The sequence below is a fragment of the Streptomyces klenkii genome (genome assembly GCF_003626645.1).
Classification (GTDB): Bacteria; Actinomycetota; Actinomycetes; order Streptomycetales; family Streptomycetaceae; genus Streptomyces; species Streptomyces klenkii.
Window position 1 is genome coordinate 1 of record NZ_RBAM01000009.1, and the last position, 54,329, is coordinate 54,329.

The following is a 54,329-nucleotide window of genomic DNA, read 5'->3' on the forward strand; positions in this document are numbered from 1 at the left end:
CCCGCAACAGCCGCTCGAACTGCCCGGCCCGCAGCCCGGTGAACGTCTCCACCCACACCCGCTCGGCCCGCAAAACCCCAGCCATACCGGACAGATGCCCGCTCACCGGGTTGCGGAACACGCTTTAGGGCCTGTTTCGAAAGTGCTGGCCACGAACGTGCTGACGGGCCCGTGGATCAAGGGGATTAGGATCCGGTGACTGACAATCGATTAGGCGGGGGTGTGGTCAGTGGTGGATCACAACAAGAAGGTCGTTCTGGGCTTCTTCGAAGCGGTCAGCGACCGTCGGCTCGGGGACCTTCCCCGGTTCATGGCACACAATGTCGTGGACCACAACAAGATCATCCATGGGGAGGTCGACGAGCCGGGAGCCGCGTTCGAGGGTCTTCGTCAGCAGCTGGTCGCGTTCGAGCCGCTCACAGTCCGTGTGGACGAATTGATCGGCGAGGGCGACCAGGTGGTCGCCCGCGTCACTCAGCGTGGAGTCCACGGTGGAACCCACCCACGCATGCCCGAGCCGACTGGCCGGAGCTTTGACAACGAGGCGATCTGGATCTTCACCCTGACCGAGGGCAGGATCATCGAGATCCGTGCCGTGAGTGACCGCCTCGGCCTCTTCCTCCAGCTCGGATGGGAGTGGCCGAAGACTGAGTAGCCATGCGGTGATCGTGCTGCTCACAGCCACTCGTCGATGGCTGCGATCAGCACGGTTGCTTCGTAGCGGACGGCGAGCTTGTCGTATCTCGTAGCTACCGCGCGGTGGCGCTTGAGGCGGTTGATCCCGCACTCCACCGCGTGGCGCTCGCGGTAGTCGGCCTTGGCACACTTCGGCGGCCGACCTCCGCGGGAACCACGCTTCTTGCGGTTGGCGATCTGGTCGCGCTTTCTCCGGGATCGTGCAGCCGATACCTCGTCTACGCAGGTAGGCGCGGTTCGCGCGGGAGCCGTACGCCCTGTCGGTGCGGACCTTGTCCGGCCGGGTGCGCGGCCGACCCGGGCCGAGACGCGGCACACGGATGCGGCCCAGGACGACCTGGAACTGCGGGGAGTCGCCCCGCTGTCCGGCCGTGATCACGAGCGACATCAGCTTCTGCGCCTGCTCGGCCGCCAGATGGATCTTGGTGGTCAGTCCACCGCGTGAGCGTCCGAGACCGTGGCCGTTGGGCTCGGCGAACACGCCGCCGGGCGGCTCGACCTGCAGGTCCCCCTTTTGCGCGCGGGCGATCGTTGAGTCCACCGAGATGTCCCAGGTGATCAGGCCCTTCGCATCAGCCCGGGCCTGGAGCTGTTCGAAGATCCGGTGCCACGTGCCGTCGCGCTGCCAGCGGCGGAACAGCCCGCACACCGTCTCCCACGGCCCGTACCGCTCGGGTAGATCCCGCCACGGTATGCCCGTGCGGGTCCGGAATCGCATCCCGTTGATCGGCTGGCGTTTGGTGTGCACCGGTGGCCGGCCGGCCTTGATGCCTTGCGGCAGCAGGGGTTCCAGCACTGCCCACTGGGCGTCCGTCAGATCTCCCCGGGCCGTGAACCGTGATCATCGCACGACCTTGATCCACTTCTGAAACAGGCCCTACAGTAGAGACCGGTCTCCGGCCGTGTGGCGGATGCGGCGGCAACGGCCGAAGCCAGCGGGTCGCGGGCCGGGCGGCCAAGAAGATCCGCGAGGTCGGGAGTGGTGCCGTCCAGGAAGCGGTGCCGGATGCCCGTGGCGATCGAAGCGAGCATGGGGGGCTGGAACGGCAGGAGCCCCGGCGTCTCATCGAGGAGCCTGCGCCGGTACTCGTCCAGGCCGATGGTGCGGTGCGAGACGCCGAGTTCGTCAGCCACCTGCTCTGCGGTGATCGGCGTGCCGACGAGGTCATAGACGCGCCCGCTGTGCCGCGTCGGATTCGCCGCAATGATCGCCGCGGCGTCGGCGAGATCCTCCCGCGCGACCGCCGCCAGGGCGCCGTCCCCGAAGGCGGACTCCACACCATTACCGGCCCACATCAGCAGGCCGCCGAAGAGCTCGGCGTACAGGCCGTTGCGCAGGATCGTCCACGGCAGGCCGCTCACCCGCACAAGGCGCTCGGTGGCACGGTGCGCAAGCGCGAAACCGAGATGGTCGCCGGCTGTGGTCAGGCTCGTGTACACGACGTGGCGCACGCCGTCACGGACGGCGGCGTCCAGGACCGCCTTGTGCCGGCCGACGACCTGGTCGTCCTCGGCGTAACCGGCAGAAATCAGCACCAAGGTCGACACCCCGGTGAGATCGAGGCTCGCGTGATCGTCAAAGTCGAGGTGCCGCGTCCCCTCGCCCGGCGTGCGGCTGCCGCCCGCGGCGGTGGCGCCGCCGGCGCGTAGCGCCGCGAGCATGGCCGCGCCGAGGTTCCCGTTTGCTCCCGTCACCAAGATCATGTCAATCGCAGTCTTCCGTCGTGGTTCTCATCAGTAACTATGCTTGATCCTCGATCGCACGCCCGCCGGCCACAAGAAGGCACTTTGATGTCAGCCACGCACACCGGAGTAACCGCCCCCGCCGACCTCGACCCCTGTGGCCGCGAAGACCATCCCGACTGCGGGATCCGCGACGTCCTTGACCGCATCGGCGACAAATGGTCGGTGCTCGTGATCGTCGAGCTCGCGGGCGGGCCCCGCCGGTTCCGCGAACTGCAGCGCGCCATCGACGGCATCTCCCAGCGCATGCTCACCCTCACCGTCCGCAGACTCGAACGCGACGGCCTCGTACTGCGCACCGTGTACCCGACCGTCCCGGCCCAGGTCGACTACCGCCTCACCGAGACCGGAGCCGGCCTGACCCACCTGGTCAAGGCGCTCGCCGACTGGTCACTCACGCACCGAGGCGTCATCGCCGAAGCCCGGCACGCGTACGACCAGACGCACCCCGACCACGACATCCGCTGACGAGAAACGGCGGCACCGCACAACCGATCGTCCGGCGCGGCCTGGGGATCCGTGCAACCGTCGCTGTCGCTGTCACTCGGCAGTGAGCGCCAAGTCATGGATCATGAAGTGGAGTTGCACGTCGTCCATCAACTCCGCCCACAGTCCGTCGGCGTCGAGCACGGAGGCCGCGACCATCCGAGCCTCGGCGACGAGTTCGGGGTCGTACGTGAAGCCTGGCCAAGGAAGGGCGGGGTAGTCGTTCTCCTCGCCGAACTGCCGCACCTTCTCCATGTCGCCCAGGGCGGCGTGCGGGAGTGACTCGTTCGCCCAGGACCACAGCCAGGTCTGCTGGGCAACGCTGACGCTGCCGATCATGGTGAGTCGGCCTGTGAGAAAGACCTTGCCGTCGCGCGACCCCGTGATCCGCGCGTCGTTCATCGACCAGTCGTATTGCACGTCTCCGGACAGGCCGAAGCGCTCGACCATGAGTGCCTGCCGTGAGCGCGCCCGCTCGCGAGCCGCGAGCACGACCGCTTCCTAGTCGGAGTGGTCATGCTTCGAGCGGTCGTCCACGGTCACGGTGTCTCCTCGTGCGGAACTGTCGGCAAGATCCTGCCACCCGGCATGTGGCCAGAGGTGAGTCGGATCAGGTCAGCCGTGGCGGGACCCAGGCGTGGTGCCGCAGGATCATGCGCGTGGTGGCGCGGGAAGGTGTCAGCCGCATCGCCGTGTTCCGCAGGGCGACGGCCAGGGGGTGGGAGAGCTGCTGGCCCATCCGCCCGGCCTGCCGGGCGGCCCGCGCGACGGCCTGGGTCCGCGGTCGGCGCTCGGCATCGTAGCGGGCGAGCGCGGCCTCGACGCTGGGCTCGGTGGCGAGTGCCGCGGCCAGGGTGACCGCGTCCTCCAGCGCCTGGCACGCGCCCTGTCCGAGATTGGGGGTCATCGCGTGTGCCGCGTCGCCGAGCAGAGCGGTCCGGCCGACCGCGTACGAGGGGAGCGGTACGCGGAGTTCGTTGACGTCGTGGTGCAGCACGGCGGTAGCCCGGGTCGCGTCGAGCAGGGCGGGAATCGAACCGTGCCAGGAGTGGAATCGCCTGCGCAGTTCGGCCAGCGGGTCGGCGAACCGCGTCCCGGCGGGGAGGTTGAGGACGGCGTGCCACTCGGCCCGGCCGTCGTGGAAGGCGATGTGCCCGAACTCGGCCCCGTGCCCCCAGGTCAGCTCGAAGTCGGTACGCAGGTCGACCGCCTGTTCGGTGATGGCGCGCAGTACTGTCGAGCCGCTGTAGGCCGGGCCGGGGTGGGCGGGGAAAAGATGGCTGCGCACTTTGCTGCCGATGCCATCGGCCGCCACCACCAGATCGGCTTCCAGAACCGTGTCGCCGCAGTCGACTCGAATCCTCCCGGGGCCGACCTGCTCGACCGAGCCCGCCTCGGAACCGATCAGGAGTGACTCGGTCGGCAGGGAGCCGCGGAGCAGCCGGTGCAAGGTGGAGCGGGGGATACCCATGATCGGCGTGCCCACCGCCTTCTCCAGCGCCGTGCCGTCCATCCGGGCCAGCCATCCGCCCCGTGGCGTGCGAGTGCCGCCGCTGTACTGGCCTCGCGAAGCATCCCGTACCGCCTCGCCGACGCCGAGTTCGTCCAGTGCCCGCAGGCCGTTGGCGGCCAGTGAGATGCCCGCCCCCGCATCCCCGAGCATGGACGTGCGCTCGACGACCGTTACGTCCCATCCGATGCGCCGCAGACCGATCGCGGCGGCCAGCCCGCCGATGCCCCCTCCGACCACCACTGCCGTGTTGCCCATGCCCAAGCCCCCATCCTTCTACGCCTGTAGAAAGAATCCTATCCGAGGCCCTACAGGTGTAGAAAGGAGCCCATGGCTTCGGAACGGCGCACCCTCCTCGCGGACACGGCTCTCGACGTACTCGCCGACGAAGGAATGCGCGGCCTGACCCACCGCGCAGTCGACCGCAAAGCGGCCATGCCGCCCGGCACCACGTCGGCCTACTTCCGCACCCGAGCCGCGTTGCTCACCGGCCTCGTCACGCGCCTGGTCCAACTCGACCAGGCGGAACTGCAAACGATGGCCGAAGCGCTTCCACCCCTGCGCACCGTCGAGGAACTCGTGGACGGCCTGGCGCTGCTCGCCCGGCAGCGACTCACCGGCGAGGGCCGCCGCCGCTCGCTCGCCCGCTACGCCTGCGCCGTCGAAAGCGTGCGCGACCGTGAGCTGTACGAGATCCTCGTACCCCGCGAGAACGCCGGCCGCGAGGCCGTCCGGCTGTTCCTCACCGCGCACGGGGTGACGGACGTCGAGAATCGCTCTCACACTTTGCTGACCTGTGTCGACGGACTGATCTTCGACCGGCTGGTGAGCGGCGGCGAAGTACCGCGAGAGGCCCTCGAAGGGCTGGTTGCCGCGGCCCTGCGTTAGGACCGGGCGTCCACAGCTGTCTCCGCCCATGCCGTCATTCTGACCGGAGTGAGTGCCACTCCGGCGGTCGCAGATCTGGCCGTTGCCGTCGAGGAAGGGATTGCAGCTGGTGCCACCGCGGTGATGCCGGCGCAACCCACCCCCAACGGTTACCGAGCGGTGCTGCGGCACCCTCACGGGGGCGTGTACGAATACGTCGGCCCCTGAGCCAAGAGTTACTCGTCGATCACGTGACTGCCGCCTGGTCGGACCGTTGTCCTGGGCATGGGGCGGGAGGAACGCGGCAATCTGCCGGATACGGAGCGGGAACGGCTGCGGCCGCTCCTGCCGGTGAGCAACGGCCGGTGTGGACGATGGCGTGACCGTAGTCAGGTGATCGACGGGATCCTGTACCGGGCGCGGACCGGAGTGCAGTGGCGCGACCTGCCGGAGCGGTTCGGGCCGTGGAAGAGCTGGGACGCCTGACTCCGCCCCTCCCTCGGGAGCAACCGCAGCCACCCCTCCCAGGTGAAAGCCGGCGGCCTGCCTCACGGCTCACCCAGGCCAACTACACCGTCGCCGGGTCTTCAGTTGGTCTTCGCCGACTCGTCGAAGAACCTGACGATCCGGGGCAGGGCTTGCCACACCGATCCGTTGTGGTCGTAGTCGCCGACGTCGGTCAGCCGGTGTGCGGCGCCGTTCCTCGTCAACTGGTCGGCACAGTAGGTCGCGTGACTGAAGTCGACGTCCCTGTCGCCCCGGCCGTGGAAGATCTCCACCGGTACGTTCGGCCGCCAGTCGCACGTGTTGTCCATCGGGCGCAGCTTGTCCTTCAGGACACCGTCGGGCTTGCGGATCTTGTTCAGGAAGTCCTCGGTGAACAGGTCCTTGGAGGCCGCCGGGAGTTCGCTGACGATCTGCCCGGTGGTGTGATAGCCGTCGAAGAGACCCTCGACCTTGCTGTCGTAGGGGGAGCGGAAGACATCGCCGGGTGACGTGTAAAGGCCGTACATCTTGTTCCAGGCGGTGACGAAGTAGGCGAGGTAGATGCCGGATTTGGCAATCTTGTCGTCGGCCGCGGCAGCCTCGAAGGCCGAGAGGTGGTAGGGGCCGCTGACCGGGGCGAGTGCCCCCAGCCGGAAGTAGCGGTCGGCGCCCTCCTGCTGAAGTGCCCGGCCTACCAGCATGGTCGCGGGGCCGCCCTGCGAGAACCCACTGACCTGAACCTTCCGCTTCAGCTCCCGGCCGTTGCGGTGGGCGAAGGTCCGGGCCGCGCGCAAGCCGTCCACCGAGGCCGCGACGGTGGCCCGAGGGTCACCGTAGGGGTGGAAGCCTTCGCCCGCGCCGAGGCCCACGTAGTCGGGCGCCGAAACGGCACGCCCGGTCGAGGCGAACAGCAGGGCGACGAGCCGGTCGTTCGACTTCGGATCCTCCGAGGCGACGTCCTTGCGATAGACGGTGGTGCCGTGCAGCCAGGAGACGGTGGACAGGTGGCGCGTGCCGTTCTTGGGCAGGACGACGAGCTGGCTCGCGGTCGTGGGGGCGCCCGCGCTGTCAGTGGTGCGGTAGGTGACCCGATAGGCGGTCACGCCGTAGCGGACCTGGGACGAGTCGATCTTTCCCCGGAGCTCCCCGGCCACTTCCTCCGCCGTAAGGTCGGCCGCTTGCTCGACGGAGACGACGGCACCGCCTTGTACCCGCTCACTGCGGGAGTCGGCCGCCGCCGAGACCGGAGCCACCAGGGCGGACACACTGCCGAGGACCGCCGCACCAGCCATCATCCGGATACTTGTTCGCCGTGAAGTCATGGATGGATCATGCCCGTCGGCCGCTCCGCCGGGACACGGGGCGACCCCCCGGGCCGCAAAGGGGGAAAACCCCCTAGTGACCTGAGTCGGAGATCCTTCGGCAGTAGGCGGCGACTTTGTCAAGGATCAGGTGCACCTCAAGACCAGGAGGGACCTGTTGGTCGAGCTTGACCAGGAACTTCTTGAACTCGGCAGCCCGGTGCCGGCGGTGGATTGAGCCGATGACCTTGCCGGTCGCGGTACCAGAGCGGCGAAGAGGGTGGTGGTGCCCGCGCGGACGTAGTCGTGGCTGCGGCGTTCGGGCACTCCGGGCATCATCGGCAGTACCGGCTGGGAACGGTCCAGGGCCTGGATCTGAGACTTCTCGTCCACACACAGCACCAAAGCCCGCTCAGGCGGGTCGGGATACAGCCCAACGACATCACGGACCTTGTCGATGAACAACGGGTCGGTGGACAGCTTGAAGGTCTGCGACCGGTGCGGGGCCAGGGCGAACGCCCGCCATATCCGTGAGATCGCCGACCGCGACATCCCCGTGGCCGCTGCCATCGACCGGGTCGACCAGTGGGTCGCGTTCGCCGGCCGCTCTTCCAGTGTCTTGACGATGACCCGCTCGACATCCGCATCACTGATCTTGCGCGGAACACCTGGCCCCGGCTCATCACTCAGGCCGTCCAGGCCCCGGTCAAGGAAGCGTCGCCGCCAGGTGCGGACTGTGTCCGGAGCGTTCCGCAGGCGACGCGACACCTCCATGATCGAGTGCCCCTCGGCGCACTCAAGAACGATCCGCGACCGCAGTGCCAGGGCCTGCGCGGTCGAACGCCGACGCACCCAGCCCTCAAGCACCGCCCGCTGGGAGAGCGAAGTCGGTTCGGCGTCAATACCGGCCGGCCGGATTCTGATCTTCGGATCCTACGCAACCTCGGTCACAGTCGTGTTCCGCCCGTCGGGCTGGACGGGACGGGCACAGGCACTCAGCCGGCAGCTCGTGCCATACGTGGTGGACGGCGCCGCCCGGCACGGCCTGGTGGAGAGCCTCGCCAACCGGCACATCACCGAACGCAGCTCAGCTTGCTCCGGCCAAGGATCCACGTGACCGGCCAGGGCACGCCCGTGCGCCACGCTCAGGCCGCCGTGGCGAGTCCCCGGGCCGGCTGTGTCTGCTCGTAGGCGTAGCCGACCCGCAGGAGGGTGGGCTCGTCGAGGGGACGGCCGAGCAGCTGCATGCCGATCGGCATGCCGACCGAGTCGTGGCCGACCGGAACGGTCAGGGCCGGCACCCCGGTGATGTTGGCAGGGGCGGAGAGGCGCACGTAGGCGTCGGAGACGCCCTCGACCGTGCCGTCGGGCCAGGTGACCGTCTCCTCGTCGGCGCCGACAGCGGTCATCGGGACGCTCGGGGCGGCGATCACGTCGACCTCCTCCAGCATGCGGGCCCACTCGGCGCGCATGAGCGTACGGGCGCGTTGCGCGCGTACGTAGTCCCCGGCGCTCATCAACTCGCTTGCCTCCAGGAGGATGCGGACGTCCTCCTGGTACAGCTCGGGGACCGTGCGCAGGCTGCTCTCGTGGTAGGCCCCGGCCTCCGGCACCATCAGGCCCCACTGGGTGGCCTGGATGTAGCGGGTCATCGGGATGTCCACCTCGACGAGCCGTGCGCCCAGGGTTTCCAGCTGCCCGATGGCGTGCCGGACGGCGGTCTCCACACGAGGGTCGACGTTGTCGAAGTAGTAGGTGCGCGGCAGGCCGATGCGCAGCCCCGTCAGGTCCGTGCCGGCACCGGGCCGGTAGTCCGTGGCGGGCACGGGCAGCGAGGCGGGGTCTCGCGGGTCGTGTCCGGCCAGCGCGGTCAGGATCAGGGCGGCGTCCTCGACGGTGCGGGTGATCGGACCGACGTGGTCCAGCGACCAGGACAGGGAGGTGACGCCGTGCCGGGGGACGAGACCGTAGGTCGGTTTGAGGCCGACCACCCCGTTGAGAGCGGCGGGCACCCGGATCGACCCGCCGGTGTCGGTGCCCAGGGCGAAGGTCGCGGTGCCCGACGCGACGGCGACCGCGGAGCCGCCGCTGGAACCGCCGGCGACCCGGCCGTGGTCCCAGGCGTTGCGGGTCTGCGGAGTGGTCAGGCCGAAGGCGAATTCGTGGGTGTGGGTCTTGCCGAGCAGGACCGCGCCGGCCGCGCTCAGACGCGCGGCGACCGTGCTGTCCGCCGTCGCGCGGTGGCCGGCGCGTACCCGGGAGCTGGCCGTGGTGGCCATCCCGCCGACGTCGATCAGGTCCTTGAGTCCCATCGGGATGCCGTGCAGGGGTCCCCGGTACCGGCCGTGCGCCGCTTCGTGTTCGGCCTCGCTCGCCGCCCGGCGTGCCTGCTCCGCGGTGACCGTGACGTAGGCGCCGAGGTGCGGTTCCACTTTCTCGATGCGACCGAGGACGGAGTCGACCAGTTCGACGGGGGAGAGTTGCCGGGCACGGATCGCGTCCGCGGCGGCGGCGAGGGACAGCTCATACGGCTGCATCGTGCGGCTCCTGTCCGGCGCGGTAGGCGGCGGCGGGCGGGACGTCCGCGAAGTCCAGCTCGCGCAGGACCGCGACGACGCCGTGGATGTGGGAGGCGACGGCGGCCACCGTGGCGTGGCGTTCGGCGGGCAGCACAAGCCCGGCGCGGGCGGCCCAGCGGGCGGCCTCCGGCGGTGTGAGTTCGACGGCGGTCATGGACCTTCTCTTCCTCGGTCGGGAGTGGAGCGGCGGAGTACCCGAAGGCGCTAAAGGCTAAGGATTGGCGTCAGGCGCTCCTACAGGTGACACGACTGCTCGGTGACACGACTGCTCGGTGGTGCGGCTGTTCAGTGGCGCGGCTGTTCAGTGGCTCGCGCGTGGGCCACCGAACACCGCCGGGCGCCGGACACCGGCCGCGTGGTCAGGCAGCGGTGGCCGGGATCTCGCCGCCGTGCTCGGCGAGCAGCCGGTAGCGGCCGTGCTCCCGGCGGACGGTGCCGGCCGTGGGCCGCGGGAAGTGCGTGCCCAGGAGCAGCGCGTCGGTGTCCGCCACGCCGTCGAGCAGCCGGGCGCGGGTGCGGATCGCCTGGGAGGGGTCAATGTCGACGCAGCTGTGCACGTGGGGGTGGGACAGCTGCACGGGGTGGTGGATGCTGTCGCCGGTGATCAGCGCCCGCCGGTCGCTGCCGCGCAGTTCGACGGCGACCTGCCCGGGGGTGTGGCCCGGGGCGGGGATCAGGAGGACACCCGGCGCCACCTCGTGCCCCTGCTCGGGCACGTCCACGAGGTCGTACTGTCCGGCGTCGCGGACGGGACGGACGGAGTCGCGGAACATCTGGGTGCGGGCCTCATCCAGGTCGGTGGCGGCCCAGTGGTCCCATTCGGTGCGGCTGGTGACGTAGCGGGCGTTGGGGAAGGCGGGGACCCAGTCCTCGCCGACGAGGCGGGTGTTCCAGCCGACGTGGTCGGTGTGCAGGTGCGTGGTGATCACCAGGTCCACGGACTCGGGCGGGAAGCCGGCCGCCGCCAGCCGCTCCAGGAAGTCGGTGTCGAGACCGTTCCAGGCCGGGTTGGCGCGGGGCTTGCCGTTGCCGATGCCGGTGTCCACGACGATCCGCAGTCCGCCGGCCTCCACCGCGAAGCTGTGGCTCGCCAGCCGCGGGACCTCGGAGTCGGCGAAATCGGGGCGCAGCCACGACGCCTCGTCCAGCACCTCCCTGGTGGCGTCCGGCAGCAGCCACGGTCCGGTCTGCCGAGGCAGTTCGATCTCGTCGACGCGGCGCACGACGATATCGCCGAGGCGCCATCCCGTGCTGGTGGCGGGGGTGGCCTGACGGGGGGTGGCGGGGTTCATCGGCAGGGCCCTTTCGGCGGCGCTGGGCGGTGCGGGCGGGATGACGTGCTGTGGAAAGGACAGGCCCGGTCGGGTCGTGTGCGGCTGTGGCATGGCGCGGACCCTTAAGGCGATTGCTTTGCTTTAAGCACTCTAGATCGACGGAACCCTAAACGCAAACCCTTAGCTTTTATGTGCCTGAAGGGGACCCGGCGCGACCGAGCGCCGCCGCCACCAAGCGGCCGACGTACGCCTGGGACAGCTCCGAGGGGCGGAACAGGATCCGGTACATCAGCGGGGCGACCACGACGTCCAGCAGCGTCTCCAAGTCCGGCACGGCCTCCCCGCGCCCGGCTGCGCGCACGCCGATGGCCTTCAACTGCTCGGCGGCGTAGTCGGAGCAGCGCACCGCGCTGCCCTGCCCCGGGTCGCCCAGCAGGGCGTCGCGGATGTACGTGCGACCCGGCGCCGAGGACATTTCTTCGGCGAATTGCACGGTCCACGCCTCCAGGTCGGCTCGCAGGCCGCCGTGGTCGGCCGGCGGGGCATCCGGGCGCAGCCGCTCGACGGCCACGTCGGACAACAATTCCCGCAGGTCCCCCCAGCGGCGGTAGACGGTGGACGGCGTGACCCCCGCACGGGCCGCGATCAGCGGCACGGTCAGCGCTCCCCGCCCCACCTCCGCCTCAAGATCACGGACCGCCTGGTGTACGGACTGCTGGACGCGGGCGCTGCGCCCGCCGGGGCGTGTGGTCGCTCGGGCACTCATGGGAACAGCCTAATGCGAAGAAATTGCGTCTGCCGAAACGGTCGGCCGGAAGCGAAGCGGCCCTCGCACACCGTCGGCCGTGGCACGCGGTCCAATCCCTCGGTGGGTCGCCTGTTCCGCACATCGAGTTCCCGTTCTTTGCGAGGGGGAGGAGGCGATCACCGTCTCGATCGCCGTGACCGGGAACAAGGGCCGGATCGTGACGCTGGCCAGCCCGCCGCCGGCCAAGCGGCACGGCATCACCATGATGTCCGGCACCCGCGCGGCCGCGACCGTCGCCCGGGTCGCCGCTCTCACGGCCCGGGGCGCTCTCCGGCTGCCGATCGCCCGCCGCTTCCTCCTGCGCGACACGCTGGGGCAGACCGACCGCGTCACCGTCGGCGCGCCCGCGAATTCCTTTCCCTGCTCCGCGTCCACGGGGACCTGATGGCCGTCCACACGATGCTCCGGCCGGACGAGGTCCGCGACCCGGAAGGCCTCGCACCGCCCGCCTCGGTGAAGGTGCACCCGCAGGAGATCGAGATGGCCTCGAGCCTGATGGAGCGGATGCCGAAGGACTTTGACCTGCTTGCGTGAACAGGGCTGCCCCGGGCCATCGCCCGGGGCAGCCCCGTTTCTCTGCCGCGGCACCCCCTGAAGCCGGCTACCGCGACAAGGCGACGTCTTCGACCGTCAGGTAGCGGCCGGACAGGTCCGCCGCCGGGCCCGTGGCCAGTTCGAGGACGGCGGTGACCGCTCGGGGGAGTGGAACGGCCCGCCCTGCTTCGATCTGCTCGCGGAGCCAGAGGGCGCGGCGTCGGCGCCAGGGGTCGGTGGAGTCGGTCTCGCCCAGTGCGCTCGTGGTGAGTCCGGTCGCCACGATCCCGGGATGCAGACTGAAGGCCAGGACTCCGTAGGGACGGGCTTCGCTGGCGATGTTCTCGATGAACGTGATGCCGGCGGCCTTGGCGACGGAGTAGGAGGACAAGGTGGGCCAGCGGTGCCGTCCCGCAGCGCTGCTGATGCTGATGACGCGGCCACCGCCATGACGAGCCATCAGCGGAATCACGGCGTGCACTGTGGCGACGGTGCTCAGCGTGTTGACGCGTACCGCCTCCCACCACTGTTCGACGGGGATCTCCCAGGTGAGGCCGATCGGGCCCTCCACGCCGGCGTTGTCGACGAGGACATCAATGCGGCCGAAGTCTGCATAGATCTTCTGCATGGCGATGGCAGCGGCCGCCGTGTCGCTGACATCGGCGCACACCGTCATGACCGCACCGCCTGGCTGTGAGGGCAGCGCCGCAGCCAGGTGCTCAAGCGCTGAGCGGGTCCGCGCGACGAGAGCCAGCCGGAATCCCCGTTCGGCACAGGCGGTGGCGATGGCCGCACCGAGTCCGCCGGTAGCACCAGTGATCACGGCAACAGGCGGATCACCGGCGACAGACTCATGGGTCCCGTCATCCGACAACATGAGGCGTGTCCTCCTGCTCGGGCGCGCCGTAGCGGCCGCGCAGTGCGCCACGGTCGAGTTTGCCGGTGACCGAAAGGGGCAGCCGCTCGGCGAAGTCGATGGAGCGGGGCACCTTGTACCGGGCGAGCAGGCCGCGGCAGTGGCTGAGCAGTTCCTCGGCGTCCGGTCGGCTGTGGTGCCGGGGAACGATCACGGCGTGGGGGACTTCGCCGCGCCGGCGGTCGGGACGGGCGATCACGGCGGCGTCCTCGACCCCGGGATGAGTGCGCAGTACGTCCTCGATCTCGGCGGGCTGCACACTGTACCCGCCGGTCATGATGGTGTCCTTGGACCGTCCGACGATGCGGACGCACTCGTGCCCGTCGCGGACCACCAGATCGCCGGTGCGCAGCCAGCCGTCGTCGTCGGTGACGGGGGCCAGCTGTCCGGAGCCCGTACGGTAGCCGGGGGTGACCTGGGAGCCCCGCACCCACAGTTCGCCGACCGTACCGGCCGGCACGGGGCGTCCGGGGGCCTGGGGGTCGATGACGCGGACTTCCAGGCCCGGCACCGGGATGCCGGCGCTGTCCCGGCAGGAATCAGCGGTGGGGCCCAGCCCCGCGCCGGCGAGTTCGGTCATCCCCCAGCTCTGCAGCAACTCCACGCCGGTGCGCCGGTGCCAGTCGCGGCGCAGGTCGGCGGGCGTCTGCTGCCCCGCACTCAGGCAGCGCCGCAAAGCGGCCGGCCGCCATCGCTGACCGGCGGCCTCCAGCAGCCTGCGGTAGACGGTCGGCACCGCCTCGATGACGGTGACGTCGCGAGCGACCAGCTGCTCCAGCCACCAGGCCGGCTCGAAGGCGCGGGAGGAGGTCAGCAGCGTCGCCCCGGCCAGCAGCGTGGAGATCGCCGCGAGATGGCCGTACGTGTGCGCGAGGGGGATGGGAACGGCCACCACGTCATCGGAGTTGCGGTGCCGGCCGCGCCAGAAGCCGGTCGCGAGGTGAAGCGCCTGTTCCGTCTGGATCACGGGACGGCAGACGCCCGTCGATCCCGATGTATGCATGATCATGCAAGGGGCGTCCGCGACGCGCCCGGTGTCCGCCCGCGTCTTCGCGGTCCCTGCCGCTCCGCGTGGACCGCGCACGACATGCCTTCCCGGCCCCGGCATCACCACGATGACGTCCACAGGCAGCCGTCGCCCGGCGCACAGTGCCTTGATGTCATCCGACCGTTCCGGGCTGGTCAGCAGCGCACGGGGGCGGACGTGCTCCAGCACGCGGACGATCTCGTGCTCGGTGAGCACGGCGTTCATCGGTGCCACCGCCGTGCCCGCCTTGTGGGCAGCGAGGTACGCGGCGAGCCAGGAACCACCGTTGGGCAGGAGGAGCGCGGCGCAGTCCTCCGGGGTCCGCACCAGCGGGCGCAGCGAGTCAGCCAGCGAGGAGGACCAGGCGTCCAACTCGGCGTAGGAACAGGCCGCGGTCTCGTCGAGGACGGCGACGCGGGCGCCGCCCGCGGTGAGGGCGTCGATCAGGGCATCACGGAACATCTCAAGCACGCTCCCCAGCTGCCGCCGCCTCGGTCCGCATCCCGGGCTCGGCCCGCATCCCGGGTGGAACGATCCGGGGACTGAACAGTTCGCGGATGTACGCCCACGGCCTGTCGCCGGCGTTCAGGGTGTAGGCCTTGAAGGCACAAGGCGTGTCCGGGGCCTGCGGCCAGCTTGTCAGGCCGATCCGGCTGACATGGCGGTTCATCGGCAAGCCCGCCGCGGCGAACGCGAACCCGATGGGGCGCGTACGGTCCTGCATCGCCGCATCGATCCGTGCGTCCTGTCCGGCCTGCGCCGTCACGATGTTCGCCGACACCACCTCACCGGTACGGCTGACCAACCGGGTGCGGCGCACCAGGCACACATCGCCCGTCGCCAGACGCAGCAGCTCGCGCGCGGTCGCCTCCACCTGCTGCCCCTGCGTCGTCTCGATGCCGTCCACCTGCGGTGTGAGGGCTGATTGTGTGAGCGCCTGGAGCAGGACGGTGGTCAAGCCGTCGCTGGCGAGCAGTATGCGGGTGACAGGCGACCGGAACCCCGAGAGGTCACCGGTGGGGAACCCATCGCGGATGTCTGCGGGAACAGTGAGGTGGCGCATCATGTGCTCTCCGGAAAACGTCACTTGCACGGTGGCGGTTCTCCCATCGGAGAGTCATTACCGGCTCCGTGCGAAGCCCGGTCCAGGAACAACGGCTCGATCCGCGCCCACTGCGCGTCAGTCAACGGCACAGCCAGCCCAACGACTGACTGATCCAAACGAAACTGCCGGGTTCGTACTGCCGGGTCCGTAGGAAGCCGTGCAGTGCTGTCGGGGTCTGTGCGGCCCCGCGCGATGGTCTCGCTGAAGGCCGTCGCGGCCGGGCCGTGTTGGCGCCTTCTGCCCTCGTACCGGGATCCGGGCCACGGAGCACGCCTTCCACCCGTCCGGAATCCCGACGCCGAACTCCACTGCCCTATCAGTGCACTTCACATCTGTACGGCGAGCGCGCCCGACGCCTGCTGCGGCACCACAGCCGAAGGAACAGCCAAAGGAACAAGGAGTCGGACCTGTCCGGACCGCAGCCGAGGACGGGGCCCATCTGGCCCGTGCACGAGCACCGGCCCGGTCTTGCAGTGAGCGCGAGCTCGCCGCAAGACCGGGCCGAGTGCGTCAACAGCGTCCGCCCGGGCCGGGGCGGCCGAGGGCGCCGGCGGTGCGTGTTACTGGGCCGGGCGGCCCACCAGTTCGCGTAGGAGGTCCTCCAGTGTGACGAGGCCGGCCAGTTTGCCGTCCTCGCCCATCACTCCGGCGAGGTGAGTGCCCGTGCCGCGCATCGTTGTGATGACGTCGTCCAGCGGTGTCGTCGCCGGGACCGTCGCGATGCGGCGCATCCGCTGGAGCGGGAAGGGGAAGTCCCGCGGCCGGGCGTCCAGGGCGTCCTTCACGTGCAGGTAGCCCAGGATGCGGCCCGCCGCGTCCACCACCGGGAACCGCGAGAACCCGGACTCGGCCGACAGCCGCTCCAGCCCCTCGGGAGTGATGCCCAGCGGCGCCGAGACGACCCGCTCGACGGGCGTGACCACGTTCTTCACCGGGCGCTTGCCCAGCTCCAGGGCGTCGCGCAGCCGGTCCGTGGCCCGTGAGTCCAGCAGGCCGGCCGCGCTGGAGTCGGCGACGATCCGGGCGAGCTGGTCGTCCGAGTACGTCGCCGCCACCTCGTCCTTCGGCTCCACCCGCAGCAGCTTCAGCAGCACGTTCGCGAAGGAGTTGATGGCGAAGACGAACGGGCGCAGTGCCCGCGCCAGGGTGACCAGCGGCGGGCCGAGCAGCAGGGCGCTGCGCACCGGCTCGGCCAGCGCGATGTTCTTCGGCACCATCTCGCCGAACAGCATGTGCAAGTACGTCGCCACGGCCAGCGCGATGACGAACGAGATGGGGTGGACCAGGCCCTGCGGCACGCCGAGCACGTCGGAGACGGGCTCCAGCAGGTGGGCGATCGCGGGCTCGGCGACGACACCCAGGACCAGGGTGCACAGCGTGATGCCGAGCTGGGCCGCGGCCATCAGCGCCGAGATGTGGCGCAGGCCCCACATGACGCTGCGGGCGCGCCGGTCGCCCCGGTCGGCGTACGGCTCGATCTGGCTGCGGCGCACCGAGATGAGGGCGAATTCCGCGCCCACGAAGAAGGCGTTGACGACGAGTGTCGCCAGGCCGATCAGGAGCTGGATGAAGGTCATCGGTCCACCTCCCCGGTGCCAGTACCAGTACCAGTACGAGTACCAGTGCCAGTCCCGCCGGCGGCGTCCGCGGGCGGTCCGGTCAGGCGGACTCGGGCCGCGCGGTGACCGGTCGCGTCGACGACGTCGACGCGCCATCCCGCGACCTCCACGGTGTCGCCCCGGCCGGGGATCCGGCCGAGCTCGGTGGCCACGAGGCCGGCCAGGGTCTCGTACGGCCCGTCCGGCGCGTGCAGCCCGATGATCTCCAGCTGGTCGGTGCGGGCCGCGCCGTCCGCGTCGTACAGCGGGCGCCCCGCGGCGTCCGTGCCGGCGGGCGCGAGGTCGGGCACCTCGTGGGGGTCGTGCTCGTCGCGTACCTCGCCGACGACCTCCTCCACGATGTCCTCCAGGGTGACGACGCCGGCGGTGCCGCCGTATTCGTCGATGACGACGGCCATGGTGCGCTTGCCCGACAGCCGGTCCAGGAGCCGGTCCACGGTCAGCGACTCCGGCACGAGCAGCGGCTCGCGCAGGATCGAGGTGACGGGGTGGCGGGGGCGGCGGTCGGCGGGTATGGCCAGGACGTCCTTGATGTGGGCGACGCCGATGACGGTGTCGAGGTTGTTGCGGTAGACGGGGAAGCGGGACAGGCCGGTCGCGCGGGTGGCGTTCGCGACGTCCTCCGCGGTGGCCTGGGCGTCCAGGGCGATGACCTGGACGCGGGGCGTCATCACGTTCTCCGCCGTCAGGTCGGCGAGGCTCAGGGTCCGCACGAAGAGCTCGGCGGTGTCCGCCTCCAGGGTGCCTTCCTTGGCGGAGTGGCGGGCGAGCGCGGCCAGCTCCTGCGGGCCGCGCGCGGAGGCCAGCTCCTCGGCGGGCTCCAGGCCCATCCGGTGCAGGGTGCGGTTCGCGGTGTTGTTCAGGTGCCGGATCAGCGGGCGGAAGGCCGCGGAGAACGCGCGCTGCGGGCCCGCGACCCGCTTGGCGACCGGCAGCGGCCGGGAGATCGCCCAGTTCTTCGGGACGAGCTCGCCGACGACCATCAGCACGACGGTCGACAGCACCGTGGCCAGCACCAGGGCCGTCGTGGAGGCCGCGCCGGCGCCGAGGCCGATCGCCTCCATCGGGCCCGTGAGCAGCGCCGCGATGGACGGCTTGGAGATCATGCCGATGATCAGGCCGGTGACGGTGATGCCGAGCTGGGCGCCGGAGAGCTGGAAGGTGAGGCTGCGCACGGCCTGGATCGCGCCCGCCGCGCCGCGCTCGCCGTTCTCGGCGGCGCGTTCGAGGTCGGCGCGCTCGACGGTGGTGAGCGAGAACTCCGCCGCGACGAAGACGGCGCAGGCCAGGGTCAGCAGCAGGGCGACCACCAGCAGGACTACCTCGGTCATCGGTTCACCTCCGTCCCATGATCGGACGAAGGGACGGGGACCGCGCGATGTCGACTGCGGGGACTACTGGGAGGCTCGCCCATGGGCGGACGCTCACACCTTTCATGTTGTACGGGAAGCTGTCCACCCATGGTAAAGGACGGGCAAAAGGGGCTCCGGCGTTTATTCGGCCCCTCTCCAGCCTTCCCCAGCCCCTCCCCGGCCCCTCTCCGGCGCCCCGCCGGTGTCTGTCAGGCGGCCCGGCCGAGCTCCTCGATCACGGGGGCGAACGCCTCCATCGAGGGCTCCAGGACCGTGAAGTAGGTGAAGCCGAACCGTTCGCGGTGGGCCCGCACCTGGTCCGCGATGTCCTTGACCGAGCCGGCCAGCAGCACCGGGTGCGCCAGCAGCTCGTCCTCGGTCAGGCCGGGGGCCTGCGCGAGCAGCTCGCGGGCGGCGGCGCGGCGGTCGCCCACGACGACCCGCTGCACGAGGATGTTCAGCTCGGCGGGCTCGGGCCGGTCCGCGGCGAAGCCCTGGTAGCGGGCCACCCGCTCGTCCAGGACCGCGGGGGAGACGGGCCGGATGGCGCCGCTGTCGTCCGTCGTCGCCCCCGAGAACGCGGCGATGTCCGCGTACCGCGCGGCGAGCCGCAGCATCCGGTCGCCGTTGCCGCCGAGGAGCAGCGGCGGGCGGGGGCCCTGCGCCGGCCGCGGCGCGTGCTCCGGGTCGCCGAGGAGCCGCTCCAGCTCGCGGACCGTGTGCTCCAGGTGGTCCACGCGCTCGCGCGGCGAGCCGAAGGGCAGGCCCGCGCGGTCGTGCTCGGCCTTCACGTAGCCCGCGCCCAGGCCCAGCTCCAGACGGCCGCCGGTGAGTTGGTCGGTGGTGGCCGCCTCGCGGGCCAGCATCGCCGGGTTCCACAGGCCCGCGTTGAGCACCATGGTGCCCAGGCGCGGGCGCTCGGTGGCCTCGGCGGCGGCGACGAGGGACGGGAACGGCGCGGGCATCCCGAGGTGGTCGGGCACGAGGATCACGTCGTACCCGAGGGCCTCGGCGCGGCGGCACTTCTCGCGCCATTCGGCGGCGGAGCCGGGGGAGAGCATGTTGACGGCGAAGCGGAAGGGGTGGGCGCAGGGGTTCATGATCCAAAGGTAGCGGAGGTAGCCTCCGTTTTTCCTGTGCTTTCGCCGCCGTGCCGCCGCGGTGTGAGAGGGCTCACGCGTGACCGTCCGCCGAATCGACGGAATCGACCTGATCAGCCGGGTTGGCCGAATCCGCCGGATCAGCCACGGGCGGCCGTCTGGCCACGCCCAGGACGCAGGGGGAGGCCGGTGTCGGCACCCGCGTCTGCGGAACCCGCAGCCGGCTGTACGCACCGAGCTCGAACCCCGCCGCCTCGATCGACGCCAGCGGATCCCGCGCCGTGTGGCACCCGCCGAACAGCACGGGCCAGACCGTCCGGTCCAGCGCGTGCTGCGTGACCGCCAGCGCCAGGCCCTCCGCCCGCCCGTGCTCGAAGAACCGCAGCTCACCGCCCGGCCTGAGCACCCGCCGCAGCTCCGCCAGCGCGCGCCGCACGTCCCGCACGGAACACAGCACCAGCGACGTCACCGCCGCGTCGAACGCCTCGCTCTTCACCGGAAGCGCCTCGGCCGCGCCCGGCACCACGTCCACCGGGACGCCCGACCGCACCGCCGCCTCCACCGCGATCCTGCGCAGGCCGCGCTCCGGCTCGATCGCCACCACCTCGGAGACCGTCGGCGGGTAGTACGGGAAGTTCAGGCCGTTCCCCGCGCCGATCTCGATCACCCGGCCCGACAGGCCGGCCAGCAGTTCGCGGCGGTGCGCGCCCACGCCGCCCCGCTCGTCGATGATCGGGCTCACCTTGGCGTAGAAGCGGGCGAAGACCGGATGGTGCACGGCGTCGTGCGGCAACCTGGTGCTCCGAAGCGGCGGCATGGCACACACCCCTTTCCGGGGACGACGGCTACCGCGATTGTTCCCCGGCCGGACCGGCTCGCACCGTCGGCGCGCCGCAAGCTCCGCTGCCGCCGCGGCAGTTGGGGCGGGCGGTGTGTGTGGGGTGGCCGGGGCGAGTGGGGTCAGCGGTGGGCCGCGGTGAAGCCTGCGGCGTCCCAGGTGCCGGACAGCTCCGGCGCCAGCCAGGCGGGGGCCGCCGTGCGGAAGCCCTCCGGCGGGAGGGACCCCGCGCCCTCCGGGACCGCGCCCAGCAGCGGGGCGCCGGCCGACTCCGGCAGGTCGGCGAGGTTGCAGCGCATCGCCAGGTCCGGGGCGGCCGGCCAGCTGCCGATCACCACGCCCTCGCAGCGCAGGCCCCGGGCACGCAGCGCCTCCGCGGTGAGGGCGGTCGTGTTGAGCGTGCCGAGGCCGGCCTGCGCGACGAGCAGGACGGGGGCCGCCAGCAGGTGCGCCACGTCCGCGAGGGTCGCGCCCTCCTCGTCCAGGCGGACGAGGAGCCCGCCGGCGCCCTCGACGAGCACCAGGTCGTGGCTCTCCGCGAGCCGCGCGGCCGCCTTCGCGATCTCCGGCGGGCGGACGGGGGCGAGGCCGGCCCGGGCCGCGGCCGTGCCCGGCGCGAGCGGCTCGGGGAACCGCGCGAGCTCCTCGCCGGTCACCGCGTCCCCCGCGAGCCGCCGCACCTCGGCGACATCACCGGGCTCGCCCGGCGCGACCCCCGTCTGCGCGGGCTTGAGCACGGCGACGGAGCGGCCGGCGGCCCGCGCCGCCGCCGCGAGGGCTGCGGTAACGATGGTCTTCCCGACCTCGGTGCCGGTGCCGGTGACGACGAGTACGGTCATGAATGTCCTCAGCCTTCTGTCTCATATTCCTGGTCCCCGGCCGAGGGCTGTCCGGCAGCGCCGGGCTGCGCCGTCTCGGCCGAGCGCCGCTGCGGCGGAGAAAGGACGCGCAGCAGCGCCGCATTCCCCCGCCGCGGCGCTGATCAGCCACCGTGGTGCTGTCCGGCGGTGCCGGATGGGCCTGCCCGGTGACCCGGGCGGCCGGGGAGCCCGGCGCCCCCGTGCGGCCCGCGTCACGCGATGCGGGCCGCCGCGCGGACCGCCGCGCACACCCGGGCCACGTCCTCGTCCGTCGTCACGTACGGCGGCATCACGTACAGCAGGTCGCGGAACGGGCGCAGCCAGACGCCCTCGCGGACCACGGCCCGCGTTGCCGCCGCGACGTCGACCTCGTGGTCGAGCTGGACGACGCCGATCGCGCCGAGGACGCGGACGTCCCGTACGCCCGGCAGCTCGGCCGCCTCGGCGAGGCCGTCCCGCAGGCCCGTCTCGATGCGCTTGACCTCCGTCTGCCAGTCCTGGCCCAGGAGGAGGTCGATCGAGGCGTTGGCGACGGCCGCGGCGAGCGGGTTGCCCATGAACGTCGGCCCGTGCGCCAGCACCGGCACCTCGCCCCGCGAGATGCCGTCGGCGACCCGCGTCGTGCACAGCGTCGCCGCCATCGTCAGATAGCCGCCGGTGAGCGCCTTGCCGAGGCACATCACGTCGGGCGTGACCCCGGCGTGGTCGGCCGCGAACAGCCGGCCCGTACGGCCGAACCCCGTGGCGATCTCGTCGAAGACGAGGAGCACGTCATGCTCGTCGCACGCGTCCCGCAGGACCCGCAGCAGCGCGGGATCGTGGAAGCGCATCCCGCCCGCACCCTGCACCACCGGCTCGACGATGACCGCCGCGAGCTCGTGGGCATGGGCGGCGAGCGTCTCGCGCAGGTGCGCCGCGTACGCCGCGACGGCCTCCGGGCCCGCGGACAGAGCCGGCGGCGCGTCCGCGAAGACGTGCTTCGGGAGCGCCCCGGACCACAGCTCGTGCATGCCGCCGTCGGGGTCGCACACGGCCATCGGCTGCCACGTGTCCCCGTGGTAGCCGCCGCGCCACGTCATCAGCCGCCGCTTCTCCGGCCGCCCGGCCGAGCGCCAGTACTGCAAGCACATCTTGACGGCCACTTCGACCGACACCGAGCCGGAGTCGGCGAGGAAGACGTGTTCCAGCCCCTCGGGGGTGATCTCCACGAGCCGCGCGGCGAGCCGCACGGCGGGCTCGTGGGTGAGCCCGCCGAACATCACATGGCTCATCCGCCCCAGCTGCGCCTGCGCGGCCTCGTTGAGGACGGGGTGGTTGTAGCCGTGGACGGCGGACCACCACGAGGACATGCCGTCGATCAGCTCGCCCACACCCTCGACGGGTTCGGCGAGCCGCAGCCGCACCCCCGACGCGGACGCGACGAGCAGCGGCTCCTGGCGGCCCGGCATCGGACCGTAGGGGTGCCACACGTGCTGCCGGTCGAGGGCGAGGAGCTCGCCGGGGGTGAGCGGCTCAGGCATTGGGCGGCAGGTCCGTGCCCGCGCCCCGGCGCCGCACGGCGACCAGGTCCGTCCGCGCGTCCTGGCCGGCGCCGACGGCCTCGGCCACGGGAGCCTCGGCCTCGGCAACCGCGGCCACAGGAGCCTCAGCCGCAGCCGGAACGGCCGAGTCGTCCCCGCAAGGCCCGCACGACCCCCCGCCGCAGCCCGCCCCGGCGACGTCCGCCCGGTGCGCCGGCAGCGTCGTCGTGCCGGCCCCCTCGACCTCGAACCCGGCGTCCGCGATCATGTCCAGGTCGGCCTTGCCCTCCTGGCCCTCGCTGGTCAGGTAGTCGCCGAGGAAGATCGAGTTGACCAGGTGCAGGGCGAGCGGCTGCATCGACCGCAGGTGCACCTCGCGCCCGCCCGCCAGCCGGACCTCCACGTCCGGGCAGACGAACCGCACCATGGCGAGGATGCGCAGCGCCCGCTGCGGGGTGAGGTTCCACTCCTTGGCGAGCGGCGTGCCCTCGAACGGGATGAGGAAGTTGACCGGCACCGAGTCCGGGTCCAGGTCGCGCAGCGAGAAGACGACGTCGACGAGGTCCTCGTCGCTCTCGCCCATGCCCGCGATCAGCCCGGAGCAGGCGGACATGCCCGCCGCCTGGGCCTGCTGCACGGTGTCGACGCGGTCGGCGTAGGTGTGGGTGGTGGTGATGCCGCCGTAGGTGGCTTCGGAGGTGTTGAGGTTGTGGTTGTACGCGTCGGCGCCCGCCTCGCGCAGCCGCTCGGCCTGGCCCGCGGAGAGCAGCCCGAGGCACGCGCACACCTCGACGTCCTCGTTCTGCTCCTTGATCGCCTCGATGGTCTTCGAGACGCGGTCGATGTCCCGGTCCGTGGGCCCGCGGCCGCTCGCGACCAGGCAGACCCGCTTCGCGCCGCCCGCGACGCCGGCCGCGGCGGCCTTGGAGGCGTCCTCCGGCTTGAGCCAGGTGTACTTGAGGATCTCGGCCTTGGAGCCGAGCCGCTGCGAGCAGTATGAGCAGTCCTCGGGGCACAGCCCCGACTTCAGGTTGACGAGGTAGTTGAGCTTCACCCGGCGCCCGAACCACTTGCGGCGCACCTTGCCGGCCGCGGCCACCACGTCGAGCAGGTCGTCGTCGGAGGTCGCCAGCACGGCGAGCGCCTCTTCACGGCTCGGCAGCTCGCGCCGCAGCCCCTTGTCCACCAGCGTGTTCAGCAGGTCCATGGCGGTGATCCTCGCTCACGGGGCGCCCTTGGCCAAGGTAGGGATTACACAACACGGGCGGTTTGATGTGTGTGTATTGCCACACCCTGACCAGGAGTGACGGCCGCTACGTTCTAGAGAGGTTCTATCCGGGCTCCACAGATCGCTCCGTAGATCTCTCTACGGATCGCTCTGCGGAACGTCCGGCAGAACGCTCTACGGAGCGCTCCGCGGAGAACCGGCCCCCAGCCCCCTTAATACGCGAACGCGAAGGACGGCCTCATGCCCCAGGACGACGCCTTCGGGTGGATCGACGCGCACCACGAGCGGCGTCTGGCGGCCGGCCTCGTACGGACCCTGCGGCCGCGGTCCGCCGACGCGCCGCTGGTGGACCTGGCGGGCAACGACTACCTCGGCCTCACCCGCCACCCGGAGGTCACCGAGGCCGCCGCCGCGGCCGCCCGGGAGTGGGGCGCGGGCGCGACCGGCTCCCGCCTGGTCACCGGGAGCACCGCCCTGCACGCCCGGCTGGAGGCGGAGCTCGCCGCGTTCTGCGGCTTCGAGGCGGCGCTCGTGTTCTCCTCCGGCTACACGGCCAACCTCGCCGCCGTCACCGCCCTCGCCGGGCCCGCCGGCGGCGTCGACGGCGCCCTGCTCGTCTCCGACGAGGGCAACCACGCCTCGCTGATCGACGGCTGCCGGCTCGCCCGCGCCGAGAAGGCGATCGTGCCGCACGCCGACCCCGACGCCGTCCGCAAGGCCCTCGCCGCGCACGCCGGCCGCGCCCTGGCCGTCACCGACTCCGTCTTCTCCGTCGACGGCGACGCCGCCCCGCTGACCGCGCTCGCCGCGGCGTGCCGCGAGCACGGCGCCGCGCTGCTCGTGGACGACGCGCACGGACTCGGCGTCCTCGGCGAGGGCGGCCGCGGCGCGGTGCACGCGGCGGGCCTCGCGGGCGCCCCCGACGTCGTCGCCACGGTCACCCTGTCGAAGTCGCTCGGCAGCCAGGGCGGCGCGGTGCTCGGCCCCGCGCGCGTGATCCGGCACCTCGTGAGCAACGCCCGGACGTTCATCTTCGACACCGGCCTCGCCCCGGCGGCGGCCGGCGCCGCACTGGCGGCCCTCGCCGTGCTGCGCCGCGAGCCGCAGCGCGCGGCCCGGGTCCGCGAGATCGCCGCCGGCCTGCACGGCAGGTTCGTGGCGGCGGGCTTCGAGGCGGTACGGCCCGACGCGGCGGTGGTGTCCGTCCGCGCGCCCTCGCCGGAGGCAGCGGTGCGGTGGGCGGCGGACTGCCGGGAGGCCGGGTTCGCGGTCGGCTGCTTCCGGCCGCCGTCCGTGCCGGACGGCATCTCGCGGCTGCGGCTGACCGCCCGGGCGGACCTCTCGGACGCGCAGGTGACGGCAGCGGCCGACGCGATCGTACGGACCGCGCCGGCCGCCTGAGAGAACGCGGGAGAACGGGAAGAGCTGAAAGGACGCAGGAAAACGGGAAAAGGGGCCTTACCGGTTCACAGCGGGCCGGGCCCGCCGTTGCGCAGTCCTTCGACGAAGCACGTCCACGCGGCGGAGCGGAAGAGGAGCGCGGGACCGCTCGCCCGCTTGGAGTCGCGCACGGCGAGGAGCCGGCCGGGGAGCGGTCCGGCCGTCTCGACGCAGTTGTTGTAACCGGTGCTGTAGCTGCTGCGCCGCCACGAAGCGCCGCGGAGAAGCGAAGGGGCGGCAAGTACGTACCGAGGCATTGCGGACATGGTGCCTCCTTACGCGCCGTCGTTGATCCCGGCGATGAATTCCAGTGAGTTCTCGTGCGAGAGCGCGTGTTCGCGCAGCGTCGTGAAGGCCGCGCCGTACGCCCGGAGGTCTTCTTTCCGCTCCAGGTAGAGGCTACTCGTCAAGTGGTCGAGAACCACCACGTCCAGATCAGCAATGCGCGGAAATGAGAAGATAACAAAAGGCCCGGTGATGCCGATATGGCCGCCGCTGGAGAACGGCAGGACGTGCAGCCGCACGTGCCCCAGCGACCCCGTCTCCACCAGGTGCCGCAGCTGTCCGGCCATGACCTCCGGCCCGCCCACCTCATGGCGCAATACCGCCTCGTCCAGCACGGCGCACACTTCCAGCGGCTGCTCGCCCCGCAGCACCGCCTGCCGCGCCATGCGCACCCGTACCAGCTCCTCGACCTGCTCCGGGGCGGGGTCGCCCAGCGCCGCGCGGGTCACGGCCCGGGCGTAGGCGGGCGTCTGGAGCAGGCCGGGCACCACGGTGGTCTCCAGCGTGCTTAACCGCGATGCCTCCGACTCCAGGCTGATGAAGTCCAGATAGGCCGGTGGCAGCCGGTCGCGGTAGGCGTACCACCAGCCGCGCCGGGCCCCCGCCCCCTCGCCCGGCACGGGCGACCCCGCCCCGCACAACGCCCCCAGCAGCGCGCGCAGTTCGGGGTCGGTGACCCCGTAGGCGTCCAGGAGCCGCGCCACGTCCGCCGGTTTCACGCCACTGGCGCCCGTCTCGATCCGGCTGACCTTCGACTGGTGCCAGCCCACCGCGCGCGCGGCCTCCAGGCTCGTCAGCCCGGCCAGTTCGCGCTGGCGGCGCAGCTCCGCCCCCAGCTTGCGGCGGCGTACCGCCGGTCCGTAGCGCATCGGCCCTCCCCTAGGTCACTGTCACTGTCATACGTCAGTGTCAATAGCCCAGTGTGCCGGGGGAATACGGTCGCTCGTCGCAGAGTTCACCGCTTTGAGCGACAGATATATGCATATCTTGGGGGATCGCTCCCATCCCAGGCGTTATCAGTGGCAGGCTGTCGCCCAGAGCCGCCCGAGGCCGCTCACGACCCCCACTGACGTACGGCATGCTCCCTGATTTCCGTGGCAGTGCACCGGCGGTGCACGGGGTCCGGCCTTCGGCGGGACCTCGGCTGAAAGGGCCACCGCCATGGCAGACCGCCAAGAAGCCACCGTCACCCTGCCGAGCGCCCCCGGCTCGGTCTCCACGGCGCGGCGCTACGTCGCGGAGGTGCTGGCCGACTGGGGACTGCCGGGCGGGACGGACACCGCCGAGACCGTGCGCCTGATCGTCTCGGAGCTCGCCACCAACGCCGTGCAGCACACCCGGGGTCAGTCGCCCACCTTCACCGTGGACGTCCGCCTCGACCGCGACCAGCAGCTGCGCATCGGGGTCACCGACAGCCACCCCCGCTTCCCCCGGCGGCTGCCCGCCGCGGTCCAGCAGGACAACGGCCGCGGCATGGTGATCATCCGCTGTCTCACCGCCGAGTACGGAGGACGGCTGTTCTTCACCCCCACCTCCGACGGCGGCAAGACGGTGTGGATCTCCCTCCCCTGGACCGTGCCGGTCAGCGCCGAGCGCTGAACTCCCCTCCGGCCGGCCAGGCCCCCCGCACGGCGTGCGGGGGGCCTCGGGCCCGTTCGGGGCGGTTGCGGGCCTGCCGCCGGCGCGGGGATCAGCCGACGCGGCCGTAGCGCACGCTGTTGGTCCAGATCCGCTCCAGGCGGACGACCGCGCCGGTCTTCGGCGCGTGCCAGATCCTCCCGTCCCCGGCGTATATCCCGACGTGGTAGATGCCGCGCCCGGAGACGAAGAAGACCAGGTCGCCGACTTCGCGTGCGGACCGCGGGATGTGCTGCGTGCTGTTGTACTGCTGGGCGGCGGTGCGGGGCAGCGATTTGCCGGCCCGCTTGAAGGAGTAGAGCGTCAGGCCCGAGCAGTCGAACCGGTAGGGTCCGGTCGCTCCCCACTGGTACGGGGAGCCCTGCTTCGAGGCCGCGATCCGCAGTGCCATGGTGGAGACGGAAGACGCCTCCGCCTCTGCCGCGCCGCCCGGTGCCAGGACCGTGGCCCCGACGGCGGCGAGAGTGAGGGCCGATGCGGCACCGGCCCTGGACAGCTTCGACGGACGTTTGTGCGCGCCCATGCGCTAACCCTTCGTCAGCCGCCTGTGAAGGATGACCTGTCGGGTTCGGGCAGGCGAAGGTTGCCCGGCCGCTGTCAACGGCTTCACCCCAAGGGCCGACCGCACTACTCTTGGTCGTCCCACCACTCTTGGGTCCTCCATCCCTGCCGTGCACCTAAGTCGACCCGGCATCCCGTCGGCGGCAGGGTTCGGCGTCCGCCGGGACCGCCCCGCCGGGGTGGCGGGGTCTTGTCGTCGCAGGGATCTTGGCGCAGCCGCCGTGCGGATTCCGAGCGGATCCAGGGGTATGTGAGGCTGATCACTCTTGGGCAATTCCGGTGGACACAGGGCGAATTGATGGTGTCCGCGGAAGCCGGCTGAGGCGCTGGCCTGCGGCGGTTCGTACCCGGCCGGGCGCAATCCGGCCGTCCGCCCCAAATCGATCACCGCGCCCCGTCTACGCCGTGATCCTCCATGGGGCGGAGCCGGGTTTATTCGCGCGCGGACCCCGGCCCCTCCGGCGCACATGGCGCGGAGATCCCTTCGCCCCCGGCGCTCTGCGCCGCGGACCCGTACCGCCCGCGTCGGCACGGCCCGTTCACACCTCCCGTTCGCCGGTTTCGTACACGCCTGCGAAACCGGGCCGCGGGCGCGCCGCGGCGACGGCCGCAGGTGCGGTACCCGTAGCCGGCCGTACGTGTCGTGCGGACGGACGGTCATGATCCGGCCCAGAAGATCCAGTAGATGCATGCGACAGCCGGCCCGGATAGCTATGGCCATGACAACGCAAAGAGTCAGTTAACGCGTTGGAAAAGGTTGCGCCCTAATCTGCAATCCCTGGCCACCGACCGAAGAACCCCAGGTCAACACCGTGTTGAACTCGGGTTGCGGCCCGGTGCGGCCGGCCGGGACCCCCCGGGACAACAGTGAGGTGGGACATGCAACTCTCCCCGCGCGAGCAGGAACGCCTGCTCCTCCACGTGGCGGCCGACGTCGCCGCGCGGCGCAAGGCCCGTGGCCTGCTCCTCAACCACCCCGAGGCGGTGGCCCTCATCACCGTGCACGTCCTGGAGGGCGCCCGGGACGGCCGCACCGTCGCCGAGCTCATGTCCTCCGGCCGCAAGGTGCTCACCCGGGACGAGGTCATGGAGGGCATCCCCGAGATGCTCCCCGACGTCCAGATCGAGGCCACCTTCCCTGACGGCACCAAGCTCGTCACCGTCCACGATCCCATCTGCTGAAGGGGCGGACCCGATGATTCCCGGAGAGATCCTGCACGCCGCCGAGCCCGTGGCCCTCAACCAGGGCCTGCACCGCACCCGGCTCACCGTGCTCAACGCCGCCGACCGCCCCGTGCAGGTCGGCTCGCACTACCACTTCGCCGAGGCCAACCCCGGCCTCGACTTCGACCGGGCCGCCGCCCGCGGCAAGCGCCTCGACATCGCCGCGGGCACCGCCGTCCGCTTCGAGCCGGGCATCCCCGTCCGGGTCGACCTCGTGCCCATCGGCGGCAAGCGCATCGTCGAGGGCCTGCGCGGCGAGTGCGGGGGACCGCTCGATGAGTGAGCTCAGTCGCGTCGCCTACGCCGACCTCTACGGGCCGACCGCCGGCGACCGCATCCGCCTCGCCGACACCGGCCTCGTCATCGAGATCGAGGAGGACCGCAGCGGCGGACCCGGCCACGCCGGCGACGAGGCCGTCTTCGGCGGCGGCAAGGTCATCCGCGAGTCCATGGGCCAGTCCCGCGCGACCCGCGCCGACGGCGCCCCCGACACCGTCATCACCGGCGCCCTCGTCCTCGACCACTGGGGGATCGTCAAGGCCGACGTCGGGATCCGCGACGGCCGCATCACCGGCATCGGCAAGGCCGGCAACCCCGACACCATGGACGGCGTCCACCCCGACCTCGTCATCGGCCCCGAGACCGAGGTCATCGCCGGCAACGGCAAGATCCTCACCGCCGGCGCCATCGACGCCCACGTCCACTTCATCTGCCCGCAGGCCGCCGACGAGGCCCTCGCCTCCGGCGTCACCACCCTGCTCGGCGGCGGCACCGGGCCCGCCGAGGGCAGCAAGGCCACCACCATCACCCCCGGCGCCTGGCACCTCGCCCGCATGTTCGAGGCGATGGAGGGGTACCCCGTCAACCTCGGCCTGCTGGGCAAGGGCAACACCGTCTCCTACGACTCGATGCGCGCCCAGCTGCGGGCCGGCGCCGTCGGCTTCAAGATCCACGAGGACTGGGGGGCGACGCCCGCCGCCATCGACGCCTGCCTGGCCGTGTGCGAGGAGAGCGGCGCCCAGCTCGCCATCCACACCGACACCCTCAACGAAGCCGGCTTCGTCGGCGACACCCTCGCCGCCATCGCCGGCCGCTCCATCCACGCCTACCACACGGAAGGCGCCGGCGGCGGCCACGCACCCGACATCATCACCGTCGTCTCCGAGGCCAACGTCCTGCCCAGCTCCACCAACCCCACCCGGCCGCACACCATCAACACCGTCGACGAACACCTCGACATGCTGATGGTCTGCCACCACCTCAACCCGGCCGTCCCCGAAGACCTCGCCTTCGCCGAATCCCGCATCCGGCCCGGCACCATCGCCGCCGAAGACGTCCTGCACGACCTCGGCGCGATCTCCATCATCTCCTCCGACTCCCAGGCCATGGGCCGCATCGGCGAGATCGTCCTGCGCACCTGGCAGACCGCGCACGTGATGAAGGAGCGCCGCGGCGCCCTGCCCGGCGACGGCCCCGCCGACAACGTCCGCGCCCGGCGCTACGTCGCCAAATACACCATCAACCCGGCCGTCGCGCAGGGCCTCGACCACGAGATCGGCTCCGTCGAGCCCGGCAAGCTCGCCGACCTCGTGCTCTGGGACCCCGCCTTCTTCGGCGTACGGCCGCAGCTCGTCATCAAGGGCGGGCAGATCGCCTACGCGCAGATGGGCGACGCCAACGCCTCCATCCCCACCCCGCAACCCGTCCTGCCCCGCCCCATGTTCGGCGCCCGCGGCCGGGCCCCCGCCGCCAACTCCCTCAACTTCGTCACCCAGTGGGCCATGGACGACGGCCTCCCGGAACGGCTCGGGCTGGGCAAGCGGTTCGTTCCCATACGGTCCACGCGCGGCGTGACCAAGGCCGACATGCGCAACAACGACGCCAGGCCCAGGGTCGAGGTCGACTCCGACACGTTCACGGTCACCGTCGACGGCGAAGTGATCGAACCCCGGCCGGCGGCGGAACTGCCGATGGCCCAGCGCTACTTCCTGTTCTGATGAGCGCGACGACTGCATCCGCCGCGCCGGCTGGGAGGACAGGCGGCCTCGCCGCCCTCCTCGTCCTCGCCGACGGGCGCCTCCCCGCCGGAGGCCACGCGCACTCCGGCGGGGCCGAAGCCGCCGTCAAGGCCGGGCGGATCACCGACGGGCGGACCCTGGAGGAGTTCTGCCGGGGACGGCTGCACACCGCCGGGCTCGCCGCGGCCGCCCTCGCCGCCGCGGCCGCCGCCGGACTCGACCCGCTCGCCCTCGACGACGCCGCGGACGCCCGCACCCCCGCGCCCGCCCTGCGCGCCACCGCCCGGCGCCTCGGCCGGCAGCTGATGCGCGCCGCCCGCGCCACCTGGCCCTCGGACGCGCTCGACGCCCTCGCCGCGGCCCGGCCGCGCGGCGCCCACCAGCCGGTCGTCCTCGGCCTCACGGCCCGGTCCGCCGGACTGGGCCCGCTGGACGCCGCCTACGCCGCCGTCTACGAGTCGGTCAGCGGTCCGGCGAGCGCGGCCGTACGCCTGCTGAGCCTCGACCCGTTCGACGCGACGGCCGTCCTGGCCCGGCTCGCACCGGCCATGGACGCGGTCGCGGAACGCGCGGCGGACGCCGCGCGCCGGGCCGGGGTGGAAGGCCCCGACGCCCTGCCCGCCTGCTCGGCGCCGCTCCTCGACATCACGGCGGAACTCCACGCGTCCTGGCCCGTACGACTCTTCGCAAGCTGATGCGTACTCATGACGCCTCCGCCCAAGGGCCATTCCGCCGGACCCTCGCCGCGGTGGCTTGCCGCCGTGGCGGCGGGATTCTTCTTGCTGGTGCCACGGCGGGCAAGGTCTTCCGCCGCGACGGAGACCGGCCGCCGTGTCGCGGCCCGGCAGTGCCGAACCGCACCCCGGACTGCGGCCGTGATGGCCGGCCGCCGCCGCGGCACGAGGTCTCTTCCGCCGCGACGCCGATCGGCCACAACGTGGCAGCCCGGCGGTGCCCGACCGCGCCCAGGGCGCTCGCCTCGGCGGCGCGCCGCCGATACGGCGCGAAGTCTCATCCGCCGCCGCGGCGGCCGGCCACAACGTGGCAGCCCGGCGGTGCCGGACCGTACCCCAAGCTCCATCCATCACCGAACCCCCCGGAGGGACCATGCACCTCGATCACCCCGAGCTCTACCCCCACCGTCACACCTACAGCGCCGCTTCCCCCGTCCGCCCCGACGGCACGCGCCGTGCTCTGCGGATCGGGCTCGGGGGGCCCGTCGGGTCCGGGAAGACGGCGACCGTCGCCGCGCTCTGCCGCGCCCTGCGCGACGAGCTGTCCGTCGCCGTCGTCACCAACGACATCTACACCCGCGAGGACGCCGAGTTCCTGCTGCGCAACGCCGTCCTGCCGCCGGAGCGGATCGCGGCCGTGGAGACCGGGGCCTGCCCGCACACCGCCATCCGGGACGACATCTCCGCCAACCTGGAGGCCATAGAGGACCTGGAGGCTGTGTTTTCTTCCTCGGGGGCGGGGCCGCTCGACCTCGTCCTGGTCGAGTCCGGCGGCGACAACCTCACCGCCACCTTCTCCAAGGGCCTGGTGGACGCGCAGATCTTCGTCATCGACGTCGCGGGCGGCGACGACATCCCGCGCAAGGGCGGCCCCGGCATCACCACCGCCGACCTGCTCGTCGTCAACAAGACCGACCTCGCCCCGTACGTCGGCGTCGACCTGGAGGGCATGGCGCGCGACGCGAAGGCGCAGCGCGGGGAGCTCCCCGCCGTGTTCACCTCCCTCGTCGCCGAGGGCGGCGTGGAGCCCGTCACGGCGTGGGTGCGCGCGCAGCTCGCCGCCTGGACCGCGGCGCCGTGACCACGGCCCTCGCCCCGGCGGGGCACGGCCTGCTGGCCGCGGCCCGGGTCGTCGCCGCGGCCGACGGCAGGGGCGGCACCGCGCTGCCCGTCCTGGACGGCGGAGGCCCGTTCGCGCTGCGGCGCCTGCGCTCCGCGGGGCACGAGGCGCGCGTGTGCCTGGTGGGCGCGATGAGCGCGCCGCTCGGCGGCGACGCCCTCGCGCTCTCCGCCGACGTGGGGGACGGCGCCGCGCTGCACTTCTCCACCACGGCCGCGACCATCGCCCTGCCGGGCCGTACGGGCGCGCCGGCCACGTACGACGTCCGCATCAGGGTCGGCGACGGCGCGGTGCTGCGCTGGCTCCCCGAGCCGCTGATCTCGGCCCGCGGCGGCGAGCTGCGGATGACCACGGTCGTCGAACTCGCCCCGACCGCCCGGCTGGTGTTCCGGGAGGAGCAGATCCTGGGGCGCGCGGGGGAGCCGCCGGGGCGGCTGACGGCCCGTCTGACCGTCCGCCGCGACGGGCGCTCGCTCTACGACCAGGAGCTGTCGTACGGGCCGGGCGTGCCCGGCTGGGACGGCGGGGCGGTCCTGGGCGGCCACCGGGCGGCCGGGCAACTCCTCGTCGTGGACCCGGCCTTCGCGGCGCGCCCGCCCGAGGCTCGTGCCCTGGGGCCGACGGCCGTCGTTGCCCCGCTGGCCGGGCCGGCCGTCGTCGTGAGCGCGGTCGCGCGGGACGGCCTGGAGCTCAGGACACTGCTCGAAAACGGCCGCTCGGGAGTGGATTTCGGTATACAACACGATACGGATATTGCGGTACAGCAGTGACGAATGATGCCACTCGTGGCGCGCCATGTTTCGTCATTCTTACGGATTAGTAAAGAACACTCGTACGACCTGTCCATTATGGGATGGGAGGCGAAAGGATCCCCTTGCAGCATGGCGATCTCCGCCGCTCCGGGCGGCGTATCCAGCAGGGGGATTCCTACGTGAGACACACGTCAATACTCGGCGCGGCCGGCACCCTGGTGACCGGCGCGCTGGTGGCCGGGTTCCTGACCGCCCCGGCCGCCGGCGCGAGCGAGCGCGTGCCGGGCGGGGCCGCCGAGGCCCGCGGCGCGAAGGTGGCCGCCGATCGCGCGGCCAAGGCGGGTATCAAGTGGCAGGACTGTCCTGCCGCCTGGGGCCTCGAGAAGCCCATCCAGTGCGGCTACGTCACGGTTCCCGTCGACTACGCCAAGCCCGACGGGCCCACCATCAAGATCGCGGTGGACCGGGCCCGCTCCACCGGCACCGCGGACGAGCGCCAGGGCGCCCTCCTCTACAACCCCGGCGGCCCCGGCGGCTCCGGCATGAAGTTCCCGCGCCGGATCACCACCAAGGCCCCGCTGTGGGCCAAGACGGCGAAGGCGTACGACTTCGTGGGCTTCGACCCGCGCGGCGTGGGCCACTCCGCCCCGATCTCCTGCATCGACCCGCAGGAGTTCGTCGCGGCCCCCAAGGCCGACCCGGTGCCCGACAGCGAGGCCGACAAGCGCGCCCAGCGCAAGCTGGCCCGCCAGTACGCCGACGGCTGCGCCGAGCGCAGCGGCAAGCTGCTGCCGTACCTCACGACGGCGAACACCGCGCGCGACGTGGACGTCGTCCGGGCCGCCCTCGGCGAGAAGAAGCTCAACTACCTGGGCGTCTCCTACGGCACCTACCTCGGCGCCGTCTACGGCACGCTCTTCCCGGACCACGTCCGCCGCCTGGTCGTCGACAGCGTCGTCAACCCGGACCGGGACAACATCTGGTACCAGGCCAACCTGGAGCAGGACATCGCCTTCGAGTCCCGCTTCAAGGACTGGGAGACGTGGGTCGCCAAGCACGACGACGTCTTCCACCTCGGCACCACCCAGGCCAAGGTCCAGAAGAACTGGGAGACGCTGCGGGCGTCCGCCAAGAAGAAGCCCATCGGCGGGGTCGTCGGCCCGGCCGAGCTGATCAGCTTCTTCCAGGGCGCGGCGTACTACGACACCTCGTGGGTCCCGGTCGCCGAAACCTGGAGCAAGTACGTCGCCGGTGACGAGAAGGCGCTCGTCGAGGCCGCCGGCCCCGACCTGTCCAACACCGCGGGCAACATCGCCGCGGAGAACAGCAACGCCGTCTACACCGCGGTCGAGTGCGCGGACGCCAAGTGGCCCACCAGCTGGGCCAAGTGGGACCGCGACAACACCCGCATCCACCGCCAGGCCCCGTTCATGACCTGGTCCAACGCGTGGATGAACCTGCCGTGCGCCACGTGGAAGGCCCCCCAGGGCAACCCCATCGAGGTCACCACGCACAAGGGTCTCCCGCAGACCCTGATCATCCAGAGCGAGCGTGACGCGGCGACCCCGTACGAGGGCGCCGTGGAGCTGCACAAGCGCTTCAAGGGCTCCCGCCTGATCACGGAGAAGGACGCCGGCTCGCACGGCGTCACGGGCGAGGCCAACCCCTGTGTCAACGCCCGCCTCGACGCCTACCTCGTCGACGGCAAGCTCGACGCCCAGGACGTGACGTGCGCCCCGCACGCCACCCCCGAACCGCCGAAGGCCGCCGCGGCGAAGTAGCCCCATCGCAGCGCACCGTGGCGCCCCGGTCCTCCCGGACCGGGGCGCCACCTGCGTTGTTGCCGCCGTTCAGGGGCCAACGGGAGGGTTTCCGGCTGGATGACCATTTGATGAGCATTCTGCAAAGCTCGACGGTTCTCGGTGTTTTGGCCGGCCGTCCCTCGTAGCCTGTGCACATGCCCGTCAACCCGGACCTCACCCAGTCGCCCGAGGAGATCAACGACGCGATCCGTGCGTTCCTGGCCGCGCGCCGTGGCCGGATGCTCAGTGGTGAGGAGCGCAGGGCCTACGAGCGGTTGCGGGCGGAGTGGCTGGTGGCGGTGCGGGCCGGGGCGCGGGCGGCCGTGTCGTCCTCCTCGTGCGCGGGGGCGCAGTAGGGTGACTCCTCCCGCGGCCACCCGGGCGACCGCGCGGCGCGGCGGCTTGCCGGGCGCGGTCCGCGCGCGATGGCCTTGACCCGGGCACCCCGCTCCAGGAGGCACCGATGTCCCTACCCCGTACCGCCGTGGCCGCCGCGGCGGCCTCCGCCGCGCTCCTCCTCCTCGCCGCGCCGCAGGCCGCCGCGGACGGCAAGCCGGGCAGGCAGGGCAAGCACGGCCGCGCCGACGGCACCGACGGCCGGTTCTTCCTCTCCGTCTCCGGCGGGCAGAACACCTGGATCCGCGGGGTGCAGCTCAGCTGCCCGGACGCCGACGGCCACCACCCGCACGCCGCGGAGGCGTGCACCACGCTGAACAAGGCGAAAGGCGACCCCGGCCGGGTGACCGGCGCGGAGCACCGGTGCACCCGCCAGTACGACCCCGTGACCGCGACCGCCGAGGGCGAGTGGAACGGCCGCCCCGTCGTCTGGCACAAGACCTTCCCCAACGCCTGCGCGCTCGACGGGGCGACCGGCCCCGTCTTCCGCTTCTGAGGCGCTTCTGAGTAGCTTCTGCCGGACAGCTCCGGGCGGCCTCACGTCCCCCGGGCGACCAGCGTCCCTATCGTCAGCAGCGACAGCATCACCCACGCGAACCACAGCCAGCCGTCGCTGCCTATCGTCACCGAATACGCGGTGACCACGACGAGGCCTCCCACCGTCAGAGCCGCCATCGTCTTCGCCGATCCTGGCATCCCCGCACCTCCTCACGGCGGCCCGGGAACGCACCCACGCGCAAGGGCCGCGGCCTGGAGTCCATCGTCTCCCGGCCGCGGCCCCTGCCGCCAGATCTCGTGCGCGCCCCCGCGCGCCTCCGCGTACGCCCGCGCCTCACGTCTCCCGCGAGCGCAGCGAGGCGAGGTAGGCGTTGTACGCCTCCAGCTCCTTGTCGCCGTTGCGGTCCTCGGCGCGGTCCGAGCGCCGGGCCTGCCGCTGCTCGGAGCGGTACCACTGGTAGGCCAGCGCCAGCAGCACCACGACCGACGGGATCTCGCTGAACGCCCAGGCGATGCCGCCGCCCGCCTGCTGGTCCTCCAGCGGGTCGATGCCCAGCGAGGCCGGCGGGTGCATGTACGTGCCGATCATCGGCTCCGACGCCATCATCAGCGCGATGCCGAAGAACGCGTGGAAGGGCATGCCCGCGAACAGCTCCAGCATCCGCATCACATAGCCCGGCCGGTGCGGGCCCGGGTCCACGCCCATGATCGGCCAGAAGAACACCAGGCCCACGGCGAGGAAGTGCACCATCATCGCGATGTGGCCCGTCCTGGACTCCATCAGGAAGTCGAAGAGCGGCGTGAAGTACAGCGCGTACAGGCTCGCGATGAACAGCGGGATCGTGAACACCGGGTGCGTGATGACCCGCATGTAGCGGCTGTGCAGCAGCGAGACCAGCCACTCGCGCGGCCCCCGGCGGCCGCGCCCGGCCGTCGGCAGCGCCCGCAGCGTCAGCGTCACCGGCGCGCCGAGCAGGACCAGGATCGGCGAGAGCATGCTGATGACCATGTGCTGCACCATGTGCACGCTAAACATGACCATGCCGTAGTCGTTGAGCTTGGTGCACATCACCAGCCACACGGTCAGCACACCGAGGACGAACGCGACGGTCCGGCCCACCGGCCAGGAGTCCCCGCGGCGCCGCAGCCGGACCACCGCCCAGCCGTAGAGCGCCAGCGCCAGCAGACAGCCGATCATGAAGAATGGATCGCCACTGAACTGCAGACCCCGCTCCAGCGTGAACGGCGGCATGTCCATGTGCATCATGCCGTGCCCGCTGTGATCCATCCGCTCTCTCCCATTTCGCACCGATGCGCCGGAACCAGAGTAGAGGCGCCCCGGGCCGCGTCCGCGGCCGGGGGCGCCCCGCCGGAGAGCGGGGCAGAAATGGTCAGAGCGGGGCGGAGTCAGTCAAAGCGGTTCAGAGTACGCACTCGACCTCGGTGTACCGCTCCTGCGGCACGGTCTTGAGCCGCTCGACGGCCTCCGCGAGCGGCACCAGCGTGATGTCCGTGCCCCGCAGGGCCGTCATCATCCCGAACGCCCCGCGGTGCACCGCCTCCACGGCGTGCCAGCCGAACCGGGTCGCGAGCACGCGGTCGTACGCGGTCGGGGTGCCGCCGCGCTGCACGTGGCCGAGGATCACCGGGCGGGCCTCCTTGCCCAGCCGCCGCTCCAGCTCCCCGGAGAGCTGCCGGGCCACCCCGGCGAACCGCTCGTGCCCGTAGACGTCCGTGGCGCCGGTCTCGAAGGCCATCGAGCCCTCGCGCGGCTTGGCGCCCTCGGCGACGACGACGATCGCGAAGCGCTTGCCGGCCTCGAAGCGCCGGCCGACGACCTCGGTGAGCTCGTCGATGTCGAAGGGCCGCTCGGGCACGACGATGGCGTGCGCGCCGGCGGCCATGCCCGAGTGCAGGGCGATCCAGCCGGTGTGCCGGCCCATCACCTCGACGATGAGCACGCGCTGGTGCGACTCGGCGGTGGTCTTCAGCCGGTCCAGGGCCTCGGTGGCCACGCCGACGGCCGTGTCGAAGCCGAACGTGACGTCCGTCGAGGCGATGTCGTTGTCGATGGTCTTGGGCACGCCGACGATCGGCAGGCCGGCGTCCGACAGCAGCCGGGCGGCCTTGAGCGTGCCCTCGCCCCCGATGGGGATGACGGCGTCCAGACCGAGGTCGGCCACGTGGCCCTTGGCCCGCTCGACGCCGTCCCGCAGCTGTGCGGGCTGGACGCGCGAGGAGCCGAGGATCGTGCCGCCGGTGGCCAGGATGCCGGCCACCGCGTCCAGGTCGAGCCTGCGGTGGTCGCCTTCGAGGAGGCCCTTCCAGCCGTCGTGGAAGCCGATGACCTCGTCGCCGTGGTCGACGACCGCGCGGTGCACGACGGACCTGATGACGGCGTTCAGACCGGGGCAGTCGCCACCGGAGGTGAGTACACCAATGCGCATGACAGGGGGAAACCTTCGCAACAGGGCGGGAGACCGGACCCCGTCGTCCGGTTGCGTCCCCGCCACCCTAACCGCGATGGGTGGCGGGGGACGCGACCGTCCGTCATGCGGGCGGCAGGGCTACGCCGACTGGGTCGCCGCGGCGATCCGCTCGGCGCGCAGCGCCTCGTACCAGCGGTCGTCCACCGGCGGCAGGGCGTTGACGTCCAGCGCCAGCTTGATCAGCATGTCCGAGATGTGCGGGTTACGGGCCATCACCGGGCCGTGCATGTACGTACCGAAGACGGTGTCGTTGTACGCGCCCTCGAAGCCGTCGCCCGTGCCGTTGCCGTTGCCGTAGCGCACGCGGGCGAACGGGCGGGCCGTCGGGCCGAGGTGGGTGATGCCCTGGTGGTTCTCGAAGCCCGTCAGCGGCGGCAGGCCCAGCGGCTCGTCGATGTCCGCGAGGACGTCGCCGACGCAGCGCTCGCCCTCGCCACGGGTGCTGATCACGTCGAGCAGGCCGAGGCCCTGCTCGCGCTGGCCCAGGTCGTTGATGAACTCGTGGCCCAGGATCTGGTAGCCGGCGCAGACCGAGAAGACGATCGCGCCGTTGGCCACGGCCCGGTTCAGGCCGCCGTCGCGGCGCAGCCGCTCGGCCGCGAGCCGCTGCGGGCGGTCCTCGCCGCCGCCGATCAGATAGATGTCCCCGGAGGTCGGGATGGGCTGGTCCGACCGGATGTCCACGCGCTGGACGTCCAGCCGGCGCTGACGCGCGCGCCGCTCCAGGACCAGGACGTTGCCCTGGTCGCCGTAGGTGCTGAGCAGGTCGGGGTAGACCCACACCACACGCAGACTGTTCTGGCTCATGCTCACAATCCTTCTCAGTCTCGGCGGGGTCAGTTGCCGACGCGGCGGCGGACGTCCTGGAACGCCGTGTAGTTGGCGATCAGCTCGATCCTGCCGGGCGGAGCCGCCTGCACCGCCTCGTCGACGGTCTCGCAGACCCGGAAGTCCAGGCCCGCGACCTCCAGCCGGACGGCCAGGTCCAGCTTGCGGTCGCCGATGACGAAGATCGGGTGGCCGGCCAGGCGCGGGTAGTCCACGTCCCACAGCCACGAGGTGTCGGTGCCGTCCGCGCCGCGGGCGTTGACCGCGAGGACCACCGGCGCCGGCGGCCCGTCGATCAGCGAGAACGTCTCCAGCCAGCCGGCCGGGTTCTTCGCCAGCAGCAGCCGGATGTCGCGGCCGAGGAACTGCACCACGTCGAACCGGCCCGCGACCGCCTGCACCTGGTACATCCGCTCCAGCGCGACCTGCGGCGGGACGCCGAAGGTGGCCGCGACGGCCGCGGAGGTGGTGGCGTTCGCCTTGTTGGCCCGGCCGGGCAGCTGGAGGTGGATCGGCCACGCCGAGCCGTGCGGGTCGAGGACGTAGTCGCCCGACAGCGCCCAGCTCGGGGTCGGCCGGCGGAAGCCGCACTCGCCGCAGAACCAGTCGTCGCCGGGGCGCTGCATCACGCCGCCGCACGACGGGCAGGACCAGGCGTCGTCCTTCCACTCCTGGCCGGCCGCCACCCACACCACGTTCGGCGAGGAGGAGGCGGCCCACACGATCAGCGGGTCGTCCGCGTTCGCGATGATCACCGCCTTGGTGCCGGCCAGGCCCTCACGCCACTTCTCGGCGAGCATGCGCGTCTCCGCGGCCCGGTCGAGCTGGTCGCGCGAGAGGTTCAGCAGCGCTATGGCCTTGGGGGAGACGTCCCGGGCGACACCCGCCAGGTACTTCTCGTCCACCTCGATCACGCCGTAGCGCGCGTCCGAGCCGCCCGCCAGCGCCGAGGTGATGCCCGCGGGCATGTTCGCGCCCAGTGCGTTGGACACCACCGGGCCGCTGGCCCGCAGCGCCTCGGCGATCAGCCGGGTCGTGGTCGTCTTGCCGTTGGTGGCGGACACCAGGACCACGTCCAGGTGGGTCGCCAGCCGGGCCAGCAGGTCGGGGTCGAGCTTGAGCGCGACCTTGCCGCCGATCACCGATCCGCTGCCGCGGCCCGCGGCCCGCGACACCGCCGCAGCCGCCTTGCCCGCCGTCACGGCCAGCTTGGCCCGCGGCGACAGTGGCCCCGAGTTGCCTGCCATCGTCCTAGATCCTCCTTGTTCCGGCGCCGTGCCCGTCCCTGGTCCGCCGGTGGTGGAACGCCCCCTCCGCGCCGAATCGCCAGCCAGGAGGCCCGGTCGGGGATCAGCCTATCGAGATCCGGCCGCAGGCCCGAACCGGCCGTCCACGTAGCGCGAGGTTGACCGTAGGGTTGGCGCATGCGAAACGGCTCCATCCCCGGCTCTTCCGGACGCGTCCGGCCCATGCGGCTGCTCGGCGACCCGGGGCTCGGCACCCCCTGCGAGGACGTCACGGACTTCGGCGACGACCTCGCCCGGCTCGTCGAGGACATGTTCGCGACCATGTACGCCGCGGAGGGCGTGGGCCTCGCGGCCAACCAGATCGGCGTCCCGCTGCGCGTCTTCGTCTACGACTGCCCGGACGACGAGGACCGCCGCCACCTGGGCCACCTGGTCAACCCGCGGCTCGTCGAGGCCGACGGGATCACCGTCCGCGGGCCGGAGGGCTGCCTGTCCGTCCCCGGCATCGAGGCGGGCACGCCGCGCTACGACCACGCCGTCGTCGAGGGCTTCACCCTGGACGGCTCGCGGGTGCGCGTGGCCGGCACCGGGTTCTTCGCCCGGTGCCTCCAGCACGAGTGCGACCACCTCGACGGCGGGCTCTACCTCGACCACGTGACGGGGCTGCGCCGCCGCCGTGCGCTGCGGGCCGTACGGCGTGCGCCGTGGGCGGGCCGCACGGAGGCGCGGCCGGAGCCGGCCCGTACGGCGTAGGGCGTACGGGGCGGGCCCGGCCGTGGTGCCTTTCCGGAACCCGGCGGTGGTGCCTTTCCGGAAGCCGGCCGTGGTGCCCTTCTAGAAGCCGGGCCCGCCCGGCAGGTCGCCCGAGGAGGCGAGCCGGCCCCACAGCAGGTCCGCGAGGTGCCGTACGAGGTGCTCGCGCGGGAACGGGCGCTCGCGCAGCCACCAGTCGCCGGCCGCGTGCATCATGCCCACGATGCCGTGGCCCCAGGTGCGGGCCAGCTCGTCGCTGCCCGGGCCGAGATCGACGCGCTCGGATATCACCTGGGCGAGCTCCTCGCCCATCCGCCGCAGCAGGGGCGCCGAGTGCCGCCCCACGTCGAAGCCGCCCTCGGAGGGCTGGCCCTCGTCAGCGGGGTGCATCAGGAAGCGGTAGACCTGCGGCCGGGCCTCTATGGCCGCGAGGTAGCTGTCCAGGGTCCGCTCGACGCGGTCGCGGCGGTCGGCCGGGGCGTCCAGCGCGGCCCGCAGCCCCACGAGCAGCGCGTCGGTGTGCCGGGCGGCCAGGGCGCGGTAGAGGCCGCCCTTGTCGCCGAAGTGCCGGTAGAGGATCGGCTTGGTGATGCCCGCCTCGGCGGCGATCGCGTTCATCGAGGCCCCCGGCCCCTCCCGCAGCACCACCCGGTCCGCGGCCTCGAGCAGCTCCTGACGGCGGCGCTCCGCCGCGTGCTGCTGGTCCTCCCGCTGACTGGTTTCCATATGACCTGCCTCCCCGCCCCTGTGAATCGTGATGCCTGCGCAACGTAACACCCGCTCCACCCAGCGAATCCGGGAGGCGGGACGGTTGACACTACTACCGGTCGGTAACATACTCGCGTTACCGCGAGTAATGCCGTGCCTAGGGGTGGGAGGCCGCGTGGCCGAGTTCACGATGGAGCTCAACGAGGACCAGCGGGGGGTGCGCGACTGGATCCACGGCTTCGCCGCCGAGGTGATGCGCCCGGCCGCCGCCGAGTGGGACGAGCGCGAGGAATTCCCCTGGCCGGTCGTCCAGGAAGCGGCCCGCATCGGCCTCTACTCCCTCGACTTCTACGCCCAGCAGTTCTTCGACCCCACCGGCCTCGGCGTCCCCATGGCCATGGAGGAGCTCTTCTGGGGCGACGCCGGCCTCGGCCTCGCCATCTCCGGCACCGGCCTCGCCGCCATCGGCGTCCTCACCAACGGCACCGAGGAACAGATCGGCACCTGGCTCCCGCAGATGTACGGCGACGCCGACGACGTGAAGATCGCCGCCTTCTGCTCCTCCGAGCCCGACGCGGGCTCCGACGTCTCCGCCATGCGGACCCGTGCCGTCTACGACGAGGCCAAGGACGAATGGGTCCTCAACGGCACGAAGACCTGGGCGACGAACGGCGGCATCGCGAACGTGCACGTCGTCGTCGCGGTCGTCGACCCCGGGCTGGGTGCGCGCGGCCACGCCTCCTTCATCGTGCCGCCGGGCACGCCGGGGCTCTCCCAGGGCCAGAAGTTCAAGAAGCACGGCATCCGTGCCTCGCACACCGCCGAGGTCGTCCTCGACGGCGTGCGCCTGCCCGGCCACTGCCTCCTCGGCGGCAAGGACAAGCTGGACGAGCGCCTGGCCCGCGCCCGCGAGCGCGCCCGCACCGGCGGATCTCGTACGCACAACGCCGCCATGGCCACGTTCGAGGCGTCCCGCCCGACCGTCGGCGCGCAGGCCGTCGGCATCGCCCGCGCCGCGTACGAGGTGGCGCTCGACTACGCCCAGACGCGCGTCCAGTTCGGCCGCCCCATCATCGACAACCAGGGCGTCGCCTTCCAGCTCGCCGACATGCGCACCCGCATCGACGCCGCCCGGCTGCTGGTGTGGCGCGCGTCCTGGATGGCGACGGCGGGCAAGCCCTTCACATCGGCGGAGGGCTCGATGTCCAAGCTCTTCGCGGGCGAGACGGCGAAGGCGGTCACGGCCCAGGCGATGCAGATCCTGGGCGGGAACGGCTACACGCGGGAGTACCCGGTGGAGCGGATGCACAGGGATGCCGCTATTTACACCATTTTTGAGGGCACCAGCGAGATCCAGCGGCTGGTGATCGCCCGTACGATCTCGGACGTACCGATCCGCTGAGCCGACCGGGGGCGTGGGCGTGCTGCACCATCTGGAACTTTGGGTACCGGATCTGGAACGGGCCGAGAAGAGTTTCGGCTGGCTCCTCGGCGCCCTCGGCTGCACGCCCTACCAGCACTGGGAGCACGGCCGCAGCTGGCGGCAGGGCGCCTTCTACGTCGTCGTCGAGCAGTCCCCGGCCCTGACCGCCGGCCGGCACGAGCGGTGCCGGCCGGGCCTCAACCACGTCGCCTTCGCGGTGGAGAGCCGCGCCGCCGTCGACGCCCTGGTGGCCGAGGCACCCGCGCACGGCTGGCGCCTGCTCTTCCCCGACCGGCACCCGTACGCGGGCGGGCCCGGCCATTACGCCGCCTACCTGGAGAACGAGGACGGCTTCGAAGTCGAGCTCGTCGCCGTGGCGGCGGCGGGCGACGGCGGCTGACGGCCGCGAGCCCCCGGCGGCTTCCCGCCGATCCTTCCCGGCGACCTTTCACGACGATCTTTCACGGCGCACCGAAATTTTTCTGTTATCCGCCGCGCGAGCCCAGGTCTCCCCTTACGTAGGCCGCCACCCCGGCGGCGGAGAAAGGGTGCGCGGAACGTGAACTTGGACAGCACGGCCGGTGTGGTCGAAGCAGCGCGCAGCGGAGACCGCGCCGCGCAGGGCGAGCTGGTCGCCGCCTGCCTGCCACTGGTCTACAACATCGTCGGCCGGGCCCTGAACGGCCACGCGGACGTCGACGACGTCGTGCAGGAGACCATGATCCGGATGGTCGGCGGCCTGCGCGGGCTGCGCGACCCCGAGGGCTTCCGGTCGTGGCTCGTCGCGATCACGATGAACCAGATACGCAGCCACTGGCGCAAGGAGCTCAAGGACCGCAAGGACGCCCCCGCGGGCGGCCCGCAGGAGGTCGGCGAGGCCGCCGCCCCCGAGCCCGACTTCGTCGAGTGGTCGATCATCCGCCTCGGCCTGCAAGGCCAGCGCAGGCAGGCCGCCGAGGCCACCCGCTGGCTCGACGGCGACGACCAGGTCGTCATGTCGCTGTGGTGGCTGGAGGCCGCGGGCGAGCTGAGCCGCGCCGAGGTCGCCGCGGCCCTGGGCCGCTCACCGCAGTACACCGCCGTCCGCGTCCAGCGCACCAAGGCGCAGCTGGAGACCGCCCGCGTCGTCGTCCGCGCCCTCGCCGCGGCTCCGCGCTGCCCCGAGCTCGCGGCCGTCCTCGGGGGCTGGGACGGGGCGCCGGGCCCGCTGTGGCGCAAGCGCATCGCCCGGCACGCGCGCGGCTGCTCCGACTGCGGCGGGCACTGGTCCGCGCTGGTGCCCGCGGAAGGCCTGCTGGCGGGCCTCGGGCTGGTCCCCCTCGGGGCCGCCCTGCTGGGCCGGCTGACCGGGGGCGCGATGGGCGACGCCATGACGGCGTGCGCCGCGGCGGGACCCGGGGAGGGCGGACCGGCGTCCGCGTCCGCCCCGGCCGCCCCCTCTTCGCACGGCGACGGCGCGCGCCTGGCCCGCCGGGCCGTCGTCGCCGGTGTCGTCGCCCTCGTCGTGGCCGGCGCCCTGGGCGGCGGACCGCAGCTCTTCAGCGCCGCCCCCGAGAGCGCGGCTCCGAAGTCTTCCGGCGGCCCCGTCGAGATCGTTCCGGTCACCGCCGGCGGCCCCACGCCGACCGTGCCGGAGCGCACCGACGCCACGCCCGTCGGCCGCTCCGAGACCGACGGGCGGGCTCCCGTACGCGAATCCGCCGCTCCCGTACCGCAGGCCCCGGCCGCCACCCCGGCCCCGGCCCCGGACAAGAGCCCGGCCGCGGAGAAGCCCCCCGCCCGGACCGGCGCGCCCTCCGAGCCGAGCCGGAAGCCCGCCGCGGAGACGTCACCCCGGCACACCCCGCCGCCCGCTCCGGGAACGGACCTCGCGCAAGAGGTCGTCCGCATCGTCAACACCGAGCGTGCCAAGGCGGGCTGCGGCCCCGTCCGGCGCAGCGCCGAACTGGCCGCCTTCGCCCAGCGCCGCACCGAGGACACGGCGCAGCACACCCCGCTGAACCAGTGGTCCGCGTTCGCCCGCGGCATCGCCGTGCCCGGCCACCGCTGGAGCGCGTACGGGGTCAACGCCACCACCGGCCACGGCAGCGCCTCCGCGGTCGTGACCGCCTGGATGAACGACCCCGGGCAGCGCCGGACCGTCCTCAACTGCGCCTACACCGAGATCGGCATCGGCTTCACCGTCACCTACGACGGCCCGCGCTGGCTCCAGGTCTTCGCCGCGCGCTGACCCGCCGCCGTCCCCTCAGCCACCCCACTCCGCCGGGCGGGCCACCGCGCCGCGCCCGGCCGTCCATAACCCCCCACCGGAAACCCCCCACCGAAGGGAACTCCCTTGCCACGCAAACACAGCCACCGCCGCAGCAGAACCGGCCGCCGCGTGATACTCACGGCGGCCGCAGCCGCCGGCATCACCTTCGGCGTCATCAGCGCCGGATCCGCGACCACGGGCGGCGGCGCCCCGCAGACCGGGGCGGCGAGCGCCCCCTCCGCCGAGCCCGTCCACAAGAAGCCGCCCGCCCCGCTCACCTCGACGCCCAAGGCCGACAAGCGCCGCGGCCTCGTCTACGAGGGCCTCAAGCCCGCCCCCAAGGGCGACCGCTGCGTCGGCGTCTACAGCGTCTCCCGGGCCGGCCTGTGCACCCACGGCCCGGACGCCCCGCCCAAGGGCATCGACATCACCAAGGACACCCCGCCCGCGGCCAAAGGCACCGCCGAGCCGGCGTCCCTGACCGGCGACGGCGAGCAGGCCCCCTCGGCCACCGAGGCCCTGCGCGGCGCACCGGCCGTGATCGACGCCCGCAAGGGCGGCGTCGCGGCCTCGCCCGCCGCCCCCGGCTCGCCCGGCACCCCGCAGGCGCCGGCGTCCGGCTCCAAGGTCGTCTGCGACGGCGACGGCACCACCGGCAACCGCGTCCAGGTGCTGTACGTGCACGCCCCCGGCCGCGACCGGTTCGGCCAGTACGCGGCCTCCTTCAAGCAGTGGGCGGCCGAGACCGACGTCATCTACAACGCCAGCGCCGAGGAGACCGGCGGAGAGCGCCACGTCCGCTACGTCACCGAGGCCGACTGCACCGTCTCCGTCCTGGACGTCGAGGTCTCCGCGGGTGACCTCCAGGAGTTCGGGGCGATGAACAACGCCTTGGCCGCCAAGGGCTTCAACCGCCGCGACCGCAAGTACATGGTCTTCGCGGACGCCCAGGTCTACTGCGGCATCGGCACCTTCAACGGCGACGAGCGCCCCGGCCAGGACAACCTCAGCAACTTCGGCCCCTCCTACGGGCGCACGGACTCCGGTTGCTGGGGCGGCAGCACCCCCGCCCACGAGCTCGGCCACAACCTCGGCGCGGTCAACAACAGCGCCCCGCACACCAGCAAGGCCGCGCACTGCGTCGACGAGTGGGACATCATGTGCTACTCCGACGCCCCGTACTACCCGAAGATGCAGACCATCTGCCCCGACCGGGCCAACGACAACCGCCTGGACTGCGGCCACGACGACTACTTCCACACCAACCCCAAGCCGGGCAGCTACCTCGCCACCCACTGGAACATCGCGAACAACCGCTTCCTGATGGCCGACGGCGGCACCACGAACCCCGACCCCGGCCCCACGCCGACCCGCACCCCCGGCCCGACCCGTACCCCTGATCCGACGCGGCCGCCGGTGACCGGACCCGACGCCCAGGTCAGCCAGATCACCCCGAACTCCGCCGTCGTCAGCTGGCCGAAGGTCCCCTCGGCAGCCGGATACGACCTGCTGGTCGACGGGAAGAAGACGGCCGACGTCAAGGACACCGTCGTCCGCCTCACCAACCTCACGCCGGGCACCGCCTACAAGGTCGCCGTCGCCGCGCGCGGCACTGACGGCAAGGCCTCCGCGCCCGGCCGCGCCGCGGCCTTCCGCACTCTCCCCACGGACGGCGGCTCCCCGACCCGCCCGGGCACCGCGTACGTGATGGTCAACGGCCTCACCGGCCAGGCCGTCGACCTGTGGGGCGGCTCGGCCGCGGACGGCACCGTCGCCATCGCCTACCAGCGGCACGGCTACGCCAACCAGCAGTGGTCCTTCGAGAACGCCGGCGGCGGCGCGCTGCGCGTGAAGTCGGCCCAGAGCGGCAAGTGCCTCGAACTGGGCGGCGGCGGACAGGCCGCGGCCGGCCAGTACGTCGCCCAGCGGCCGTGCCGGGACACGGCCGCACAGAAGTGGCGGTTGAACGCCTCCGGCGGCGGGGCGTACGTCCTCCAGCCTGAGGGCTCCTCCCTGGTGCTTGGCATCAGCAAGCGCTGGTACTACGGCGGCTGGCTGCTCGAACTCCAGCAGAAGAACGGCCAGGGCTACCAGAACTGGACCCTGGCGAAGGCCGCTTCCTGACGGCTGACTCCTGCTCCTGGCGGCCGCCCCTCGGCGGCCGTCCCCTGATCCGGGCCGGCGACCGCTGTTCGACATCCCCCCACCGGCGGTCGCCGGCCCTCCTCTCCCCGGTACTGCTCACACCACCGGAACCCGTCTCTTCCCGCTGGAGGAACGCCGAGATGAAGCCACGCTCCCTCACCACCCTGGCCCCCGCGCTCGGTTGCGCCGCCGCCCTGCTGGTCCTGGGCACGCCCGGGCCCGCCGCCGCGCACGGCGACACCATCCACTTCACCGTCAGCGGCACGCCGTCGGACGGCCACGTACGGGCCCTCGCGGCCTGGGACAACGACGACGACCCCGTGGACGAGCCGGTCGCCGGCACGCTGACGGCCACCGGCCGGGACGGCCGCACCCTCGGGCCGTGGCAGCTGGTGGCCGCCGGGGGCGGGAAGGCGGCCTACACCACCCGCGAAGCCCTGCCGCCCGGTACGTGGAAGGTCGTCGTCCACAGCGGCTTCCCGGACCTCGGCCACGGCGAGGGCACGGTCGACGTGGCGGCTCAGGGCGAAGCCGGCCCCGCTCCGGCCGCCACGGCACCTCCGGCGGCGCGGTCCGCGCCCTCGCCGGGCCACTCCGCCGGCGCCTCCGCCGCCCCGCGGGAAGCGGCGTCCTCGTCCCGTACGGGCATTGCCGCCGGTGCCGGCGCGGCGGCCGTCGTGATCGCAGCCGTGGGCGGCGTGCTCCTGTTCCGTGCCCGGCTGTCGAGGAACGGGCGCACGGCGTCGGCGTGAGGTCCGCGCTCACTCACGCCTTTAGGGCGTCACGCCTATAGGGCGGCGAGGAAGCCCAGCAGCTCGGCGTTGACCTCGTCGGGGCGCTCCTGCTGCGTCCAGTGGCCGCAGCCGGGCAGGGTCACGCTGCGGTGCAGGCGCGGCACGTACGTCTCCAGCGACGCCAGCAGCTGCGCGGCACCCGGGAAGGACCGTACGAGGTCGCGGTCGCCCGCCACGTACAGCGCGGGCACCTCGATGCGGCGGCCCTCGAAGGGCGCGAGGAGCTCCCAGTTGCGGTCGATGTTGCGGTACCAGTTGAGGCCGCCGGTGAAGGCGCGGTCGCCGTGCCCGGAGTACTCGCGGACGAACGTGGCGATGTCCTCCTCGGTGAGCCACTCCGGCAGCTCCTTCGGCTCGGGCATCGTGTCGAGGGTCGTGCCGCCCGCCGGGATGACCCACGGGGCCGGCTCCGCGGTGTGCGGGCTGTCGCCCGAGGCGCCCACCAGGAACCTGCGGAACGTCGACGCCGGATCCCGCACCAACTCCGCGTCGGCGACGCCCGGTTCCTGGAAGTACAGCTGGTAGAACCCGTCGCCGAGCAGGGAGCGCAGGTGCGGCAGCGGGGCCGCCGGGCCGCGCGGCGCCGGCGGCACGCTCAGGCCGGCCACGCCGCGTACGACGTCGGGCCGCAGCAGCGCCGTCGTCCAGGCGACCGGCGCGCCCCAGTCGTGCCCGACGAGCACCGCACTGTCCTCGCCGAGGGCGTGGATCAGGCCGATCACGTCACCGGCGAGGTGGAGGACGCTGTAGGCATCGATGTCGCCGGGCTGTTCACTGCGCGCGTAGCCGCGCTGGTCCGGGGCGACCACCCGGTAGCCGGCGTCGGCCAGGGGCCCGAACTGGTGCCGCCAGGAGTACCAGCACTCCGGGAAGCCGTGCAGCAGGACGACCAGCGGCCCCCGCCCCTGCTCGGCGACGTGCAGCCTGACTCCGTTGACCTCGACGAAGCTGTGTCCGATCGAGCCGTCCATGCCGTCCTCCTGGGTCGTCGCGCCGGCGCGGTCCCCGGCGTGCTCCGTGGCGTACTCATACGATCCGTGGCGTACCCAACAGTAGGGGCAACTCGGGGGCGTGGACCCGGCCGGGTGGCGCGTTGCTGTTGCGCGGAGCGCCGGGGTGGGTCATGGGTAGGGCATGAGCGAATACGAGCGTTCCCGGACGATGCCCGACCTCCCCGAGCACGTCTTCGACCAGGCGAGCGTCGTCTCCTGGTTCAGCAGCTGGCTCCCGGACGAGCTGCACGTCCGGCCGGAGGACCCGCCGGCCGTGGCCGTCCACGAGGACCGCACGGGCCTGGACGCGCCCGCGCTGCTCCACGCGGACCGGGAGCGGATGCGGCTGGAGTGGGGAGCGCTGGAGGGCGGCAGCGGCTACACGGGATGGCTCCAGGTGGCCCCCTACGACACGGGCGCGAGCGAGGTCACCATCCACCTCGCGTTCTCCGACCGGCGGCACGACCCGGGGGAGGAGGCCGCGCTCGGTGCCCTCGACCGGAGCCTTGCGCGGCTGGAGGAGCAGGTGCGGCTGCGGGCCGAGAACGCCGGATAGGGGCGATCGCCCGTACGGGTCGGATCGCCCCTTCCACCAGCACCCTCGGCACCTTCGGCACCTTCAGTGCCTTGAGGTGCGGTACCCCGAGGTCGGCTCACCCTTCCGGGTTGGCCTCCAGGCAGGTCAGTTCGATGTCGTCGATGATGGCCTCGTTCGACTGCCCCTTGAGGTGCGCGACGTTCTCGATGCCGACCGCCATCCACCCCGACACGCTCATGACGAGCACCCGCAGCCCGTCCGTACCGTGCTCGGCGAGCACCCTGTCCGCGACCTTGAGGGCCTCCTCCGGAACCCGCTCCGCCGGTTCGAGGCCGACGATGGTGCGCATCAGCCCGATGGTGGTGTGCGAGATCTCCGGTGCGATCGCCCGCAGCCTCCGGTCCTCTTCCTCGTCCACGTGTCCTCGATTCTGTCCGTCAGCGGGTCACGTGCAAGCACCCTAGGCGCCCGTGCGCCGGGCCCGCCCCCTCACGCCCGCGGGCGATCCCCGATGTGGGTGAACCGTGGTCAAGAAGCTCTCAAGTCACCCTTGGATGTGGCAAGAACGCGCTCACAAACGATCGCCGGTCCGGCAGCGTTGTCAGTGCCCGGTGCCAGGATGCGTGTCATGACTCCTCTCATCACTCCTCTCATCACTCCTCGGCTTCTCACCGACATCGAACGGGCCGTCCGCAGCAGTTGGGACGCCGACACGTGCACCCCCGAGTACAGGTCGCGGTGGACGCCGGGCAATCCGGCCCGCGACCAGTGCGGGGTGACCGCCCTCGTCCTCAACGACCTGCTGGGCGGCGAGCTCGTCCGGGGCGAGGTCCTGGTCGGCGGCGTGCGGACCGACTTCCACTGGTGGAACCGCCTGGGGGCGGGGGTGGAGATCGACCTCACCCGCGAGCAGTTCCGCCCCGAGGAGATCGTCACCGGCGGCGTCGTCATACCGCGCCCGCCGGAGATCAAGCGCCTGCGTGAGGAGTACGAACTGCTGCGCGCCCGGGTGCTGGAGAAGCTGGCGGGTTCCGCGGCGGCGTAGCGGCGGGCCGGAGGGCGCGGACGTGGACGCGGCCCGATCATGGCCGGTTCCGCCCTGTGGCCGCACGGCGTCCGGCGGGCGAGGCTGATCACGACCGATTCCGTCAGCGAGAGGAGCACTTGTGACCGGCCGGAGCACGCCGCGCAGCGGCGAGGACGCGACCCGCGAGTACTACGACTCCAGTGACGTCGACGCCTTCTACGACGCGGTCTGGGGCGGCGAGGACATCCACACCGGCATCTACGCCCACCCCGGCGAAGCCGTCGCCGACGCCTCCCGCCGCACCGTCGACCGGCTCGCGGACCGCCTCGCGCACCGGCTCGGCCCGGACAGCACCGTCCTCGACCTCGGTTCCGGATACGGCGGCACCGCCCGCCGCCTGGCCGGGCGCTTCGGCTGCCGCGTCGTCGCCCTCAACCTCAGCGCCGCCCAGAACGAACGGCACCGCGCGGTCAACGCCGCCCGCGGGCTGGACGGCCTCATCGACGTCGTCACCGGCTCCTTCCACGACGTGCCGTGCCCCGACGGCAGCTTCGACGCCGTGTGCTCCCTGGAGGCCTTCTGCCACAGCGGCGACCGTCCGCGCGTGCTGAGCGAGGCCGTCCGCGTCCTCAAACCCAAGGGGGCGCTGGCCTTCACCGACATCATGGCCGCCGAGGACGTACCGGCGGAGGCGCTGCGCCCGGCCGTCTCCCGCCTAGGCGTGGACGCCCTCGCCACCGTCGCGTTCTACCGGGAGCGGCTCGCGGAGCTGGGCCTCGCCGGCACCGGATTCGACGACCACAGCGGCCAACTGGTCACCCACTACGACCGGCTGACCGGGGAGACGGCGGCGCGCACGGCGGAGCTCGGCGGCCGCATCGGCGCCGCCTACCTCACCCACCTCAACGAGAACCTGCCCGTATGGGCCGACGCAGCACGCCGCGGGCTGCTGCGCTGGGGCATCCTGCACGGCAGCCGGCCGTAATCGTCCGTGATCAACCGGCCACGCTCTGGCTTGATTTGCCGTCTCCCCCTGATCGATACCCGCGAGTAGCGTGCCCCGGCGCGGGGGCCTCTCTGGGAGAAGGGCGTTGGCATGTTCTATTGCGCGTTCAGGGCCGTGGTGCTCGTGCCGCTGCTGCGGTGGCTCTTCCGGCCGCGGGTCGAGGGCCTGGGCCGGGTGCCGCAGCACGGCGGGGCCATCGTGGCGGGCAACCACCAGTCGTTCACCGACCAGTTCCTGATGGGGGTGATCCTCCGGCGCCGGATCAGCTTCCTCGCCAAGCAGGAGTACTTCACCGGCCGGGGCCTGAAGGGCCGCCTGGCCGCGGCCTTCTTCCGCGGCCTCGGGGCGATACCCGTCGACCGCTCCGGCCGGGCCGCCGGCCAGGCGGCCGTCGACGAAGGCGTGCGCGTGCTCGGCCGCGGCGAGCTCCTCGGCATCTTCCCGGAGGGCACGCGCTCCCACGACGGGCGGATGTACAAGGGCAAGGTCGGCGTCGCGGAGATGGCGATCCGCTCCGGCGTGCCCGTGGTGCCGTGCGCGATGATCGGCACGTTCGAGGCGCAGCCCGCGGGGCGGCGGCTGCCCCGCATGGTCCCCGTCACGGTCCGCTTCGGCGAGCCCCTCGACTTCTCGCGCTACGCGGGCATGGAGGATCAGCGGCACATCCTGCGGGCGGTCACGGACGAGATCATGTACGCGATCCTCAAGCTTTCCGAGCAGGAGTACGTCGACATGTACGCCGTCGAGGCCAGGGCGCAGCTCGCCGCCCACGGCACGCGGCTCGCGCCGGTCCCGGACCGTACGCCCGGCGACCCTACGTCTGGCGACCGTACGCCCGGCGACCGCCCGGCCGCCGTCCCGCAGCCGGCCTCCGGAGAAGGACGCCACGCGGCGTAGGAGACGCGGGAATCCGGCGGCGGCGGTCCGCAGGGCGCGTGCCACGGAGCGGTTGCGCGGGCGGCTCCCACGGCCGTGACAGCGAAGTGCCCGACGCTGTGCCCGTGTTCGCACGGCCGTCCGCCGGTTCCCGGAAGGCCGCGGCCGCAAGACCCGCAGGAGCCGCCCGCAGGGCTTCCCGTAGGCTCCCCGCCCATGAATGACGACGTGCGCAACATCGTGCTGGGCCTGGCCGCCAGCGGGATCAGTGCTGCCGCCGGCTGGTTCGTGAGGACACTGCTGTGGCGCCGGCAACTCCGCCGAAAGCAGGCGTTCTTCGGCCTCCCGAGCGGCTCGGAATGCCTGCTGGTGGTCAACCAGGACCCCGGCGCGAGCGGCTGGGGCGTCGCGCGGCACGACGCCTTCGCCCTGCTCGAACTCTCCGCGCTGATCAAGGAGTGCGGCGCGCACACGGACATCGTGGTGCACGACGCGGCCCGCCAGGGGATCGGTGTGCGCACCGAGTTCTGCGTCGGCGGGCCCGTGTCGAACCGGCGCACCGAGGCCCACCTGCGCTCCCTGCTGCCCGGCGTCGAGGTCAACTCCGCCAACGGCGGCCCGGACGAAGGAGCGATCACCGTGGGCGGCGAGACGTACCGGGTGGACAAGGGCACGGCCGAGTACGTGCTGCTCGCCCGGCTGACGGGACCCGGCGGCAGCCGGCCGGTCTTCCTCGCCTCCGGCCAGCGCAGCGTCACCAACCAGGCGGCCATACGGTACCTGGCCCGGAACCACGCCGGACTCGCCCGCCGCCACGGCATCGACGGCACGTTCTGCCTGCTGCTGAAGGTCGTGAACTCGGACGCGTACGGCCCGGACATGGTGGAGCTGGTCGCCGATGTCACGGAGGCGGCCACCGCCGGCTGACCCGGCGG

At 72.3% G+C, this 54,329-nt stretch carries 57 protein-coding genes, 3 pseudogenes and 1 riboswitch; of the genes and pseudogenes, 28 read left to right on the forward strand and 32 right to left on the reverse strand.

Annotated features, from left to right (window positions below):
- A pseudogene (locus D7231_RS38540) lies at positions 1-85 on the reverse strand (IS5/IS1182 family transposase); the annotation flags it as partial.
- 225 nt (positions 86-310) lie between these two features.
- On the opposite strand from D7231_RS38540, the gene D7231_RS21790 reads away from it, so the two are divergent.
- The gene (locus tag D7231_RS21790) at positions 311-655 is read left to right on the forward strand and encodes an ester cyclase (protein ID WP_228775014.1); all 345 of its coding nucleotides are present in this window, start codon (positions 311-313) and stop codon (positions 653-655) included.
- 207 nt (positions 656-862) lie between these two features.
- On the opposite strand, the pseudogene D7231_RS21795 reads toward D7231_RS21790, so the two are convergent.
- Positions 863-1,492, reverse strand: a pseudogene (locus D7231_RS21795) (IS5 family transposase); the annotation flags it as partial.
- 17 nt (positions 1,493-1,509) lie between these two features.
- The gene (locus D7231_RS21800; RefSeq protein ID WP_120757195.1) at positions 1,510-2,400 is read right to left on the reverse strand and encodes an NAD(P)H-binding protein; all 891 of its coding nucleotides are present in this window, start codon (positions 2,398-2,400) and stop codon (positions 1,510-1,512) included.
- Positions 2,401-2,487: 87 nt separating this feature from the next.
- Between D7231_RS21800 and D7231_RS21805 the strand changes: the two genes are divergently transcribed.
- On the forward strand, positions 2,488-2,907 hold the full coding sequence (locus D7231_RS21805) for a winged helix-turn-helix transcriptional regulator (protein WP_120757196.1): 420 nt from the start codon (positions 2,488-2,490) through the stop codon (positions 2,905-2,907).
- A 72-nt stretch (positions 2,908-2,979) separates the two neighbouring features.
- Here the strand turns inward: D7231_RS21805 and D7231_RS21810 are convergent, their stop codons facing one another.
- Positions 2,980-3,417 (reverse strand): DUF6882 domain-containing protein, encoded by a 438-nt coding sequence (locus D7231_RS21810; RefSeq protein WP_228775009.1) that lies wholly within the window; start codon positions 3,415-3,417, stop codon positions 2,980-2,982.
- Positions 3,418-3,535: 118 nt separating this feature from the next.
- A complete protein-coding gene (locus tag D7231_RS21815; RefSeq protein WP_120757197.1) occupies positions 3,536-4,693 on the reverse strand; it encodes an FAD-dependent monooxygenase in 1,158 nt (385 codons plus the stop codon).
- 72 nt (positions 4,694-4,765) lie between these two features.
- Here D7231_RS21815 and D7231_RS21820 point away from each other — a divergent pair, with 72 nt between their 5' ends.
- Both D7231_RS21820 and D7231_RS21825 read left to right on the forward strand, forming a co-directional pair.
- On the forward strand, positions 4,766-5,323 hold the full coding sequence (locus tag D7231_RS21820; protein ID WP_120757198.1) for a TetR/AcrR family transcriptional regulator: 558 nt from the start codon (positions 4,766-4,768) through the stop codon (positions 5,321-5,323).
- 264 nt (positions 5,324-5,587) lie between these two features.
- Positions 5,588-5,788: a transposase gene (locus D7231_RS21825; protein ID WP_120757199.1), complete on the forward strand. Its 201-nt coding sequence runs from the start codon at positions 5,588-5,590 to the stop codon at positions 5,786-5,788.
- A gap of 101 nt (positions 5,789-5,889) precedes the next feature.
- Here the strand turns inward: D7231_RS21825 and D7231_RS21830 are convergent, their stop codons facing one another.
- The 6 genes and pseudogenes from D7231_RS21830 to D7231_RS21855 all read right to left on the reverse strand — a co-directional run bounded on the left by D7231_RS21830 (position 5,890) and on the right by D7231_RS21855 (position 11,708).
- The gene (locus D7231_RS21830) at positions 5,890-7,110 is read right to left on the reverse strand and encodes a lipase family protein (RefSeq protein WP_120757200.1); all 1,221 of its coding nucleotides are present in this window, start codon (positions 7,108-7,110) and stop codon (positions 5,890-5,892) included.
- Between the two features lie 103 nt (positions 7,111-7,213).
- Positions 7,214-8,007: pseudogene (locus D7231_RS21835) on the reverse strand (IS630 family transposase); the annotation flags it as partial.
- 227 nt (positions 8,008-8,234) lie between these two features.
- Positions 8,235-9,626, reverse strand: coding sequence for an amidase (locus D7231_RS21840; protein WP_120757201.1), 1,392 nt, complete (start codon positions 9,624-9,626; stop codon positions 8,235-8,237).
- The gene (locus D7231_RS21845) at positions 9,613-9,822 is read right to left on the reverse strand and encodes a hypothetical protein (protein ID WP_120757202.1); all 210 of its coding nucleotides are present in this window, start codon (positions 9,820-9,822) and stop codon (positions 9,613-9,615) included. The genes D7231_RS21840 and D7231_RS21845 overlap by 14 nt, the downstream gene beginning before the upstream one ends.
- Positions 9,823-10,027: 205 nt before the next feature.
- Entirely contained in the window at positions 10,028-10,960 is a 933-nt protein-coding gene (locus tag D7231_RS21850; RefSeq protein ID WP_120757203.1) for an MBL fold metallo-hydrolase, read from the reverse strand.
- A 169-nt stretch (positions 10,961-11,129) separates the two neighbouring features.
- Positions 11,130-11,708 carry a TetR/AcrR family transcriptional regulator gene (locus tag D7231_RS21855; protein WP_120757204.1) on the reverse strand — a complete coding sequence of 193 codons (579 nt, stop codon included), beginning with the start codon at positions 11,706-11,708 and terminating at the stop codon, positions 11,130-11,132.
- A gap of 175 nt (positions 11,709-11,883) precedes the next feature.
- Here D7231_RS21855 and D7231_RS21860 point away from each other — a divergent pair, with 175 nt between their 5' ends.
- Both D7231_RS21860 and D7231_RS36580 read left to right on the forward strand, forming a co-directional pair.
- Positions 11,884-12,135 carry a hypothetical protein gene (locus tag D7231_RS21860; RefSeq protein WP_120757205.1) on the forward strand — a complete coding sequence of 84 codons (252 nt, stop codon included), beginning with the start codon at positions 11,884-11,886 and terminating at the stop codon, positions 12,133-12,135.
- A complete protein-coding gene (locus D7231_RS36580; RefSeq protein ID WP_158673792.1) occupies positions 12,135-12,284 on the forward strand; it encodes a hypothetical protein in 150 nt (49 codons plus the stop codon). Before D7231_RS21860 ends, D7231_RS36580 begins: the two co-directional genes overlap by 1 nt.
- Before the next feature lie 67 nt (positions 12,285-12,351).
- On the opposite strand, the gene D7231_RS21865 is transcribed toward D7231_RS36580, so the two are convergent.
- The 10 genes from D7231_RS21865 to bioB all read right to left on the reverse strand — a co-directional run bounded on the left by D7231_RS21865 (position 12,352) and on the right by bioB (position 23,828).
- Positions 12,352-13,161, reverse strand: a complete 810-nt coding sequence (locus D7231_RS21865) for an SDR family NAD(P)-dependent oxidoreductase (protein ID WP_120757206.1) — start codon at positions 13,159-13,161, stop codon at positions 12,352-12,354.
- The gene (locus D7231_RS21870) at positions 13,148-14,689 is read right to left on the reverse strand and encodes a class I adenylate-forming enzyme family protein (protein WP_120757207.1); all 1,542 of its coding nucleotides are present in this window, start codon (positions 14,687-14,689) and stop codon (positions 13,148-13,150) included. Before D7231_RS21870 ends, D7231_RS21865 begins: the two co-directional genes overlap by 14 nt.
- Before the next feature lies 1 nt (position 14,690).
- Complete coding sequence (locus tag D7231_RS21875; protein ID WP_120757208.1) at positions 14,691-15,293, reverse strand: chorismate pyruvate-lyase family protein; 603 nt, start codon at positions 15,291-15,293, stop codon at positions 14,691-14,693.
- 599 nt (positions 15,294-15,892) lie between these two features.
- Positions 15,893-16,909 carry a hemolysin family protein gene (locus tag D7231_RS21880; RefSeq protein ID WP_120757209.1) on the reverse strand — a complete coding sequence of 339 codons (1,017 nt, stop codon included), beginning with the start codon at positions 16,907-16,909 and terminating at the stop codon, positions 15,893-15,895.
- A complete protein-coding gene (locus D7231_RS21885) occupies positions 16,906-18,282 on the reverse strand; it encodes a hemolysin family protein (protein WP_120757210.1) in 1,377 nt (458 codons plus the stop codon). Before D7231_RS21885 ends, D7231_RS21880 begins: the two co-directional genes overlap by 4 nt.
- Before the next feature lie 230 nt (positions 18,283-18,512).
- The gene (locus D7231_RS21890) at positions 18,513-19,403 is read right to left on the reverse strand and encodes an LLM class F420-dependent oxidoreductase (protein ID WP_120757211.1); all 891 of its coding nucleotides are present in this window, start codon (positions 19,401-19,403) and stop codon (positions 18,513-18,515) included.
- 73 nt (positions 19,404-19,476) lie between these two features.
- Positions 19,477-20,220 (reverse strand): class I SAM-dependent methyltransferase, encoded by a 744-nt coding sequence (locus D7231_RS21895; protein WP_120757212.1) that lies wholly within the window; start codon positions 20,218-20,220, stop codon positions 19,477-19,479.
- A gap of 143 nt (positions 20,221-20,363) precedes the next feature.
- Entirely contained in the window at positions 20,364-21,080 is a 717-nt protein-coding gene (bioD, locus tag D7231_RS21900) for a dethiobiotin synthase (RefSeq protein WP_120757213.1), read from the reverse strand.
- Between the two features lie 233 nt (positions 21,081-21,313).
- Positions 21,314-22,621, reverse strand: a complete 1,308-nt coding sequence (locus D7231_RS21905) for an adenosylmethionine--8-amino-7-oxononanoate transaminase (protein ID WP_120757214.1) — start codon at positions 22,619-22,621, stop codon at positions 21,314-21,316.
- Positions 22,614-23,828 carry a biotin synthase BioB gene (gene bioB, locus D7231_RS21910; protein ID WP_120757215.1) on the reverse strand — a complete coding sequence of 405 codons (1,215 nt, stop codon included), beginning with the start codon at positions 23,826-23,828 and terminating at the stop codon, positions 22,614-22,616. The genes D7231_RS21905 and bioB overlap by 8 nt, the downstream gene beginning before the upstream one ends.
- Positions 23,829-24,089: 261 nt before the next feature.
- Between bioB and D7231_RS21915 the strand changes: the two genes are divergently transcribed.
- Entirely contained in the window at positions 24,090-25,250 is a 1,161-nt protein-coding gene (locus D7231_RS21915; RefSeq protein WP_120757216.1) for an 8-amino-7-oxononanoate synthase, read from the forward strand.
- Positions 25,251-25,315: 65 nt separating this feature from the next.
- Here D7231_RS21915 and D7231_RS21920 read toward each other — a convergent pair whose 3' ends face one another.
- Together D7231_RS21920 and D7231_RS21925 are read right to left on the reverse strand one after the other, a co-directional pair.
- Positions 25,316-25,555 (reverse strand): DUF397 domain-containing protein, encoded by a 240-nt coding sequence (locus D7231_RS21920; protein ID WP_120757217.1) that lies wholly within the window; start codon positions 25,553-25,555, stop codon positions 25,316-25,318.
- A 9-nt stretch (positions 25,556-25,564) separates the two neighbouring features.
- Positions 25,565-26,443 carry a helix-turn-helix domain-containing protein gene (locus tag D7231_RS21925; RefSeq protein WP_120757218.1) on the reverse strand — a complete coding sequence of 293 codons (879 nt, stop codon included), beginning with the start codon at positions 26,441-26,443 and terminating at the stop codon, positions 25,565-25,567.
- Between the two features lie 292 nt (positions 26,444-26,735).
- Here D7231_RS21925 and D7231_RS21930 point away from each other — a divergent pair, with 292 nt between their 5' ends.
- On the forward strand, positions 26,736-27,173 hold the full coding sequence (locus D7231_RS21930; RefSeq protein WP_120757219.1) for an ATP-binding protein: 438 nt from the start codon (positions 26,736-26,738) through the stop codon (positions 27,171-27,173).
- Positions 27,174-27,264: 91 nt separating this feature from the next.
- On the opposite strand, the gene D7231_RS21935 is transcribed toward D7231_RS21930, so the two are convergent.
- Positions 27,265-27,735, reverse strand: a complete 471-nt coding sequence (locus D7231_RS21935) for a C40 family peptidase (RefSeq protein WP_120757220.1) — start codon at positions 27,733-27,735, stop codon at positions 27,265-27,267.
- Positions 27,736-27,739: 4 nt separating this feature from the next.
- Positions 27,740-27,915: riboswitch (cyclic di-AMP (ydaO/yuaA leader) on the reverse strand.
- Between the two features lie 737 nt (positions 27,916-28,652).
- Here D7231_RS21935 and D7231_RS21940 point away from each other — a divergent pair.
- The 9 genes from D7231_RS21940 to D7231_RS21980 all read left to right on the forward strand — a co-directional run bounded on the left by D7231_RS21940 (position 28,653) and on the right by D7231_RS21980 (position 36,315).
- Positions 28,653-28,955: an urease subunit gamma gene (locus D7231_RS21940; protein WP_120757221.1), complete on the forward strand. Its 303-nt coding sequence runs from the start codon at positions 28,653-28,655 to the stop codon at positions 28,953-28,955.
- A 13-nt stretch (positions 28,956-28,968) separates the two neighbouring features.
- Entirely contained in the window at positions 28,969-29,280 is a 312-nt protein-coding gene (locus D7231_RS21945; RefSeq protein WP_120757222.1) for an urease subunit beta, read from the forward strand.
- Entirely contained in the window at positions 29,273-30,994 is a 1,722-nt protein-coding gene (locus D7231_RS21950; protein WP_120757223.1) for an urease subunit alpha, read from the forward strand. Before D7231_RS21945 ends, D7231_RS21950 begins: the two co-directional genes overlap by 8 nt.
- Complete coding sequence (locus tag D7231_RS21955) at positions 30,994-31,710, forward strand: urease accessory protein UreF (protein WP_120757224.1); 717 nt, start codon at positions 30,994-30,996, stop codon at positions 31,708-31,710. Before D7231_RS21950 ends, D7231_RS21955 begins: the two co-directional genes overlap by 1 nt.
- Positions 31,711-32,122: 412 nt before the next feature.
- Positions 32,123-32,830, forward strand: a complete 708-nt coding sequence (ureG, locus tag D7231_RS21960; RefSeq protein WP_120757225.1) for an urease accessory protein UreG — start codon at positions 32,123-32,125, stop codon at positions 32,828-32,830.
- Complete coding sequence (locus tag D7231_RS21965) at positions 32,788-33,639, forward strand: urease accessory protein UreD (protein ID WP_416385393.1); 852 nt, start codon at positions 32,788-32,790, stop codon at positions 33,637-33,639. Before ureG ends, D7231_RS21965 begins: the two co-directional genes overlap by 43 nt.
- Before the next feature lie 161 nt (positions 33,640-33,800).
- The gene (locus tag D7231_RS21970; RefSeq protein WP_241999850.1) at positions 33,801-35,402 is read left to right on the forward strand and encodes an alpha/beta hydrolase; all 1,602 of its coding nucleotides are present in this window, start codon (positions 33,801-33,803) and stop codon (positions 35,400-35,402) included.
- A 176-nt stretch (positions 35,403-35,578) separates the two neighbouring features.
- Entirely contained in the window at positions 35,579-35,779 is a 201-nt protein-coding gene (locus D7231_RS21975) for a hypothetical protein (RefSeq protein ID WP_120757482.1), read from the forward strand.
- Positions 35,780-35,886: 107 nt separating this feature from the next.
- Complete coding sequence (locus D7231_RS21980) at positions 35,887-36,315, forward strand: SSI family serine proteinase inhibitor (RefSeq protein WP_120757227.1); 429 nt, start codon at positions 35,887-35,889, stop codon at positions 36,313-36,315.
- Positions 36,316-36,356: 41 nt separating this feature from the next.
- Here the strand turns inward: D7231_RS21980 and D7231_RS37110 are convergent, their stop codons facing one another.
- From D7231_RS37110 to D7231_RS22000, 5 genes are all read right to left on the reverse strand, one after another.
- On the reverse strand, positions 36,357-36,515 hold the full coding sequence (locus D7231_RS37110) for a hypothetical protein (protein ID WP_194961534.1): 159 nt from the start codon (positions 36,513-36,515) through the stop codon (positions 36,357-36,359).
- 136 nt (positions 36,516-36,651) lie between these two features.
- A complete protein-coding gene (locus D7231_RS21985) occupies positions 36,652-37,605 on the reverse strand; it encodes a cytochrome c oxidase assembly protein (protein WP_120757228.1) in 954 nt (317 codons plus the stop codon).
- A 133-nt stretch (positions 37,606-37,738) separates the two neighbouring features.
- A complete protein-coding gene (locus D7231_RS21990) occupies positions 37,739-38,764 on the reverse strand; it encodes a 6-phosphofructokinase (protein ID WP_120757229.1) in 1,026 nt (341 codons plus the stop codon).
- A 120-nt stretch (positions 38,765-38,884) separates the two neighbouring features.
- The gene (locus D7231_RS21995) at positions 38,885-39,613 is read right to left on the reverse strand and encodes a type 1 glutamine amidotransferase (protein ID WP_058041480.1); all 729 of its coding nucleotides are present in this window, start codon (positions 39,611-39,613) and stop codon (positions 38,885-38,887) included.
- Positions 39,614-39,642: 29 nt separating this feature from the next.
- A complete protein-coding gene (locus D7231_RS22000; RefSeq protein WP_120757230.1) occupies positions 39,643-40,881 on the reverse strand; it encodes a MurT ligase domain-containing protein in 1,239 nt (412 codons plus the stop codon).
- A 177-nt stretch (positions 40,882-41,058) separates the two neighbouring features.
- On the opposite strand from D7231_RS22000, the gene def reads away from it, so the two are divergent.
- Positions 41,059-41,634: a peptide deformylase gene (gene def, locus D7231_RS22005; protein ID WP_120757231.1), complete on the forward strand. Its 576-nt coding sequence runs from the start codon at positions 41,059-41,061 to the stop codon at positions 41,632-41,634.
- Positions 41,635-41,715: 81 nt separating this feature from the next.
- Here the strand turns inward: def and D7231_RS22010 are convergent, their stop codons facing one another.
- The gene (locus tag D7231_RS22010; protein WP_120757232.1) at positions 41,716-42,360 is read right to left on the reverse strand and encodes a TetR/AcrR family transcriptional regulator; all 645 of its coding nucleotides are present in this window, start codon (positions 42,358-42,360) and stop codon (positions 41,716-41,718) included.
- Positions 42,361-42,517: 157 nt separating this feature from the next.
- On the opposite strand from D7231_RS22010, the gene D7231_RS22015 reads away from it, so the two are divergent.
- The 5 genes from D7231_RS22015 to D7231_RS22035 all read left to right on the forward strand — a co-directional run bounded on the left by D7231_RS22015 (position 42,518) and on the right by D7231_RS22035 (position 48,913).
- Positions 42,518-43,744, forward strand: coding sequence for an acyl-CoA dehydrogenase family protein (locus tag D7231_RS22015; RefSeq protein ID WP_120757233.1), 1,227 nt, complete (start codon positions 42,518-42,520; stop codon positions 43,742-43,744).
- Between the two features lie 19 nt (positions 43,745-43,763).
- Positions 43,764-44,165: a VOC family protein gene (locus D7231_RS22020; protein WP_120757483.1), complete on the forward strand. Its 402-nt coding sequence runs from the start codon at positions 43,764-43,766 to the stop codon at positions 44,163-44,165.
- Positions 44,166-44,324: 159 nt separating this feature from the next.
- Positions 44,325-45,995, forward strand: a complete 1,671-nt coding sequence (locus D7231_RS22025; RefSeq protein ID WP_120757234.1) for a sigma-70 family RNA polymerase sigma factor — start codon at positions 44,325-44,327, stop codon at positions 45,993-45,995.
- 105 nt (positions 45,996-46,100) lie between these two features.
- Positions 46,101-48,140, forward strand: coding sequence for an RICIN domain-containing protein (locus D7231_RS22030; RefSeq protein WP_241999851.1), 2,040 nt, complete (start codon positions 46,101-46,103; stop codon positions 48,138-48,140).
- 161 nt (positions 48,141-48,301) lie between these two features.
- Entirely contained in the window at positions 48,302-48,913 is a 612-nt protein-coding gene (locus tag D7231_RS22035) for a hypothetical protein (RefSeq protein ID WP_120757235.1), read from the forward strand.
- A gap of 35 nt (positions 48,914-48,948) precedes the next feature.
- On the opposite strand, the gene D7231_RS22040 is transcribed toward D7231_RS22035, so the two are convergent.
- Entirely contained in the window at positions 48,949-49,926 is a 978-nt protein-coding gene (locus D7231_RS22040; RefSeq protein WP_120757236.1) for an alpha/beta fold hydrolase, read from the reverse strand.
- 163 nt (positions 49,927-50,089) lie between these two features.
- Between D7231_RS22040 and D7231_RS22045 the strand changes: the two genes are divergently transcribed.
- On the forward strand, positions 50,090-50,503 hold the full coding sequence (locus tag D7231_RS22045) for an SRPBCC family protein (RefSeq protein ID WP_120757237.1): 414 nt from the start codon (positions 50,090-50,092) through the stop codon (positions 50,501-50,503).
- Positions 50,504-50,600: 97 nt separating this feature from the next.
- On the opposite strand, the gene D7231_RS22050 is transcribed toward D7231_RS22045, so the two are convergent.
- Positions 50,601-50,903 (reverse strand): hypothetical protein, encoded by a 303-nt coding sequence (locus tag D7231_RS22050; protein WP_120757238.1) that lies wholly within the window; start codon positions 50,901-50,903, stop codon positions 50,601-50,603.
- A 234-nt stretch (positions 50,904-51,137) separates the two neighbouring features.
- Here D7231_RS22050 and D7231_RS22055 point away from each other — a divergent pair, with 234 nt between their 5' ends.
- The 4 genes from D7231_RS22055 (at position 51,138) to D7231_RS22070 (ending at position 54,321) form a co-directional block, all read left to right on the forward strand.
- Positions 51,138-51,530 (forward strand): YunG family protein, encoded by a 393-nt coding sequence (locus D7231_RS22055; RefSeq protein WP_120757485.1) that lies wholly within the window; start codon positions 51,138-51,140, stop codon positions 51,528-51,530.
- A 121-nt stretch (positions 51,531-51,651) separates the two neighbouring features.
- Complete coding sequence (locus D7231_RS22060; RefSeq protein ID WP_120757239.1) at positions 51,652-52,497, forward strand: SAM-dependent methyltransferase; 846 nt, start codon at positions 51,652-51,654, stop codon at positions 52,495-52,497.
- Positions 52,498-52,608: 111 nt separating this feature from the next.
- On the forward strand, positions 52,609-53,415 hold the full coding sequence (locus D7231_RS22065) for a lysophospholipid acyltransferase family protein (protein WP_120757240.1): 807 nt from the start codon (positions 52,609-52,611) through the stop codon (positions 53,413-53,415).
- Positions 53,416-53,610: 195 nt separating this feature from the next.
- The gene (locus D7231_RS22070) at positions 53,611-54,321 is read left to right on the forward strand and encodes a hypothetical protein (protein ID WP_120757241.1); all 711 of its coding nucleotides are present in this window, start codon (positions 53,611-53,613) and stop codon (positions 54,319-54,321) included.
- Positions 54,322-54,329 lie beyond the last annotated feature (8 nt).

Bases quoted from the DNA above. Each gene is read 5' to 3' on its own strand.
- D7231_RS21790 (WP_228775014.1), top strand. From the start codon at position 311: ATGGCACACAATGTCGTGGACCACAACAAGATCATCCATGGGGAGGTC.
- D7231_RS21800 (WP_120757195.1), bottom strand. From the start codon at position 2,400: ATGATCTTGGTGACGGGAGCAAACGGGAACCTCGGCGCGGCCATGCTC.
- D7231_RS21805 (WP_120757196.1), top strand. From the start codon at position 2,488: ATGTCAGCCACGCACACCGGAGTAACCGCCCCCGCCGACCTCGACCCC.
- D7231_RS21815 (WP_120757197.1), bottom strand. From the start codon at position 4,693: ATGGGCAACACGGCAGTGGTGGTCGGAGGGGGCATCGGCGGGCTGGCC.
- D7231_RS21820 (WP_120757198.1), top strand. From the start codon at position 4,766: ATGGCTTCGGAACGGCGCACCCTCCTCGCGGACACGGCTCTCGACGTA.
- D7231_RS21825 (WP_120757199.1), top strand. From the start codon at position 5,588: ATGGGGCGGGAGGAACGCGGCAATCTGCCGGATACGGAGCGGGAACGG.
- D7231_RS21830 (WP_120757200.1), bottom strand. From the start codon at position 7,110: ATGACTTCACGGCGAACAAGTATCCGGATGATGGCTGGTGCGGCGGTC.
- D7231_RS21840 (WP_120757201.1), bottom strand. From the start codon at position 9,626: ATGCAGCCGTATGAGCTGTCCCTCGCCGCCGCCGCGGACGCGATCCGT.
- D7231_RS21845 (WP_120757202.1), bottom strand. From the start codon at position 9,822: ATGACCGCCGTCGAACTCACACCGCCGGAGGCCGCCCGCTGGGCCGCC.
- D7231_RS21850 (WP_120757203.1), bottom strand. From the start codon at position 10,960: ATGAACCCCGCCACCCCCCGTCAGGCCACCCCCGCCACCAGCACGGGA.
- D7231_RS21855 (WP_120757204.1), bottom strand. From the start codon at position 11,708: ATGAGTGCCCGAGCGACCACACGCCCCGGCGGGCGCAGCGCCCGCGTC.
- D7231_RS36580 (WP_158673792.1), top strand. From the start codon at position 12,135: ATGGCCGTCCACACGATGCTCCGGCCGGACGAGGTCCGCGACCCGGAA.
- D7231_RS21865 (WP_120757206.1), bottom strand. From the start codon at position 13,161: ATGTTGTCGGATGACGGGACCCATGAGTCTGTCGCCGGTGATCCGCCT.
- D7231_RS21870 (WP_120757207.1), bottom strand. From the start codon at position 14,689: ATGTTCCGTGATGCCCTGATCGACGCCCTCACCGCGGGCGGCGCCCGC.
- D7231_RS21875 (WP_120757208.1), bottom strand. From the start codon at position 15,293: ATGATGCGCCACCTCACTGTTCCCGCAGACATCCGCGATGGGTTCCCC.
- D7231_RS21880 (WP_120757209.1), bottom strand. From the start codon at position 16,909: ATGACCTTCATCCAGCTCCTGATCGGCCTGGCGACACTCGTCGTCAAC.
- D7231_RS21885 (WP_120757210.1), bottom strand. From the start codon at position 18,282: ATGACCGAGGTAGTCCTGCTGGTGGTCGCCCTGCTGCTGACCCTGGCC.
- D7231_RS21890 (WP_120757211.1), bottom strand. From the start codon at position 19,403: ATGAACCCCTGCGCCCACCCCTTCCGCTTCGCCGTCAACATGCTCTCC.
- D7231_RS21895 (WP_120757212.1), bottom strand. From the start codon at position 20,220: ATGCCGCCGCTTCGGAGCACCAGGTTGCCGCACGACGCCGTGCACCAT.
- bioD (WP_120757213.1), bottom strand. From the start codon at position 21,080: ATGACCGTACTCGTCGTCACCGGCACCGGCACCGAGGTCGGGAAGACC.
- D7231_RS21905 (WP_120757214.1), bottom strand. From the start codon at position 22,621: ATGCCTGAGCCGCTCACCCCCGGCGAGCTCCTCGCCCTCGACCGGCAG.
- bioB (WP_120757215.1), bottom strand. From the start codon at position 23,828: ATGGACCTGCTGAACACGCTGGTGGACAAGGGGCTGCGGCGCGAGCTG.
- D7231_RS21915 (WP_120757216.1), top strand. From the start codon at position 24,090: ATGCCCCAGGACGACGCCTTCGGGTGGATCGACGCGCACCACGAGCGG.
- D7231_RS21920 (WP_120757217.1), bottom strand. From the start codon at position 25,555: ATGTCCGCAATGCCTCGGTACGTACTTGCCGCCCCTTCGCTTCTCCGC.
- D7231_RS21925 (WP_120757218.1), bottom strand. From the start codon at position 26,443: ATGCGCTACGGACCGGCGGTACGCCGCCGCAAGCTGGGGGCGGAGCTG.
- D7231_RS21930 (WP_120757219.1), top strand. From the start codon at position 26,736: ATGGCAGACCGCCAAGAAGCCACCGTCACCCTGCCGAGCGCCCCCGGC.
- D7231_RS21935 (WP_120757220.1), bottom strand. From the start codon at position 27,735: ATGGGCGCGCACAAACGTCCGTCGAAGCTGTCCAGGGCCGGTGCCGCA.
- D7231_RS21940 (WP_120757221.1), top strand. From the start codon at position 28,653: ATGCAACTCTCCCCGCGCGAGCAGGAACGCCTGCTCCTCCACGTGGCG.
- D7231_RS21945 (WP_120757222.1), top strand. From the start codon at position 28,969: ATGATTCCCGGAGAGATCCTGCACGCCGCCGAGCCCGTGGCCCTCAAC.
- D7231_RS21950 (WP_120757223.1), top strand. From the start codon at position 29,273: ATGAGTGAGCTCAGTCGCGTCGCCTACGCCGACCTCTACGGGCCGACC.
- D7231_RS21955 (WP_120757224.1), top strand. From the start codon at position 30,994: ATGAGCGCGACGACTGCATCCGCCGCGCCGGCTGGGAGGACAGGCGGC.
- ureG (WP_120757225.1), top strand. From the start codon at position 32,123: ATGCACCTCGATCACCCCGAGCTCTACCCCCACCGTCACACCTACAGC.
- D7231_RS21975 (WP_120757482.1), top strand. From the start codon at position 35,579: ATGCCCGTCAACCCGGACCTCACCCAGTCGCCCGAGGAGATCAACGAC.
- D7231_RS21980 (WP_120757227.1), top strand. From the start codon at position 35,887: ATGTCCCTACCCCGTACCGCCGTGGCCGCCGCGGCGGCCTCCGCCGCG.
- D7231_RS37110 (WP_194961534.1), bottom strand. From the start codon at position 36,515: ATGCCAGGATCGGCGAAGACGATGGCGGCTCTGACGGTGGGAGGCCTC.
- D7231_RS21985 (WP_120757228.1), bottom strand. From the start codon at position 37,605: ATGGATCACAGCGGGCACGGCATGATGCACATGGACATGCCGCCGTTC.
- D7231_RS21990 (WP_120757229.1), bottom strand. From the start codon at position 38,764: ATGCGCATTGGTGTACTCACCTCCGGTGGCGACTGCCCCGGTCTGAAC.
- D7231_RS21995 (WP_058041480.1), bottom strand. From the start codon at position 39,613: ATGAGCCAGAACAGTCTGCGTGTGGTGTGGGTCTACCCCGACCTGCTC.
- D7231_RS22000 (WP_120757230.1), bottom strand. From the start codon at position 40,881: ATGGCAGGCAACTCGGGGCCACTGTCGCCGCGGGCCAAGCTGGCCGTG.
- def (WP_120757231.1), top strand. From the start codon at position 41,059: ATGCGAAACGGCTCCATCCCCGGCTCTTCCGGACGCGTCCGGCCCATG.
- D7231_RS22010 (WP_120757232.1), bottom strand. From the start codon at position 42,360: ATGGAAACCAGTCAGCGGGAGGACCAGCAGCACGCGGCGGAGCGCCGC.
- D7231_RS22035 (WP_120757235.1), top strand. From the start codon at position 48,302: ATGAAGCCACGCTCCCTCACCACCCTGGCCCCCGCGCTCGGTTGCGCC.
- D7231_RS22040 (WP_120757236.1), bottom strand. From the start codon at position 49,926: ATGGACGGCTCGATCGGACACAGCTTCGTCGAGGTCAACGGAGTCAGG.
- D7231_RS22045 (WP_120757237.1), top strand. From the start codon at position 50,090: ATGAGCGAATACGAGCGTTCCCGGACGATGCCCGACCTCCCCGAGCAC.
- D7231_RS22065 (WP_120757240.1), top strand. From the start codon at position 52,609: ATGTTCTATTGCGCGTTCAGGGCCGTGGTGCTCGTGCCGCTGCTGCGG.
- D7231_RS22070 (WP_120757241.1), top strand. From the start codon at position 53,611: ATGAATGACGACGTGCGCAACATCGTGCTGGGCCTGGCCGCCAGCGGG.